The organism is Serratia sp. Tan611, from assembly GCF_905188235.1.
In the GTDB taxonomy this organism is placed as follows: Bacteria; Pseudomonadota; Gammaproteobacteria; order Enterobacterales; family Enterobacteriaceae; genus Serratia_B; species Serratia_B rhizosphaerae.
In genome coordinates this window covers 1-57,671 of record NZ_LR994655.1, presented here as the reverse complement: position 1 = coordinate 57,671, position 57,671 = coordinate 1, and the positions used below count along the sequence as shown (strand labels likewise).

Annotated in this window: 47 protein-coding genes; 17 read left to right on the top strand and 30 right to left on the bottom strand. The window is 60.1% G+C overall.

The genetic code is table 11. From position 1 onward, the window contains the following. Positions 1-245: 245 nt before the first annotated feature. The 8 genes from selB to fdnG form a co-directional block, all read right to left on the bottom strand. Positions 246-2,087, bottom strand: a complete 1,842-nt coding sequence (selB, locus tag TAN611_RS00235) for a selenocysteine-specific translation elongation factor (protein ID WP_105229241.1) — start codon at positions 2,085-2,087, stop codon at positions 246-248. Then, positions 2,084-3,475 (bottom strand): L-seryl-tRNA(Sec) selenium transferase, encoded by a 1,392-nt coding sequence (selA, locus tag TAN611_RS00230; RefSeq protein WP_203067076.1) that lies wholly within the window; start codon positions 3,473-3,475, stop codon positions 2,084-2,086. Before selA ends, selB begins: the two co-directional genes overlap by 4 nt. Before the next feature lie 74 nt (positions 3,476-3,549). After that, positions 3,550-4,155, bottom strand: coding sequence for a glutathione S-transferase (locus tag TAN611_RS00225; protein WP_105229239.1), 606 nt, complete (start codon positions 4,153-4,155; stop codon positions 3,550-3,552). Positions 4,156-4,190: 35 nt separating this feature from the next. Beyond that, positions 4,191-4,826 (bottom strand): DcrB-related protein, encoded by a 636-nt coding sequence (locus TAN611_RS00220; protein WP_105233171.1) that lies wholly within the window; start codon positions 4,824-4,826, stop codon positions 4,191-4,193. Positions 4,827-4,970: 144 nt separating this feature from the next. Next, complete coding sequence (fdhE, locus tag TAN611_RS00215; protein ID WP_105229238.1) at positions 4,971-5,900, bottom strand: formate dehydrogenase accessory protein FdhE; 930 nt, start codon at positions 5,898-5,900, stop codon at positions 4,971-4,973. Next, complete coding sequence (fdoI, locus tag TAN611_RS00210) at positions 5,900-6,535, bottom strand: formate dehydrogenase cytochrome b556 subunit (RefSeq protein WP_105229237.1); 636 nt, start codon at positions 6,533-6,535, stop codon at positions 5,900-5,902. The genes fdhE and fdoI overlap by 1 nt, the downstream gene beginning before the upstream one ends. Continuing rightward, positions 6,532-7,437 (bottom strand): formate dehydrogenase subunit beta, encoded by a 906-nt coding sequence (fdxH, locus tag TAN611_RS00205; RefSeq protein ID WP_015344035.1) that lies wholly within the window; start codon positions 7,435-7,437, stop codon positions 6,532-6,534. The genes fdoI and fdxH overlap by 4 nt, the downstream gene beginning before the upstream one ends. Before the next feature lie 12 nt (positions 7,438-7,449). After that, complete coding sequence (fdnG, locus tag TAN611_RS00200) at positions 7,450-10,497, bottom strand: formate dehydrogenase-N subunit alpha (protein ID WP_203067075.1); 3,048 nt, start codon at positions 10,495-10,497, stop codon at positions 7,450-7,452. 345 nt (positions 10,498-10,842) lie between these two features. Here fdnG and sodA point away from each other — a divergent pair, with 345 nt between their 5' ends. The 3 genes from sodA (at position 10,843) to yiiM (ending at position 14,279) form a co-directional block, all read left to right on the top strand. Then, a complete protein-coding gene (sodA, locus tag TAN611_RS00195; protein WP_105229234.1) occupies positions 10,843-11,466 on the top strand; it encodes a superoxide dismutase [Mn] in 624 nt (207 codons plus the stop codon). A 121-nt stretch (positions 11,467-11,587) separates the two neighbouring features. Further along, positions 11,588-13,516: a methyl-accepting chemotaxis protein gene (locus TAN611_RS00190; RefSeq protein WP_203067074.1), complete on the top strand. Its 1,929-nt coding sequence runs from the start codon at positions 11,588-11,590 to the stop codon at positions 13,514-13,516. Positions 13,517-13,607: 91 nt separating this feature from the next. Beyond that, positions 13,608-14,279, top strand: coding sequence for a 6-hydroxyaminopurine reductase (gene yiiM, locus TAN611_RS00185; RefSeq protein ID WP_111736172.1), 672 nt, complete (start codon positions 13,608-13,610; stop codon positions 14,277-14,279). Positions 14,280-14,348: 69 nt separating this feature from the next. Here yiiM and TAN611_RS00180 read toward each other — a convergent pair whose 3' ends face one another. From TAN611_RS00180 to TAN611_RS00165, 4 genes are all read right to left on the bottom strand, one after another. After that, positions 14,349-14,711: a YibL family ribosome-associated protein gene (locus tag TAN611_RS00180; RefSeq protein ID WP_105229231.1), complete on the bottom strand. Its 363-nt coding sequence runs from the start codon at positions 14,709-14,711 to the stop codon at positions 14,349-14,351. Between the two features lie 99 nt (positions 14,712-14,810). Then, positions 14,811-15,362: an MltR family transcriptional regulator gene (locus TAN611_RS00175; protein WP_234008661.1), complete on the bottom strand. Its 552-nt coding sequence runs from the start codon at positions 15,360-15,362 to the stop codon at positions 14,811-14,813. 93 nt (positions 15,363-15,455) lie between these two features. Then, entirely contained in the window at positions 15,456-16,607 is a 1,152-nt protein-coding gene (locus tag TAN611_RS00170; RefSeq protein ID WP_203067073.1) for a mannitol-1-phosphate 5-dehydrogenase, read from the bottom strand. Between the two features lie 58 nt (positions 16,608-16,665). Further along, positions 16,666-18,585, bottom strand: a complete 1,920-nt coding sequence (locus TAN611_RS00165) for a PTS mannitol transporter subunit IICBA (protein WP_111736170.1) — start codon at positions 18,583-18,585, stop codon at positions 16,666-16,668. Between the two features lie 1,135 nt (positions 18,586-19,720). On the opposite strand from TAN611_RS00165, the gene adhE reads away from it, so the two are divergent. Continuing rightward, positions 19,721-22,393, top strand: a complete 2,673-nt coding sequence (gene adhE, locus TAN611_RS00160; protein ID WP_203067072.1) for a bifunctional acetaldehyde-CoA/alcohol dehydrogenase — start codon at positions 19,721-19,723, stop codon at positions 22,391-22,393. Between the two features lie 42 nt (positions 22,394-22,435). Here adhE and TAN611_RS00155 read toward each other — a convergent pair whose 3' ends face one another. From TAN611_RS00155 to glyQ, 3 genes are all read right to left on the bottom strand, one after another. After that, positions 22,436-23,155 (bottom strand): DUF3053 domain-containing protein, encoded by a 720-nt coding sequence (locus TAN611_RS00155; RefSeq protein ID WP_105229227.1) that lies wholly within the window; start codon positions 23,153-23,155, stop codon positions 22,436-22,438. 177 nt (positions 23,156-23,332) lie between these two features. Further along, entirely contained in the window at positions 23,333-25,402 is a 2,070-nt protein-coding gene (gene glyS, locus TAN611_RS00150) for a glycine--tRNA ligase subunit beta (protein WP_203067071.1), read from the bottom strand. 9 nt (positions 25,403-25,411) lie between these two features. After that, positions 25,412-26,326: a glycine--tRNA ligase subunit alpha gene (glyQ, locus tag TAN611_RS00145; protein ID WP_015344023.1), complete on the bottom strand. Its 915-nt coding sequence runs from the start codon at positions 26,324-26,326 to the stop codon at positions 25,412-25,414. 277 nt (positions 26,327-26,603) lie between these two features. Here glyQ and TAN611_RS00140 point away from each other — a divergent pair, with 277 nt between their 5' ends. Next, on the top strand, positions 26,604-27,929 hold the full coding sequence (locus TAN611_RS00140) for an MFS transporter (RefSeq protein WP_111736168.1): 1,326 nt from the start codon (positions 26,604-26,606) through the stop codon (positions 27,927-27,929). A gap of 36 nt (positions 27,930-27,965) precedes the next feature. Here TAN611_RS00140 and TAN611_RS00135 read toward each other — a convergent pair whose 3' ends face one another. After that, positions 27,966-29,954, bottom strand: coding sequence for an autotransporter outer membrane beta-barrel domain-containing protein (locus TAN611_RS00135; protein ID WP_203067070.1), 1,989 nt, complete (start codon positions 29,952-29,954; stop codon positions 27,966-27,968). A 197-nt stretch (positions 29,955-30,151) separates the two neighbouring features. On the opposite strand from TAN611_RS00135, the gene TAN611_RS00130 reads away from it, so the two are divergent. The 8 genes from TAN611_RS00130 (at position 30,152) to TAN611_RS00095 (ending at position 38,623) form a co-directional block, all read left to right on the top strand. Next, on the top strand, positions 30,152-30,718 hold the full coding sequence (locus TAN611_RS00130) for a DNA-3-methyladenine glycosylase I (RefSeq protein WP_105229223.1): 567 nt from the start codon (positions 30,152-30,154) through the stop codon (positions 30,716-30,718). Positions 30,719-30,965: 247 nt separating this feature from the next. After that, positions 30,966-31,628: an OmpA family lipoprotein gene (locus TAN611_RS00125; RefSeq protein WP_105229222.1), complete on the top strand. Its 663-nt coding sequence runs from the start codon at positions 30,966-30,968 to the stop codon at positions 31,626-31,628. Positions 31,629-31,775: 147 nt separating this feature from the next. After that, positions 31,776-32,813: a LacI family DNA-binding transcriptional regulator gene (locus TAN611_RS00120; RefSeq protein WP_105229221.1), complete on the top strand. Its 1,038-nt coding sequence runs from the start codon at positions 31,776-31,778 to the stop codon at positions 32,811-32,813. Between the two features lie 153 nt (positions 32,814-32,966). After that, positions 32,967-33,719 carry a sugar phosphate isomerase/epimerase gene (locus tag TAN611_RS00115; RefSeq protein ID WP_111736166.1) on the top strand — a complete coding sequence of 251 codons (753 nt, stop codon included), beginning with the start codon at positions 32,967-32,969 and terminating at the stop codon, positions 33,717-33,719. Between the two features lie 5 nt (positions 33,720-33,724). Beyond that, entirely contained in the window at positions 33,725-34,684 is a 960-nt protein-coding gene (locus tag TAN611_RS00110; RefSeq protein ID WP_203067069.1) for a sugar kinase, read from the top strand. Positions 34,685-34,871: 187 nt separating this feature from the next. After that, positions 34,872-36,140, top strand: coding sequence for an MFS transporter (locus tag TAN611_RS00105; RefSeq protein WP_105229218.1), 1,269 nt, complete (start codon positions 34,872-34,874; stop codon positions 36,138-36,140). Between the two features lie 86 nt (positions 36,141-36,226). Further along, a complete protein-coding gene (ghrB, locus tag TAN611_RS00100; protein WP_111736165.1) occupies positions 36,227-37,201 on the top strand; it encodes a glyoxylate/hydroxypyruvate reductase GhrB in 975 nt (324 codons plus the stop codon). Between the two features lie 168 nt (positions 37,202-37,369). Continuing rightward, positions 37,370-38,623, top strand: a complete 1,254-nt coding sequence (locus TAN611_RS00095) for a valine--pyruvate transaminase (RefSeq protein ID WP_105229216.1) — start codon at positions 37,370-37,372, stop codon at positions 38,621-38,623. Between the two features lie 73 nt (positions 38,624-38,696). On the opposite strand, the gene ibpB is transcribed toward TAN611_RS00095, so the two are convergent. Both ibpB and ibpA read right to left on the bottom strand, forming a co-directional pair. Further along, positions 38,697-39,125 carry a small heat shock chaperone IbpB gene (gene ibpB, locus TAN611_RS00090; RefSeq protein ID WP_203067068.1) on the bottom strand — a complete coding sequence of 143 codons (429 nt, stop codon included), beginning with the start codon at positions 39,123-39,125 and terminating at the stop codon, positions 38,697-38,699. Positions 39,126-39,228: 103 nt separating this feature from the next. Beyond that, positions 39,229-39,639, bottom strand: coding sequence for a small heat shock chaperone IbpA (ibpA, locus tag TAN611_RS00085; protein WP_105229214.1), 411 nt, complete (start codon positions 39,637-39,639; stop codon positions 39,229-39,231). Between the two features lie 302 nt (positions 39,640-39,941). Between ibpA and TAN611_RS00080 the strand changes: the two genes are divergently transcribed. Further along, positions 39,942-40,280, top strand: a complete 339-nt coding sequence (locus TAN611_RS00080; protein ID WP_105233170.1) for a YceK/YidQ family lipoprotein — start codon at positions 39,942-39,944, stop codon at positions 40,278-40,280. 35 nt (positions 40,281-40,315) lie between these two features. Here the strand turns inward: TAN611_RS00080 and TAN611_RS00075 are convergent, their stop codons facing one another. From TAN611_RS00075 to dgoR, 7 genes are all read right to left on the bottom strand, one after another. Then, positions 40,316-41,596 carry a DUF3748 domain-containing protein gene (locus tag TAN611_RS00075; RefSeq protein WP_105229213.1) on the bottom strand — a complete coding sequence of 427 codons (1,281 nt, stop codon included), beginning with the start codon at positions 41,594-41,596 and terminating at the stop codon, positions 40,316-40,318. 46 nt (positions 41,597-41,642) lie between these two features. After that, a complete protein-coding gene (locus TAN611_RS00070) occupies positions 41,643-42,935 on the bottom strand; it encodes an MFS transporter (RefSeq protein WP_105229212.1) in 1,293 nt (430 codons plus the stop codon). A 75-nt stretch (positions 42,936-43,010) separates the two neighbouring features. Continuing rightward, positions 43,011-44,327 carry an MFS transporter gene (locus TAN611_RS00065; protein WP_105229211.1) on the bottom strand — a complete coding sequence of 439 codons (1,317 nt, stop codon included), beginning with the start codon at positions 44,325-44,327 and terminating at the stop codon, positions 43,011-43,013. 118 nt (positions 44,328-44,445) lie between these two features. Continuing rightward, entirely contained in the window at positions 44,446-45,594 is a 1,149-nt protein-coding gene (dgoD, locus tag TAN611_RS00060; RefSeq protein ID WP_160029312.1) for a galactonate dehydratase, read from the bottom strand. Further along, a complete protein-coding gene (locus TAN611_RS00055; RefSeq protein ID WP_105229209.1) occupies positions 45,591-46,208 on the bottom strand; it encodes a 2-dehydro-3-deoxy-6-phosphogalactonate aldolase in 618 nt (205 codons plus the stop codon). Before TAN611_RS00055 ends, dgoD begins: the two co-directional genes overlap by 4 nt. Further along, entirely contained in the window at positions 46,192-47,085 is an 894-nt protein-coding gene (locus tag TAN611_RS00050) for a 2-dehydro-3-deoxygalactonokinase (protein ID WP_105229208.1), read from the bottom strand. Before TAN611_RS00050 ends, TAN611_RS00055 begins: the two co-directional genes overlap by 17 nt. Continuing rightward, on the bottom strand, positions 47,082-47,777 hold the full coding sequence (gene dgoR / locus TAN611_RS00045; RefSeq protein WP_160029318.1) for a D-galactonate utilization transcriptional regulator DgoR: 696 nt from the start codon (positions 47,775-47,777) through the stop codon (positions 47,082-47,084). Before dgoR ends, TAN611_RS00050 begins: the two co-directional genes overlap by 4 nt. A 253-nt stretch (positions 47,778-48,030) precedes the next feature. On the opposite strand from dgoR, the gene TAN611_RS00040 reads away from it, so the two are divergent. From TAN611_RS00040 to TAN611_RS00030, 3 genes are read left to right on the top strand one after another with little or no spacing between them, the layout of a single operon-like run. Next, a complete protein-coding gene (locus tag TAN611_RS00040; RefSeq protein ID WP_105229206.1) occupies positions 48,031-48,636 on the top strand; it encodes a transcriptional regulator in 606 nt (201 codons plus the stop codon). Beyond that, a complete protein-coding gene (locus TAN611_RS00035; RefSeq protein WP_111736161.1) occupies positions 48,633-49,601 on the top strand; it encodes a threonine/serine dehydratase in 969 nt (322 codons plus the stop codon). Before TAN611_RS00040 ends, TAN611_RS00035 begins: the two co-directional genes overlap by 4 nt. Continuing rightward, positions 49,588-50,529, top strand: a complete 942-nt coding sequence (locus tag TAN611_RS00030; RefSeq protein ID WP_203067067.1) for an ornithine cyclodeaminase family protein — start codon at positions 49,588-49,590, stop codon at positions 50,527-50,529. Before TAN611_RS00035 ends, TAN611_RS00030 begins: the two co-directional genes overlap by 14 nt. Before the next feature lie 25 nt (positions 50,530-50,554). Here TAN611_RS00030 and yidA read toward each other — a convergent pair whose 3' ends face one another. The 5 genes from yidA to dnaA all read right to left on the bottom strand — a co-directional run bounded on the left by yidA (position 50,555) and on the right by dnaA (position 57,671). Beyond that, a complete protein-coding gene (gene yidA / locus TAN611_RS00025) occupies positions 50,555-51,370 on the bottom strand; it encodes a sugar-phosphatase (protein ID WP_105229203.1) in 816 nt (271 codons plus the stop codon). Positions 51,371-51,491: 121 nt separating this feature from the next. Continuing rightward, complete coding sequence (gyrB, locus tag TAN611_RS00020) at positions 51,492-53,906, bottom strand: DNA topoisomerase (ATP-hydrolyzing) subunit B (RefSeq protein ID WP_105229202.1); 2,415 nt, start codon at positions 53,904-53,906, stop codon at positions 51,492-51,494. An 18-nt stretch (positions 53,907-53,924) separates the two neighbouring features. Then, positions 53,925-55,013 (bottom strand): DNA replication/repair protein RecF, encoded by a 1,089-nt coding sequence (recF, locus tag TAN611_RS00015; protein ID WP_105229201.1) that lies wholly within the window; start codon positions 55,011-55,013, stop codon positions 53,925-53,927. Positions 55,014-55,174: 161 nt separating this feature from the next. Further along, positions 55,175-56,275, bottom strand: a complete 1,101-nt coding sequence (gene dnaN / locus TAN611_RS00010; protein WP_015344002.1) for a DNA polymerase III subunit beta — start codon at positions 56,273-56,275, stop codon at positions 55,175-55,177. Positions 56,276-56,279: 4 nt separating this feature from the next. Then, a complete protein-coding gene (gene dnaA, locus TAN611_RS00005) occupies positions 56,280-57,671 on the bottom strand; it encodes a chromosomal replication initiator protein DnaA (RefSeq protein WP_105229200.1) in 1,392 nt (463 codons plus the stop codon).

The window sequence follows — 57,671 nt, the reverse complement described above, 5'->3', positions numbered from 1 at the left end:
TAAAACCAAGACGATCTTTGCTGACGATGAGCGGGATGCCAGCCTCAGCGAGAGCAGCACCATTGCTACGATACAGTTACTCTATTGTTAACACATTGCTTATAAAACAATGTGACGGAAGCCGGTTGATGCACAAAAAATCAGCATATTCTTAGATGAAAACCGCACACCAAGGCGAGAAAACGCGAAACGCTCAGCCAGGGAAAGCCCGGCTGAGCGCGCAGGAAGACAGGAGAATAGGGGGATCAGGCGTCGAACAGCCCGCGGTCGCGCAGCAGGTGCTGATTGCCTTTACGGCGGGTAAACCCGCTGCGGTCAAAGAACTCCAGCACCTGGATCGCCAGCTTGCGCCCGACGCCCAGCCGATCGCGAAAATCAGCGGCGCTGGCACCGCCCTGGCCGTCGTGCAGTTCGCGGATCAGCGCAGCGAACTGCGCCACACGCTGACTGAGATAGTAGCGGTCGACCACCACCGCGGTCACATGACCCAACTGCGCCGCCTTGCGCAGCGTGGCGCGCACCTCGGCCTCATCGGCCGCCAGCTCTGCCGCCAGATCGCGCACCCACCATGGCGCATCGCCAAACAGCGGCGCGATGCGCTGCCACAGCGCCTGCTCCTGTTCGCTAAAGGCCAGGCCATGTTCCGGCAGATGCAGCCAGCCGCGGCTGTTGCGCAACGCGCCGGCCGCCAGCAGCCGTTCGATGAGTAAAAACGCCAGCGCCTCATCCAGCGTCGGCAGCGCCATGCGCCGCAGGCGCGCGCGCCCGAGGCCCAACTGATCGCCATGCTGTTGGTGATACTCTGCCAGCACCTGCAGCAGGCGCTGCTCCGCCTGGCGGGCGTTTTCCAGCGACAGCGCCCTGCCGCCGGCCGCCAGCACCTCGTGCTCCTCCAGCAGCTGCGTCAGCCGCTCATCGCTCAGCTGGCGCGCCCAGCCAAAGGCCGCCACGTCCAGCGGCCCCTGCTGCAGCTGCAGCATCAGCCGCTGCGCATCATCCTGCGCCTGCGCCGTCTGCGTCAGCCAGTGCAGATACGCCGGCTGGCGTTTGCCGCGTTTCGGCGCCGTCAGCGCCAGTACGCGCGCTGCGCCCAGCGTTTCACGCGCGGCGATATCACGCAGCACCAGCCGATCGTCTTCCGCCAGCCACAGCGGCCGGTCGAGGATCAGTTCCGCCAGTGAATCCTGCAGCAGCGACACCCGGCCGGTGATATGGCTGGCCGCATGGTGAATATGCAGCGGCTGCCAGTGCTTCAGAGGCTGGTCCTGCTCCAGAGTCACCAGAATGCGTTCCGCCTGCAGCGCCGGCCGCTGCGCCAGCAGCCAGTCGCCGCGCGTCACGTCGCTTTTACTGACATCACCGCTGATATTCAGCGCGATACGCTGCCCGGCCTGCGCCTGCTGGGCCGACTGGTTCTGCGCATGCAGCCCGCGCACCCGCACCGGCACGTTCTGGCCGCTCAGCCACAGGGTGTCACCCACCTTGACGCTGCCGCCCAGCGCGGTGCCGGTCACCACCAGCCCGCTGCCCTTCACGCTGAAGGCGCGGTCGACCGCCAGACGGAAACGGCGCGTCAGCGCATGCGCCGCCGGCTCAAGCGCCAGCAGATGCGCACGCAGCGCCTCAATGCCCAGATTCTGCGCCGCAGCGGTAATAAACAGCGGCGCGTCGGGCCAGCCCTGCCGCGCCAGTTCAGCCTGCACCTGCGCTTCGACTTCCGCCAGCCTCTCGGCGTCGACGCGATCGGCCTTGGTCAGCGCCACCGTCAGCGCCGGACGACCGCTCAGGCGCAGGATCGCCAGATGCTCACGGGTTTGCGGCATCACGCCGTCGTCACAGGCCACCACCAGCAGCGCGTGATCGATGCCGCCGATGCCCGCCAGCATATTGGCGAGAAATTTTTCGTGCCCCGGCACGTCGATAAAGCCCAGCACCCGCCCGTCCGGCTGCGGCCAGTAGGCGTAGCCGAGATCGATGGTCATGCCGCGACGTTTCTCCTCCGGCAGGCGATCGGCGTTGATCCCGCTGATCCCCTGCAGCAGCGTGGTTTTGCCATGGTCGACATGGCCGGCGGTGGCGATAATCATGACAAAAGCGCCTCCGCCAATGCCGCTTCCTGCGTCAGACAGCGCAGGTCGAGCCACAGTTTGCCGTCGTTAATGCGGCCGATTACCGGCTGCGGCAGCGCGCGCCACGCCTGCGCCAGACGCTCCAGGGTAGCGCCGCGGCCGTCCAGCGGCGCGAAGGTCAGCGCATAGCTCGGCAGACGATCGACCGGCAGCGAACCGCTGCCGATTTGCGACCAGCAGGGTTCGGCACCCAGTGCAAAACGGCCTGCATAGTGCGCAGACAGCTGCGCCAGCAGACGCTCGGCGGCGGTCTGCATCTCCTGCTGCGGCCGGGTCAGCATGCGCAGCGTCGGCAGCTGCTGAGCCAGCAGCTCCGGCTGTTGGTACAGGCGCAGCGTGGCCTCCAGCGCCGCCAGCGTCATTTTGCCGACGCGCAGCGCGCGTTTCAGCGGGTGCTGCTGCAGCTGTGCGATCAGCGCTTTTTTGCCGACGATAATCCCGGCCTGCGGCCCGCCCAGCAGCTTGTCGCCGGAGAAGGTCACCAGATCGACGCCGTCGGCCAGCAGCCGCTGCGGCATCGGTTCCGCCGGCAGGCCGTACTGCGTCATATCAATCAGCGAACCGCTGCCCAGATCGGTGGCGGTCACCAGGCCGTGCTGCCGGCCAAGCTGCGCCAGCTGCGCCTCATCAACCGCTGCGGTAAAGCCCTGCACGCTGTAGTTGCTGGTGTGCACCTTCATCAACAGCCCGGTCTGCTCGGTAATCGCCTGCTGATAGTCTTTCAGATGGGTGCGGTTGGTAGTGCCCACCTCCACCAGCTGACAGCCCGCCTGGCGCATCACGTCCGGGATACGGAACGCCCCGCCAATCTCCACCAGCTCGCCGCGCGACACCACCACCTGTTTGCCCGGCGCCACCGCCGCCAGCATCAGCAGCACCGCCGCGGCGTTATTGTTGACGATGCAGGCGTCTTCCGCGCCGGTCAGCTGACACAGCATATCGGCCACCGCACGGTCGCGATGGCCGCGGCCGGCGCCGTCCAGATCGTACTCCAACGTCACCGCCGCGCCCATTACCCGGCCAATCGCCGCGATTGCCGGCTGCGCCAGCTGGGCGCGTCCCAGGTTGGTGTGTAAAACGGTGCCGCTGAGATTGAACACCGTCTTCAGACGCGGCTGCTGCTGTTGCGCCAGCCGCGCCTGCAGCGCCTGCGGCCAGTCGCCGCACCACTCCGGCAGGCATCCCTGCCGTTTAATCGCCTCGCGGGCCTGCGCCTGCATCTGGCGCAGCAGTTCGCCAATCAGCGTCTGGCCGTGGCTGGCCAACAACGGTTCTATCGCCGGGTCGCGCAGCAGGCGGTCAATCGCCGGCAGCTGACTGTAAAGAGAATGGGCTTCAGTGCTCATGGTCGCTCGGTATCAGGTGTGTTCAGGGTTGTATTCAGCAAAAACGGGGCGCGTCCGGCGCGCCCGTCAGTTCATCAGGGAGGCGAGGTGCGGGCAAAACTTTCGCGGGCGAACAGACGCTCGGCCAGTTTGACCAGCGCCGGACGCCCCACGCACCAGTTGGGCAGGATACGGCGGAAGTTGAGATAACCCAGCGCGCAGCCGGCGGCGATATCCGCCAGCGTCAGCTGCTCGCCGTTCAGCAGCGCTTTCTCCTGCGCCAGCGCTTCCAGCGCGTCCAGTCCCTGTTGCAGCTTGTCGCGCTGCCGCAGCATCCACGCTTCATCCTGTTTGCCCGCGGCGCGCAGGCTCTCGCGATACAGCAGCGACGCCGCGTCGGTCACGCCGTCCGCCAGCGCTTCGCTGCGCCGCACCCGCAGCGCCAGCGCGCGGTCGTCCGGCAGGAAGCGCGGCCCAGCAGGCAGCAGGTCCAGATATTCGGCGATCACCCGCGAGTCATAAAATGCCTCGCCGTGCTCATCGATCAGCACCGGCACCTTGGCCAGCGGGTTGTGCTCGCCTACCCGCGTCTGCGCCTCATAGGGCGGATCGTTGACGAATTCAAACGCCAGCCCCTTCTCCAGCAGCAGCACGGAAATCTTGCGGACAAAAGGGCTGGTATAACTGCCGATCAGTTTCATCTTCCCTCCCGTTGGCTGCGGGTAGGCAGCGCCGTTTATTTCACCGTCAGCGTATCAACAATGCGCTGCACCAGCGCCTGGTGCACCTCCAGCTCCTTCGCCGGCGACAGCATCTGCAGCGTAATCACGCGTTTATTGAACACCGTCAGGACAATGGTGGAAACCACTTTTTGCCCGTTGACGCTCTGTTCGGTATCCAGACGACGGAATTTCTGCTTACCGACGGTAAAGTTCTCTTCTTTGGTCTTTTCAATCTGCTTATAGCGGCCGGAAAGTTCGGTAAGCATGCTCTGCATCAGCTCACTGAGCATTTTGTCGCTGCCGTTCAGCTTCATTCCCGCCGGCGGAATCACCTCGGAGGAGACGGCGCTCTGCCGCGACTTGCCATTCAGGAAACGCTGAATGGTCGACGTATGGTCGTTAATGATGCCGCTGTTTTCCGTTTGATCGCTAAAGCCGGACGGCAGCTCAAAGGTCAGCTTGCCTTGCTGCAGCGAGACGCTCAGCCCCGGCAGCGGCGCAGGCTTCTCCGGCTGCGGCGCGGGTTGGGCGGCGGTCGGTTTCGGCGCGGGCTTCGGCACCGTCGGCTGTTTGGTGTCCGAGTCATCGCAGGCGCTCAGGCCGGCGATCAGGGCCGCTACGGCGGCGAATTTCACTATCTTTTTGAACATCATCCCTTTCCTTTCGCTTTACGCGCTATGGCGTAAACGTAGCAAGACGCTCCGGCGAATGCCAGATAAGACACAGGAAATTACCGAGGCGCCTGCAAAATCACGCCCCAGCCCCTTGTCACAGCGCCTGTCGCCGATTTCCGCCTACTCGCCCGGGAACAGGAATGGGTTGATACTGCTGCGGGCAAATCCCTCGTCTTCCATTTTGGCATCGAGGATCAGGCTCGCCAGATCGTCGGCCACCGCTTCCACCTGTGAATCCTTCTCCTGATAGAGAATTTTCATATAGGTGCCGCAGTCGCCGCAGCTTTCCGCCTTCACCGCCGCCTGTTCGCTGTCCAGCGACCAGTAGTTCAGATCGCGCGTCTGCTCGCAGTTGCTGCACTTCACGCGCACCACGTGCCACTCGCTTTCGCACAGGTTGCAGTGCAGGTAGCGCAGGCCGTTGACGGTGCCGATATGCACCATGCTGGAGACCGGGATGCTGCCGCACACCGGGCAGAACTGGCGGTGTTCGCCGTATTCGGCACGCGCCTTGCCGGGGATCTGGCTGGCCATCTGCGCCCAGTACAGCGACAGCGCCGCCCAGATAAAGGGCGCGTTTTCACTGCCCACCTGCGCGAACTCGCGGTTGAGCAAGGCGGTCGCCATCTGCTCCAGCTCCTGTTCGGAGGCCTTCTCCAGGTTATCCAGCACCGCCAGCACGTGCTGCGGCGCCTGCGGGCGCAGCTCGGCGATCAGCGCCGTCAGCAGCGTACGCCAGTGCGCGCTGCGCGGATAAACGCTGAGGTCGAGCGGCGGTTTGCCGCGTTCGGCGCCCTGACGCAGCGCGTCGGACAGGTCCAGCTGCAGCGGGTGGTCATGCTGCGCGTGCTGCTGCGCCTCGGCAATGGCGGCGGCGAAGTGGAGGTAATCTCCCAGCGGGTGATCGGCCGCCAGCTGACGCAGGCGTTCAGCGCGGCGGGTGTACAGGCTTTTCAGATTCGCGAAAAGTAACGGCGGAATTGCTTCCGCCGTGTGTGGCTTTTCACGCTGTGCCCCTAACTGCTCTTTAGGAACAATGCGGATACTCATCAGGGTTTGTTTTCCTGTCGTTTTTCGCGGACCTCACGGTACCAGCGCGGGTGGTGTTTTTTGGCCCAGGCGGCCGGCACCCAGCCTTCGACCATCGCGGTAATGGTGCCTTTCACCCACAGGGCGGCGTACACGTGCACCATAATCACGATAATCAGCCCCACCGCCGCCAGCGAATGCACCAGCAGCGCGATGCGGATCAACGGAATAGGGAAGGCCGGCGCAAAGTAAGGCCGCCAGATGACGATGCCGCTGGCCAGCAGCAACAGCAGGCTGATAATCGCCGCCCAGAAGACGCACTTCTGGCCGAAATTATAGCGCCCGGTGTCGCCGACTTCCTCGTTCATCGCAATCTTGTGGATGTTCCTGGCCCAGAGGATATCTTCACGGTTGATCAGATTATGCTTCCAGTAGCGCAGGAACATCAGCATAAACGCGGCAAACATGATCACCCCGGCGAAGGGGTGCAGAATGCGCGCCAGCTGCGGCGTGCCGAAGATATTCATCAGCCAGTTAAAGGACGGGAAAAAGAACCCCAGCCCGCTGATGGCCGCCAGAATAAAGCAGAACGCCACGATCCAGTGGTTAATCCGCTCCGGCGCGCTGTAGCGCTGAATTGGCTTTTCCTTCCTCATTTGCGCGTCTCCTCATCGTGCAGCTCGTCGTTCTCATCCTCTTCGACGCGGTTCGGGCCGACGCCGACATAGTGGAAGATACTGGCTGCGAAGGTGGCGGCAAAGCCGATGGCCGCCAGCGGTTTCCACACGCCTTTCCAGAACGTCACCGCCGGACTTATCGACGGGTTGTCCGGCAGGCCGTGATACAGCTGCGGCTTATCGGCATGGTGCAGCACGTACATCACGTGCGTGCCGCCGACGCCGGCCGGATCGTACAGCCCGGCATTCTGGTAGCCGCGCGTCTGCAGTTCGCCCACCCGCTCGGCGGCGACGTTTTTCATCGCCTCTTTGGTGCCGAAGTGAATGGCGCCGGTCGGGCAGGTTTTCACGCAGGCCGGTTCCTGGCCGACATCAACGCGGTCGACGCACAGGGTGCATTTGTACACCCGGTTGTCGTCCTTGTTCATGCGCGGCACGTCGAACGGACAGCCGGCGATGCAGTAGCCGCAGCCGATGCAGTGCTCCGACTGGAAGTCGACGATGCCGTTGGCGTATTGGATGATCGCCCCTTCCGACGGGCAGGCCTTCAGGCAGCCCGGATCGGCGCAGTGCATGCAGCCGTCCTTGCGGATCAGCCACTCCAGTTTGCCGCTGTCGTCCATCTCCACTTCGGAGAAACGCATCACCGTCCAGGATTTGGCGGTCAGATCGGCGGGGTTGTCGTACACCCCGACGTTGTGACCGACCTCATCGCGGATGTCGTTCCACTCGGAACAGGCCACCTGACAGGCTTTACAGCCGATACAGGTGGTGACGTCGATCAGCTTCGCCACTTCCGCTTTGTCGTCACGGGCGCGCGGCGCCGGCGTCAGGCCGTTGGTGGCGGATTTACGAATAATGTCCTGAGATTGCATTGCCATAACTCGTCTCCGTTACACCTTTTCCACGTTGACCAGGAACGCCTTGAACTCCGGCGTCTGCGTATTGGCGTCGCCGACAAACGGCGTCAGGGTATTGGCCAGGAAGCCTTTTTTCGCCACCCCGGTATAGCCCCAGTGGATCGGGATGCCGATGGTGTCGACCTCCTGACCGTTCACCTGCAACGTGCGGATACGCTTGGTCACCACCGCCTTGGCCTTGATATAGCCGCGGTTGGAGCTGACTTTTACCGTATCGCCCTGCTTGATGCCTTTCTTCTGCGCCAGTTTCTCGCCGATCTCCACAAACTGCTCCGGCTGCGCGATGGCGTTGAGCCGCGCGTGCTTGGTCCAGTAGTGGAAGTGCTCGGTCAGACGGTAGGTGGTGCCGACGTACGGGAACTTGTCGGATTTGCCCATCGTCGCCAGATCGTCTTTAAACACGCGCGCCGCCGGGTTGGACACCACCTTCGGATGCAGCGGGTTGGTGCCGAGCGGCGTTTCAAACGGCTCGTAGTGTTCCGGGAACGGCCCTTCCGCCATTTTATCGATGGCGAACAGACGCCCCATACCTTCCGGCTGCATGATAAACGGCCCGACGTCGCTGTCCGGCGCGGCGGTGCTGTAGTCCGGCACGTCCATCCCGGTCCACTTGGCGCCGTCCCACTCCAGCATCTGGCGTTTCGGATCCCACGGTTTGCCGGACGGATCGGCCGAGGCGCGGTTGTACAGAATGCGGCGGTTAAGCGGCCACGCCCAGGCCCAGTCCAGCGTGTTGCCGAGACCGGACGGGTCGGCGTTGTCGCGGCGCGCCATCTGGTTGCCGTCCGGCGTCCAGCTGCCGGCGAAGATCCAGCAGCCGCTGGCGGTGGTGCCGTCGTCGCGCAGATGGGCAAAGGTGCTCAACTGCTGGCCTTTTTTCACCAGAACCTTGCCGTCGGCGTCGAGGATATCCGCCAGCGCCTTACCGTTGCTCTCCTGCGCCACCTCTTCCGGCGACGGGTTGTCCGGCGTCAGGTAGTCCCAGGTCATGTTCAGCACCGGCTCCGGCGCGGCGCCGCCGTCGCGCGCGTACATCTCGCGCAGACGCGTAAAGATGCCCGACAGAATTTCACCGTCGTTCATCGCTTCGCCCGGGCCGTCGGCGCCCTTCCAGTGCCACTGCAGCCAGCGCGCGGAGTTGACGATCGAACCGTTCTCCTCGGCGAAGCAGGTCGATGGCAGACGGAAGACCTCGGTCTGAATCTGCGACGGATCCACGTCGTTAAACTCGCCGTGGTTCTGCCAGAAGTTGGCGGTTTCGGTATTCAGCGGGTCAATGGTCACCAGGAACTTCAGCTTGGACAGCGAGGCCACCACCTTGTTTTTGTTCGGGAACGACGCCACCGGGTTAAAGCCCTGGCAGAAGTAGCCGTTGACCTTGCCCTGCGACATCATCTCGAAGTACTGCAGCACGTCGTAGCCTTTGTCCCACTTCGGCAGCCAGTCAAAGCCCCAGTCGTTCTCTTTCTGCGCCTTGTCGCCGTAGAAGCTCTTCATCAGGCTGACGAAGAATTTCGGGTAGTTGCTCCAGTAGTTGACCTGCCCCGGCAGCAGCGCCTTCGGCGTATTGGCGCTCAGGTAGCTGGTCAGGTCGGTCTGCTGTTCGGACGGCAGGGTCAGGTAGCCCGGCAGGCTCTGCGACAGCAGGCCCAGGTCGGTCAGCCCCTGGATATTGGAGTGGCCGCGCAGCGCGTTGACGCCGCCGCCGGCCATGCCCATATTGCCGAGCAGCAGTTGGATCATCGCCATGGTGCGGATGTTCTGCGCCCCGACCGAGTGCTGCGTCCAGCCAAGCGCATACAGGAACGACGCAGTGCGGTCATGAGCGCTGGTTTCGGCGATATATTCACACACCTGCAGGAAGTCGGCCTTCGGCGTACCGCAGATATTCTCCACCACTTCCGGCGTGTAGCGGCTGACGTGCTCTTTCAGCATGTTCCACACGCAGCGCGGATCCTGCAGCGTGACGTCGCGCTTGGCGTAGCCGTTTTCGTCCAGCTGGTAGTTCCAGGTGGTTTTGTCGTACTTGTGGTTGTCGGCGTCGTAACCGCTGAACAGGCCGTCTTCAAAGGCAAAGTCTTCCCGCACCAGCAGGCTGGCGTTGGTGTAGGCCTCGACGTACTCGCGGTTGATTTTGTTATTGGTGATCAGGTACAGCAGGACGCCCGACAGGAAAGCAATGTCGGTGCCGGAACGGATTGGCGTATAGAAATCCGCCACCGATGCCGTACGGGTAAAGCGCGGATCGATCACAATCAGCTTGGCTTTATTGTGAATTTTGGCTTCCATCGCCCAGCGGAACCCCACCGGATGCGCTTCTGCCGCATTACCGCCCATCACGACGATCAAATTCGCGTTCTTAATATCCACCCAGTGGTTGGTCATCGCACCGCGACCAAATGTTGGAGCAAGACTTGCTACCGTTGGTCCGTGTCAGACGCGCGCCTGGTTGTCTACGGCCAGCATGCCGAGAGCGCGGGTGAATTTCTGTGTTAAATAGCCGGTTTCATTACTGGCGCCTGATGCGCACAGCATGCCGGTGGACAGCCAGCGGTTAACGGTGGCGCCCTGTTCATTAGCGGCGATAAAGTTGGCGTCGCGGTCTTCTTTCATCAGCCTGGCGATGCGGGTAAAGGCGTCATCCCAGCTGAGGCGCTGCCATTTGTCGGAGCCTGGCGCGCGGTATTCAGGGTACTGCAGCCGGCCTTCGCTGTGGATGAAATCCACCAGACCTGCGCCTTTCGGGCAAAGCGCGCCGCGGCTGACCGGATGATCCGGATCCCCTTCGATATGGAAAATGCTCTCTTTTGCGTTCTTGGCGCCGTCGCCAAGGCTGTACATCAACAACCCACAGCCGACGGAACAGTATGTACAGTTGTTACGGGTTTCACGGGCGCGCAGCAGTTTGTACTGCCGGGTTTCCGCTAACGCCGCCTCGGGGGTGAACCCCAGCGCGGCCACCGTCGTCCCTGCCATACCGCCAGCGCAGATCTTAAAGAACTGCCTTCTGCTGACCTGCATGGGGGGTCTCCTTCATCGCGTAGTCACATTGTTTCGAATGCGCTTGCCTCACGCCAGGCGTGGAAGCGCTAATAATGATCGTTGTTATAGTGGTAACGTTATAACGCCCGTATATTACCATAGCGATACAGGGGTTGTTATAAAGCCGTGCTGTCTCAGTGAATAATATAGACACAAAATGACACAAAAGTGAGACATTGATCACAGTCATGGGTTGCGCAAAAACCGCACAAAGCACAGGGCATTGATAATCATTTTCAATATCATTTAATTAACTATAATGATCCGACTGCTTACGCGGTGCTTACATCCTTGCGCCGCCCTATCACACTGGAGACGATGATCATGAGTTATTCACTGCCATCACTGCCGTACGCCTATGACGCGCTGGAACCGCACTTTGACAAGCAGACGATGGAGATCCATCACACCAAACACCATCAGACCTACGTCAACAACGCCAACACCGTGCTGGAAGCCTACCCGGAACTGGCTTCCCTGAGCGTTGAAGAGCTGATCAAAGACCTGGATAAAGTCCCGGCCGACAAGCGCACCTTTATGCGCAACAACGCCGGCGGCCACGCCAACCACAGCTTCTTCTGGAAAAACCTGAAAACCGGCACCTCCCTGTCCGGCGATCTGAAAGCCGCCATCGAGCGTGACTTCGGCAGCGTGGAGAAATTCCAGGAAGAGTTCGAGAAAGCCGCCGCCACCCGCTTCGGCTCCGGCTGGGCCTGGCTGGTGCTGAAAGACGACGGCAAACTGGCGGTGGTGTCTACCGCTAACCAGGACAGCCCGCTGATGGGCGAAGCCGTTGCCGGCGCATCCGGTTTCCCAATTATCGGCCTGGACGTGTGGGAACACGCTTACTACCTGAAATATCAGAACAAACGTCCGGACTACATCAAAGCATTCTGGAACGTGGTGAACTGGGACGAAGCCGCCGCGCGTTTCGCCGCCAAGAAGTAATCTTCGCCTCACCGCATAATGCCCGCCTCCCGCGGGCATTTTTTGTTTAAAAACCCGCTAAAGTTTATCCCTGCCATGCCGATGGTCTTTCCAATCGCATCGCTTAAAAAAAGGACAAACCATGGTGGTATTACAAACATTAACAGGCAGGTATCTTCACCTTGGCGTAGGGAAAAAACTCACTCTCGGCTTCGTCCTGATGCTGCTGTTGGCGATAGCCATCGCCGCTACCGGCATCCGCTACCTCACACTGATCGAATCCCGCTCTGCACGCATCGATTTCAGCGACCGGCTGAGTCACGAAATCAATGAGGCCCGCTACAACCGGGCACTGTATGCGCAGAGCTACCGCGCCGCATACCTGGAAGAAAACTACAAAAATATCAACGCCGCAGAAAAGCTTATCGCCCAGGGACAAAGCCTGGACTGGGACCCGCAAAGCCGCAAAGATTTGCAACGGCTGGTGGACATGCTTGGCAAATACCAACAGCAACAGCAGAAATTCATCGACGCGATCGCCGCCAAAAACGCCATTCGCCAGAGCTGGAATATGTCGGAAGTCCAGCAACAGCTCACGCAGGCCGAACGTCAGATCGGCAGCGGCGATCTGCAGCTGGCCTTTATTCAGCTTGGCAGGCAACTGACGCAGATCCGCTATAATGCGCGTGGCCTGCTGCTGAACCTGACCCGCGATGCTGAAGCGCCGCTGCTGGCCGCCATTGATGACGCCCGCCACGGCGCGCAAACGCTGCACCAGCGGCTGCCTGATGCACAAAAATCCCTGCTGCAGCCCTTACTCGACACGCTGGACGATTATCTCGTCCATATCAAAGCCTATATGCCCGCCTACGAGCATGAGCAGGCGCTGAACGCCGAGCTGGGAAAAAACGCCGGCGACATCGGCAAGCTGGTGCGCGCTTTTCTGAAAGATGAGCTGACCCAGACCAAAAACGACATCGACAGTGCGCAGTGGAAGATGGGCCTGACCACGCTGCTCGCCATTATCGCCGGGCTGCTGGTGTCGTGGCGGATGACGCTGCAGATCACCCGGCCGCTGAGCAACACGCTGGAAATCGCCCAGCGCATCGCTACCGGCGATCTGCGCCGGGTGGAGGTGCCTGAACGCCGCGACGAACTGGGTCAACTGCTGCAGGCGATGGCGACGATGAACCAGAACTTGCGCGATATGATTGAAAAAATTCAGCAAGGGGTCGGCCAGGTCTACACCGCCGCCGGTGAAATCTCCGCCGGCAATACCGACCTCTCCTCACGCACCGAACAGCAGGCGGCAGCGGTGGAAGAAACCGCCGCCAGCATGGAGCAGCTGACCGCCACGGTGAAGCAGAATGCGGACAACGCCCATCACGCCAACCAGCTGGCGTCGGACGCCTCTAAAACCGCCCAGCAGGGCGGCAAGCTGGTGAGCAGCGTGGTCGCCACCATGCGCGATATTTCCAGCAGTTCGCAGCGTATTGCTGAAATTACCACCCTGATCAACGGCATTGCCTTCCAGACCAATATTTTGGCGCTGAATGCCGCCGTCGAAGCGGCGCGCGCCGGCGAGCAGGGGCGCGGTTTCTCGGTGGTGGCCAGCGAAGTGCGCAGCCTGGCGCAGCGCTGCGCGCAAGCGGCCAAGGAGATTGAGGGACTGATCGGCGAATCGGTCGACCGCGTACAAAACGGCACCGCACTGGTGGAAGACACCGGCAGCACCATGGAGCAGATCGTACTCGCCGTCGGCCACGTGCGCGACATCATGGCGGAGATCGCCTCCGCCTCCGATGAGCAGACGCGCGGCATCGACCAGATAGGCCAGGCGATTGCCGAAATGGATCAGACCACGCAGCAAAATGCCGCGCTGGTGGAACAGTCCGCCGCCGCCGCCGACTCGCTGGAGGAGCAGGCGGAAATTCTGCAGCAGAGCGTGGCGGTGTTCCGGCTGGAAGATGCGCCGTCACGTGGCGCCGAGCCGCCCGATGCGCCGCCCGCGCGCGTGGTGAAAACCGTCGCGCCCGCGCCAAGCGAACAGGATAACTGGACCACGTTTTAACCGTATCGCCGCGCCGTTTTCGGGGCGGCGTCTCTGTTCCTCCCGGCGCACACGGGCTATGCTAGAACCAGTCCTGAGCCAGGAGGCGCCTATGACCAATCCCGCCGTTTATATCGGCCACATTCAGACCTATCCGGGCGGACGCCCGAGCGCGATTGCCAAACGGCAGGTCGACGGCGCCCTGCCGCTGACCCCACTCGGCCTGGAGGGCGATCAGCAGGCGGAAAAAAGCTATCACGGCGGCCCCGATCGCGCGCTGTGCCACTACCCGAGCGAACATTATGACCACTGGCGACAGCAGTTTCCGGCGCAGGCCGAACTGTTCAGCGCGCCGGCATTCGGCGAAAACCTCTCAACCCGCGGGCTGACCGAGCACAACGTGTTTATCGGCGATATTTTCCACTGGGGCGACGCGTTGATTCAGGTGACCCAGCCGCGCTCGCCGTGCTTCAAGCTCAATTATCATTTCGACATCGACGATCTGTCGCTGCTGATGCAGCAAAGCGGCCGCTGCGGCTGGCTGTACCGGGTGATCTCTCCCGGGCAGGTCAGCGGTGACCAGCCGCTGCTGCTGGCGACGCGCTGCAGCGACGTCTCGCTGGCCGAGGCGATCGGCATCGCCTGGCACATGCCGTTCGATGAGGAGCAGTATCGCCGCCTGTTGTCGGCGGCCGGGTTGTCCGCCAGCTGGAGTAAAACCATGCTGTTGCGTATTACCCGCGGCAAAATCGAAGATTTTAACCGTCGTTTGCTGGGGCGCTGACGCCGGGCGGCGAAGGAAGAAGGACGACGGGGCAGGCAGACGGGGCGCACGCGTCGCCCCGTCCGAACATCAAAACGCTTTTTTCGCGTAGCCGGTGACCGCTTTCAGGCCCATTTCACGGCCCAGCGCGGTCATCGGGTGCACCACCACCAGCCCGCGCACGCTTTTTTTCAGCGCGCCCATATCGGCCTGCTCTTTTTTGGTGATTTCACGGCTGAACGGCAGTTTTTTCAGCTTCTGCGCTTCGTCGCTCAACTTTTCCGTACGCACGTTTTTCAGACGCTCGATCTCCGTCGCCAGCTTCTCTTTTTCCTTGTTGTGCTGCGCGATCAGCTCCGGGTTGCCCTGCTGGATGACCTGGACATCTTTATGGTTCAGCGCGTCCAGCTGGTCGCTAAGGCGCTTAATCTCTGCCTTTTCTTTCTCTTTCATTTCTCTGACCTGAAGTGCCGAACCGGCACGTTTAAAGGAGGGTTTGCTGCATTGTAGCAAAATGCGCGGCCGGTTACCCGGCGGGATACGCGGACGCCGTTACGCGCGTCCGAGCGGGGAGAGGCGGGACGGCTGCTTGGCGCCGATGCCGGCAATCAGCGCGGTCACCGACAACACCATGGTGGAGCGCACCATCTGCTGGTAGCGCTGCTGCTGCATCGCCAGCAGCGCTTCATCCGCCTCGCCGGGCGGCAACAGCGCCGGCGGCGGCGGCAGTGCGCTGACGCAGTGCAGCTCGCCGAACGGCCCGAGGATTTCATCATCGACAAAACGATACTCGGCGCCGTCGTGGTTCAGCTCCTCACGCAGCGCCATCAGCAGTTCGGCGTCTTCATACTCATGACGCGCGATCACCCCGAGGCCATACATCAGCTTCAGCCGCACCGACAGTTCCCCCAGGGGGCCGGCGCCGGACAACAGCGGCTCGACGGCATATTTCACCGCATAGTCGTCCTTGCGAAACACCTGCACCACCAATACGTTCAGCGCTTCCGCCAGCAGCTCTACCGCCGCAATCAGGAAACTGCGTACCGTTTTGCCGGCGTTCAGCTTTTCCAGAACCTGGTTTTCAAATGCCTGTGCTTCTTCCATCGTCGCTGTTCGAAAGGCGTAAGGGAGGCCGTCAATGGCGAACTCGGGCTGCAGGAGCGCAGCAGGCTGCGCCCGTGTGTTCATCATCACGCACTACTTTTGCATGGCGTTATACACAGCTACGGCCTGTTCCACAACCTCGCCGTCTTCCGGCAGACCGGAAATTTGCGCCAGCGCGGCTTTCGGCCCGCGTTCACTCAGCAGCTGCGCCAGTTCCTGCGCCTGCGGATCCTGCGCGCTGCGGTAATGCATGGCGGCGGCAACGCCCTGAATCAGGTTGGCGTGCGGCAGGCCATACTCCAGCGTGCCCAGCAGCGGCTTGATCAGACGGTCGCCGGCGCTCAGTTTACGCAGCGGCTGACGGCCCACGCGCTCGACGTCGTCGTGCAGGTAGGGGTTTTCAAACCGGCTGAGGATTTTCTCGATATAGGCCGCGTGTTTTGCCGGCTCAAAGCCGTAGCGCTTGATCAGCACCGCGCCGCTCTCCACCATCGCGCCCTTCACCACCAAGCGCACCGCCGGGTCGAGAATTGCGTCACGGATGGTCTGCAGCCCGGCCTGCTGGCCCAGATAGGCGGTAATCGCGTGGCCGGTATTGAGCGTGAACAATTTACGTTCGACAAACGCCATCAGGTTATCGGTCAGCTCCATACCGGCAATCGCCGGCGGCGCGCCCTTGAACTGGGTCTGGTCGACGATCCATTCGCTGAAGGTCTCCACCGTTACCGCCAGCGGATCGTCGCTGCCCACTTCCGCCGGCGGCACGATGCGATCCACAGCGGAATCGACGAAGCCGACATGCTGCTCCGCCCACGCCTGCTCTTCCGCCGACAGTTCGGCGAAGACGTGCTGTTTCAGCTGGCTGGTGCCGCGCACCATGTTCTCGCAGGCGATAATATTCAGCGGCTGTTGATTGCCCTGGCGGCGGCGTTCGCTCAGCCCTTTGGCGATCGTAGCGGCAATTTTGGCCAGGATCTGCGGGCCGACGGCGGTGGTGACGATATCGGCGTCGGCGATCAGCGCCACGGCGTCATCGCTGCCGCTGTTGACCGCGTTGACGTTATTCACCGTTTCCGTGCGTTCCTGCTCGCCGACGACGCGCACCGGGTAGCTATGGCGTTGATTGAGCGCGTCCAGCACCGTCTGGTTAACGTCGGCGAAAGTCAGTTCGGCATGCGCATCGGCCAGCAGTTTGCCAATAAAGCCGCGGCCGATATTACCGGCGCCAAAATGTAATGCTTTCATAATGATAACCTTCTTAAATATGACAAGGGCGCAGCCTGTCGCCGCGCCCTTATGGGATTTAGTCTTTCTTGCCGCCGAGCAGCTCCAGCACTTCCTGCACGCTTGTCGTATTCGCCAGGCGCTCAATCACCGTATCGTCGTCCAGCGCATTGGTCAGGCTGGTAATCACCTGAATATGTTCGTTATTGCGCGCGGCGATGCCGATCACCAGGCGGGCCACCTCATCTTCTTCCTCGCCGAAGCGCACGCCCTGCGGGTACTGGCAGAACACCACCCCGGTGCGCAGCACGCGGTCTTTCGCCTCAATGGTGCCGTGCGGCACGGCGATGGATTCCCCCAGATAGGTGGAGGTGAGTTTTTCACGCTCCAGCATCGCCGGCACGTATTCCGCCTCGACGTAGCCGCCTTTCACCAGTTGCTCGCCGGCAAAGCGGATCGCCTGCTCTTTATCGCTGGCCTCCAGGCCGAGGAACACATTACCCTCGCCCAGTTTGAACAGCGCCGGTTCATCGTCGGCGGCGCTCTCTTCCGGCGCGGCGGCCGCCGGCTGCGGCTGCTGAGACGCGCCGTCGTTGGCGGCCAGCAGACGCGCGGTCAAATCGCTGTACAGGTTGCTGTCGAGGAAGTTGGTCAGCGAGATATGCTGCGCCTGCGGCGCATGACGCATCGCGCGCTCCGTCAGGTCGCGGTGGGTGATCACCAGATCCACGTCGTCCGGCAGGTTGTTGATGGCGCTGTTGGTAACCGAAATACTGCTCAGCCCGGCGTCGGCCACTTTCTTGCGCAGCACCCCGGCGCCCATGGCGCTGGAGCCCATGCCCGCATCGCAGGCCACGATGATTTTGCGTACGGTGCTCAGATCGCCGTCCAGCGCGGCACCGGCCGGCTGGCCGCCTTTCGCCTGCGATTTCATGTCGCGCATCCGGCGGGTTGCTTCTTCCAGATCGTCCTCTTCTTTCACTTTTGAGGTTTTCAGCAGGAAGCCGGCAACCACGAAGGAGACCACAAAGGCTGCGAAGATTGCCGCCAGGTTGGCGAAATAGGCGCCCTTCGGCGTCATCGCCAGCACCGCCAGAATCGAGCCGGGCGACGCCGGAGACACCAGCCCGCCGTTCAGCATCGTCAGCGTAAACACGCCGGTCATGCCGCCGAGGATCACCGCCAGAATCAGGCGCGGGTTCATCAGCACATACGGGAAGTAGATTTCGTGAATTCCGCCGAAGAAGTGGATGATCGCTGCGCCGCCGGCGGACTGCTTGGCATTGCCGCGGCCGAAGAACATATACGCCAGCAGCACGCCAAGCCCCGGGCCGGGGTTGGCTTCAATCAGGAAGAACACGGATTTGCCGGCTTCGGTCGCCTGCTGAATGCCCAGCGGCGAGAAGATGCCGTGGTTGATAGCGTTATTCAGGAACAGGATTTTCGCCGGTTCGACAAAGATCGAGGTCAACGGCAGCAGGTTATGCACCACCATCACGTGGACGCCCGCCGCCAGCAGTTTGGACAGCGCTTCCACCAGCGGCCCGATGCCGAGGAAGGCCAGAATCGCCAGCAGCATGCCGATAATGCCGGCGGAGAAGTTATTCACCAGCATTTCGAAGCCGCTTTTGATCTTGCCGTCCACCCAGCGGTCAAAATGCTTGATGGCCCAGCCGCCCAGCGGGCCGGCGATCATTGAGCCGAGGAACATCGGCATATCAGCGCCGACGATCACCCCCATGGTGGTGATGGCGCCGACCACGCCGCCGCGCTCGCCGCCCACCAGTTTACCGCCGGTGTAGCCAATCAGCAGCGGCAGCAGGTAGGTGATCATCGGGCCGACCAGCTTGCCCAGCGTTTCGTTCGGCAGCCAGCCGGTTGGGATAAACAGTGCGGTGATGATGCCCCAGGCGATAAACGCGCCGATATTCGGCATCACCATATTGCTGAGGAAACGGCCAAAGTTCTGCACTTTAACCTTAATGTCTGGTGAAAGCATAAAACACACCCCTATTGTGAAGCGGTAATAGCATTACGCGCCGGCGAATAAGAGCGCGCATTATTGTTGTTACGATCCAGCCGCTTGGTGCTGTCTGTGAGGCGGACTCTAGCACGCTCGGTTGACAACGCGTACCTCACGGAAATTTTGTGACACAAGTCACTCAAATGACCGCAAAATACCACCCTGCATAGTGATCACAGTCACATTTTTGTCGTGTAAAAAAGCAACACCGCGGCAATTCCGATCGAAATACGCCATTTTATGTGACTCAAATCACACTTAGTCTTTTGTTGTTTGTTTTTAAATTGTGATGTTAGTCACAATTTATTTTCACTGCGCTAACGCCTGGCGGAAAATGTTGCGGTCATCCCGTGCCGGCAGGCGACATCGTGGAGAAACAGGGCGTCTGCCCGTAAGAAAGTTACAACGCGGAATTATCGTGAAGTGTAGTACAGAAACCACCCGGCGCAGTGTATCCTGCCAGGTTCCTCGCGGACGCTTTAGCGCCATTCTTGTCCGCTTGCCCCCCTCACCCCATCTCTTTTGTTCTTTATCCCGTGGGATGTCGCCATCAAAATCCACCAAAGGGCACATACCGATGAAAGACGTTATTATTCTTTGTGTTAATTAAAAAACGAAAAACCCATCACCGCAGTGAGAAAAATAATCTCATCAAACCATAACATGGTCTACTGCAGCCTGGCGGAAACTGCCAGCAGGCATCTTTCTCGACCCTAAAGACACACTTGGTTTTATATTCACTCACTTACTCAAAAAATAAAAAACAAAATCACAAAAAGAAATATAACCTCAGAATCGACGACAAAAAAAACGGCAAAAATAAACAAAAAACACATAAACAACAGTTAATTATGAAAATAAAAAACAACAAATAGAAAATAAAACAAATGCGGTACTATCAGCATGAAAATAATTTCAACGACAATATATATTCATTGATAATCACATCATAATCATTCGATATGCATATTAAAAAAATATTTATCCATCCTAATTATCCAGTTAGGATTTTTTTTATCCTTCCGCTAGAAAGCCGCCACGGGCTACCTATACTTTCTCTCTACCTTGCTATTTTGTTTTTTATTTATTGCATTTTTTACGGGAGAGAAATATGCCACACATCACGACGTCGAATTTAAACAAGTTAATTACGCGTGTCAGAAAAGCCCAGGCGATATTCGCCGACTATTCTCAGGCGCAGGTTGACAGAATTTTTCATGCCGCGGCCCTGGCGGCGGCTGATGCCCGCATCCCACTGGCGCAGCTGGCGGTTGACGAGTCAGGTATGGGGATCGTTGAAGATAAAGTGATGAAGAATCAATTTGCTTCCGAGCATGTCTATCATGCCTACAAGGATGAGGTGACCTGCGGTATTTTGGCAGAAGATGACGCCTTCGGCACCCTGACCATCGCCGAGCCGATCGGGGTTATTTGCGGGATCGTCCCCGCCACCAACCCGACGTCGACGGTCATTTTCAAGGCGCTGATCAGCCTGAAAACCCGTAACGGCATTATTTTTTCCCCTCACCCCAGAGCCAGCAAGGCCGCGAATAAGGCGGCGGAAGTGATCTTGCGCGCTGCGGTAGACGCCGGCGCGCCGCCCGATATTATCGGCTGGCTGGACAGCCCCACCGTCGAGATGGCGGATCGGTTGATTCACCATCCGCAGGTGGATCTGATCCTGGCGACCGGCGGCCCCGGCCGCGTAAAAGCCTCATACAGCTCCGGTAAACCCGCCATCGGCGTAGGCGCCGGCAATACGCCGGTCGTGGTCGATGAAACGGCGGATATCAAACGCATGGTCGCCTCCGTGTTGATGTCCAAAACCTTCGATAACGGCATGATTTGCGCCTCCGAACAGTCGGTGATCGTCGTCGACGCCGTGTATGACGAGGTTCGTGCACGCTTTGCCGCCAACGGCGGCTATCTGCTGCCGGAAGCGCAGCGGCAGGCGGTGCGCGACATCATTGTGAAAAATGGCCGCATCAATGCCGACATCGTCGGTCAATCCGCATTGAGAATCGCCGAAATGGCGGGTATTGAGGTGCCGCCCAACACCAAAGTGCTGATTGGCGAGGCCACCGAGATAGGCGAGAGCGAACCGCTCTCCGGCGAGAAACTCTCCCCGCTGCTGGGCATGTATCGCGCACAGCACTTCGATGACGCCATCAATAAAGCCGTCGCCCTGGCCGCGTTTGGCGGCGCCGGCCACACCTCTTGTCTGTATACCGATCAGGATAATCAGAAGGCGCGCATCGCCTGCTTCGGCAGCCGGCTAAAAACGTCGCGCATTCTGATCAACACGCCGGCATCCCAAGGCGGCATCGGCGATCTGTATAACTTTAAGCTGCCTCCGTCCATGACGCTGGGCTGCGGCTCCTGGGGCGGTAACTCCGTTTCAGAAAATATCGGCCCCAAACACCTGCTCAACCGTAAAACCGTGGCCAAGCGCGCGGAAAACATGCTGTGGCACAAACTGCCGCAGGCCATCTACTTCCGTCGCGGCGCCTTATCCTCCGCACTGAAGGAGGTCGCCGTACAGGGCAAAGCCAGGCGCGCGTTTATCGTCACCGGCCCGTATCTGTTCAGCCAGGGGTTCATCAAACCGGTGCTGGCCATTCTGCATGCGCAAGGCGTGGAAACCGACGTGTTCTCCGAGGTGGGCGCGGAGCCAACCCTGACGATGGTTAACGCCGGCGCCCAGCGCATGCTGCAGTTTAAACCGGACGTGATTATCGCGCTCGGCGGCGGTTCGCCGATGGATGCCGCCAAAGTAATGTGGATGATGTATGAACATCCCGACGTCAAATTCAGCGATCTCGCCCTGCGTTTTCATGACATCCGCAAACGCATTTACACTTACCCCAACACCCGGATAAAAGCCCGGCTGATCGCCATCCCCACTACCTCCGGCACCGGTTCGGAGGTCTCGCCGTTCGCCGTCGTCACCGACGAAGCCAGCGGACAAAAATACCCGCTGGCCGACTATGCGCTGACGCCCGATATGGCGATCGTCGATGCCGATCTGGTAATGAATATGCCCAAAACGCTGTGCGCCTACGGCGGTATGGATGCCATCACCCATGCCGTGGAAGCCTATGTCTCGGTGCAGGCCAACGAATATGCCGACGGGCAGGCGCTGCAGGCGCTGAAGCTGCTGAAGGAGAGCCTGCTGCTCAGCTACCAGGCCGGCGCGCAAAACCCGCGGGCGCGGGAACGGGTGCACAATGCCGCCACCATCGCCGGCATCGCCTTCTCCAATGCGTTTCTCGGCATCTGCCACTCCCTGGCGCACAAGCTGGGGGCGGAATTTCCCATCGCCCACGGGCTGGCCAACGCCATGCTGCTGACCAACGTCATTCGTTACAACGCCAATGACGGCCCCGCCAAGCAGACGGCCTTCAGCCAGTACGATCGCCCGCAGGCCCGCTGCCGCTATGGCGAAATCGCCGATCATCTGGGGCTGGCCGCCGCCGGCGACAGCGCAGAGCAAAAGGTCGAGAACCTGCTGACGTGGCTGGAGGGATTAAAGGCGGAGCTGGCGATCCCGGCTTCGCTGCAGGAGGCCGGCGTTGATGAAACGCATTTTCTGTCGGTGCTGGATAAGCTGGCGGTTGACGCCTTCGATGACCAGTGCACCGGCACCAATCCGCGCTATCCGCTGATTAAGGATCTTCGGCAGCTCCTGCTGGACTGTTTTTACGGCCGCTATTACAGCGATGCGCCCGACGTCGAGCGCCAGCGCGCGGTGAAAGAAAAAGAGGCCGTCAAAGTCACGGACTAACGCTAAATGCGCCCTGCTGGTCAGGGCGCATGTCCGGCAGGCTTAACGCACCACCTCATTGATGGCTTTCTGTGCGTTCTGCAGGTCCTGCTGCTTCGCCGCCAGATTGGTCATCATGGCGTTGTACTGCGCTACCTGCTGCTGATTGCGGAACTGCACGCCGCCGTTGTTAAAGCTGACCTGATTGCCCTGCGCCTGCAGGAAATCCCCTACCTGCACCAGCTCCTGAATAAAGCCGGCCGCTGCCGGAATGGTCGGCATCAGCGCGTTGGCCGGCGCGGTGACGATTTTGTCATAGGCCTGGTTATACACCGCCTTCAGATCGTCCGGCTGCTTCAGCGCCGTACGGGCGCTGTCCGCCTGCGACTTGGCGGTCTGTATCTGCTGCCCCAGCAGATTAAGCGCGCCTATCGACTGCTGCAGCCCGTCGCGCTTGCTGATGTAATCCTGCGCGGTGCGGATCTGGCTCACCTGATCGATCGCCGGTGTCAGACTGGCGTCAACGGATTTGGTTAACTGCTGTGAAAATGCGACTAAAATTGCGTAATCGCCGGCATAGTTGCCAAACTTCTGCTTTTGGTCTTCGCTCAGCGTCGGTATTTTCACGCCGCTGCGCATTACGGTGTTTTGCAGATAGTCGATAAATGCCTTGCGCTGCTCCGGCTCTTTATCGCCGCAGGCGGTCAGCTGCATCACCACCAACAACGCCACAATCGGCGCCAACCAGCGCATTACGCCTTTGCTCTGAATCCCTACCGCCATGTGAAATAACTCCCGTGATAAACGTGTCTTTTCATCAGCTTCCTGCCTTTTTCGCTCTCCCTGCGCCTATAAGAATAGAACAACTGATGCGGGTTCGATACGCGATTTACCGATCGCCGCGGCAAAAAGGCGTAAAAAAAGGCGCCCGCAGGCGCCTTCGTTCCTCACCGCGCAGACTTACTGCAGCACGGAGATATCCGCCACCTGCAGGAACAGCTCGCGCAGTTTGCTCAGCAGCGTCAGGCGGTTAACGCGCACTTCTTCATCTTCCGCCATCACCATCACGCTTTCGAAGAACTCGTCGACGGTTTCACGCAGCGCCGCCAGCTCCACCAGCGCTTCCTGGTAGCGGCCTTCGGCAAAGTACGGCTGCAGCTTGTCGCGCAGCACCACCAGATGCGTCGCCAGCTTCAGCTCCGCCGGCTCTTTCAGCACCGACGCGCGCACCTGATCCAGCAGGGTGTCGGTGGATTTGGCCAGAATGTTGGAGACGCGCTTGTTCGCCGCCGCCAGCGCCGCCGCTTCGTCCAGCGTGCGGAAGTGGCTCACCGCTTTCACCCGGGCGTCAAAGTCCGCCGGCTTGGTCGGACGACGCGCCAGCACCGCCTGAATGGTGTCGACCGCGTGGCCTTCTTCCTGATACCAGGCGCGGAAACGGCCCAGCATAAAGTCCACCACCTCATCCACCACCTTGGCGTTGGTCAGCTTGCTGCCGTACAGGCGCACCGCTTCTTCCGTCAGGGTCTGCAGGTCCAGCGGCAGGTTCTTCTCAACGATGATACGCAGCACGCCCAGCGCCGCGCGGCGCAGCGCAAACGGGTCTTTGTCGCCTTTCGGGTGCTGGCCGATGCCGAAGATGCCCGCCAGGGTGTCCATCTTGTCGGCAATCGCCAACGAACAGGCGACCAGCGACTGCGGCAGCGCATCGCCGGCAAAGCGCGGCTGATACTGCTCGTTCAGCGCGACGGCCACGTCTTCCGCTTCGCCGTCGTGACGCGCATAGTGCATGCCCATCACGCCCTGGGTGTCGGTAAATTCGAACACCATGTTGGTCATCAGGTCGCACTTCGACAGCAGGCCGGCGCGGCTGGCGTGGTTGACGTCGGCGCCGATCTGGCCGGCAATCCAGCCCGCCAGCGCCTGAATGCGGTCGGTTTTGTCACGCAGGGTGCCCAACTGCTTCTGGAACAGGACGCTCTCCAGCCGCGGCAGGTTGTCTTCCAGACGCTGCTTGCGGTCGGTGTCGAAGAAGAACTCGGCGTCAGCCAGACGCGGGCGCACCACCTTCTCGTTACCGGAGATGATTTGCTGCGGATCTTTCGATTCAATATTGGCGACGAAGATAAAGTTCGGCAGCAGTTTGCCCGCGGCGTCGTACACCGGGAAGTACTTCTGGTCGCCCTTCATGGTGTACACCAGCGCTTCCGCCGGCACCGCCAGGAATTTCTCTTCAAACTTCGCCGTCAGCACCACCGGCCATTCCACCAGCGACGCCACTTCTTCCAGCAGGCTGTCGCTCAGATCGGCCTTGCCGCCAATCTTTTGCGCCGCCAGCTCGGCGTCGCGCTTGATGATCGCCTTACGCGCTTCATAATCCGCCACCACTTTGCCGCGTTCCAGCAGGATTTGCGGATACTGGTCGGCGTTATCCAGGGTGAATTCCGGCTCGCCCATAAAACGGTGGCCGCGCACGATGCGCGCCGACTCGATGCCCAGCACGGTGCCCGGGATAAGCTCATCGCCCAGCAGCATGGTCACGGTATGCACCGGACGCACGAACTGAGTCTCCTGGTCGCCCCAGCGCATCAGTTTCGGAATCGGCAGCTTCGCCAACGCGGTGCTGACCATCTCCGCCAGCAGCTGCTGCGCGGACTGGCCTTTGACCAGCGCGCGGTACAGCAGCCACTCGCCTTTGTCGGTTTTCAGACGCTCGGCCTGATCGACGCTGATGCCGCAGCCGCGCGCCCAGCCTTCGGCCGCTTTGCTCGGCTTGCCTTCGGCGTCAAACGCCTGCGCAATCGCCGGGCCGCGTTTTTCAACTTCGCGATCGGCCTGCGCCGCGCTCAGGTTCGCCACTTTCAGCGCCAGACGGCGCGGCGCGGCGAACCAGCTGACGTCGCCGTGCTCAAGGTTGGCGTTGTCCAGCTCGGCGCTGAAGTTGGCGGCAAAGGATTCCGCCAGGGAACGAAGAGCCTTCGGCGGCAGCTCTTCCGTGCCGATTTCCACCAGGAAAGTCTGTTGAGTCATGGCTGCCTCTTAGTTCTCGTTCTTTTTACACATCGGGAAGCCTAACGCCTCGCGGGACGCGTAGTAGGCTTCCGCCACGGCTTTGGTCAGCGTGCGGATGCGCAGAATATAGCGCTGACGCTCGGTGACGGAGATCGCCTTGCGCGCGTCCAGCAGGTTGAAGGTGTGTCCGGCCTTCAGAATGCGCTCATACGCCGGCAGCGGCAGCGGTTTTTCCAGCGCCAGCAACTGCTGCGCTTCTTTCTCGTACTGCTCGAAGCAGCTGAACAGGAAATCCACGTCGGCGTATTCAAAGTTGTAGGTCGACTGCTCCACTTCGTTCTGATGGAACACGTCGCCGTAGGTGGTTACGCCCAGCGGGCCGTTGCTCCACACCAGATCGTAGACGCTGTCCACGCCCTGGATATACATCGCCAGACGCTCCAGGCCGTAGGTGATCTCGCCGGTCACCGGCTTGCACTCCAGGCCGCCGACCTGCTGGAAGTAGGTGAACTGGGTCACTTCCATGCCGTTCAGCCACACTTCCCAGCCCAGGCCCCAGGCGCCGAGCGTCGGGTTTTCCCAGTTGTCTTCCACGAAGCGGATGTCGTGGATGGTCGGATCCAGACCCAGCTCTTTCAGCGAGCCCAGGTACAGTTCCTGAATATTGTCCGGTGAAGGCTTAATCACCACCTGGAACTGGTAGTAGTGTTGCAGGCGGTTCGGGTTTTCACCGTAGCGGCCGTCGGTCGGACGGCGGGACGGCTGCACATAGGCGGAGGCCATCGGCTCTGGGCCCAGCGCACGCAGGCAGGTCATAGGGTGAGAGGTTCCCGCGCCGACTTCCATGTCCAATGGTTGAACAATGGTGCAGCCCTGGCGCGCCCAATAGTCCTGCAGTGTCAGGATCAGGCCCTGAAAGGTCTTGGTATCAAACTTTTGCATGTTAGATTCGCACGCGATACAAGTGGATTTAGATGGAATGGGCCAGTATACCCGTTGACCGTAAGATATACAGCCAGAATCCGGCCTCCGGTGTAAATCAGCGTGCAAAAAAAACGTTTTGCGCACCAGCGCGGCGCATCGGCACGCTGAAAGCGCATGTTCTGCTGCCGCCTGGCCTCTCCGCCGCCGCGGCCGGCGCGCACTGCGCCGTTTATCGCCGCGGCTGGCACCAATCTTGCTCGCTGCCTGAGGTTCCCCACGCTCAGGAGGTTGTTCCATGCAGGCAGACAGTCGTTATCGCTACCGCATTTTCGCCATGATGTTTTTTATCGCGCTGATTAACTATGTCGATCGCGGCGCGCTGTCGTTCGCCGCCAACGACATCGCCCGCGAGTTCGGTTTCAACAAGACGCAGCTGGGGGCGGTGCTGGGCTACTTCGGCTTCGGCTATCTGTTCGGCTCGCTGTGCGGCGGCATCCTCGCCGACCGCGTCGGCAGCAAAAAAGTCTGGCTGCTGGCCGGCGCGCTGTGGTCGCTGCTGGAGATCGCCACCGCCTGGGCGGGCGAATTGGGCGTTGCGCTGTTCGGCGGCTCCGCGCTGATGGGCTTCGCCGCCCTGCGCATCCTGTTCGGCTTTGCCGAAGGCCCGGCCTACGCGCTGATGAATAAAACCATCGGCCACTGGTCGCCGCGCAAAGAGCGCGGCTTCGCGCTGGGTATCGGGCTGCTGAGCACGCAGATCGGCTCGCTGCTGACCGCGCCGCTGGCGGTCGGCCTGCTGCTGCTGACCGACGACTGGCGCAGTATGTTTATGCTGCTCGGGCTGTTCTCGCTGCTGGCGATTCTGCTGTTCGCCGCCTGCTTTACCGATACGCCGGCGCAGCACCCGAAGGTTAACGCCGCCGAACTGGCGGCAATTGGCAGCGATCGGGAGGAAAATGACGAGCATCAGGCGCCGCTGCCGTGGCGGGCGTTCTTCACCAACCGCACCCTGGTGTTCAACGCGCTCGGCTACTTTTCCTTTCTGTATGTCACCTTTGTGCTGGTCACCTGGGGACCGAAATATCTGCAGGACAGCTTCCATTACGACCTGCATGCGCTGTGGTATGTGGCGATGATCCCGTGGAGCGGCGCCTGCTTCACCGTGCTGCTCGGCGGACGCATCACCGATGCGCTGCTGGCGCGCAGCGGTAACCTGCGTGTGGCGCGCAATCTGTTCGCCGCCGTCACGCTGCTGCTGACCGCCGGCTGCTTCCTGCTGATCCCGTTTATGCAGTCGCCCGCCGCGATTATTGCGCTGATGACGCTGGGCAACGCGCTGAACGCGCTGGTGAATAACGTGTATTGGTCGGTGGTGCTGGACGTGACGCCGAAAGCGTCGGTCGGGGCGTACAGCGGCATTACGCTGGCCATCGCCAACCTGGCGTCCATCAGCGCGCCGATGCTCAGCGGCTGGCTGGCGCAGCAGCACGGCTACAGCGCGATGTTCTTCGCCACCGCGCTGGTCTCTTTCTGCAGCATGCTGTGCATGACCCGGCTGCAGCCGGAAAAGAAAATTACCGCCCGCGCCGCCGCCGCCGGCATTGCGCGCCATCCCGCCTGATATGCGCCGGGCGTAGGAAAACGCCCGGCAGGCTCATCAAAAGCGAGCGCTGACGCCGACGTTGTACATCACCTGTTCGCCGCTGCTCAGGCCGCCGGTTTGCGATACGGTGGCGAACGCCGCCACCCGGTCGGTCAGCGGCATATTGGCGCCGAGCGTCACATCGACCCAGTTTTTATCCTGGCCGGCGGCGTCACGGGTAAACGAGGTTTGCGTCGACTTCAGACCGCCGCCGGCGCGATATACGTCGTCGCCGAACTGATGCTGATAGCTGATTTCAGCGTACGGATTAACCACGCCGAGATTGCTGTCCAGCCGCCAGCCCAGCGCGCCGATCTGCGAATGGTAGGTTTGATCGTTAAAGCGCATCGCGGTGCTGTCATTACCGTCTTCGCTATAGCCGGAAACGTTGCTGTAGTCCCAGGCAAACTGCGCCATCGGCCCGGTGGTCAGGCTGGCGGTCAGCGGGAAGTCATAGCCGGCGGTAACGCGTGCACCCCACTGTTTACCGGAGGTCGAACCGGTTTCGCTGCGCGTTAGCGGGCCAAGCTGCACGCTGCGGCGAATATCGTCGTAATCCAGTCTGGCGTAGTGCAGATCGGCATTCACCCAGCCGTGTTCAAACACATCCAGCGAGGTAAAGGCGGAGAACAGCACGCCGCGCGCCTTGTAGTCATAGCGGCTGGAGGGTTGCTGATCGTCATTGGCGCCGGCGATCAGCGCGCCGATCAGCCAGCGGTCCGTCAGTTGGTAATCCACCCCCAGCGTCAGATTGTGGGTGGTGGCGTTGCCGTCGCCGGCCGCGTTATTGGCGGCATAATCATAATGTTGCCCGGCATAGCCGCCGAATACCCCCAACGCCCCCTGCGGGTTGCCGCCGCTGCGCAGCTGCTGGAGACGGCTGTCGAGGGTGGCGCGGCTGTCGCGCGCCATCGCCGCCGTCGCCTGCGTCAGCGCCGCCGCCTGCGCCGGGCCGTCCAGCACCGCCTGAATATAATCGGCAATCAGCAGGTGCGCCTGCGGGTTGGGGTGGAAATGGTCGGCAAACAGGAAGGCCTGGCCGTCGTTAAAACCGGGCGCGGCGGAACGACATACCGCCGAAGAAACGCCGGCCGGACACGCCATGCCGGCGGTATTGGTGAAGCCGAACTGCTGCGGATTGGCGATCACCTCGCCAAACAGCCGGTTCACGTCGGCGCGTACGATATTGCCGCCGCCCTGCGCCAGCAACTGGTCCTCGCTGCGGTTATAAAAATCGGTCAGTTGGCTCGCCTGCGCGCTCAGGCTGTCATAGGCGGCGATCAGCTGTGCGGCGATCGCCTGCTGCATCTGCGGATCGCTGCTGCCCTGCTGGGCCGCCGCGCTCAGCGCCCGGTGAATCGCCTGCTGCCGCGAGGCGGCGTCCGGCGTCGCCACCGCGTTCAGCGCCGCATAGGCCGCCTGCAGTGCGGCGGCCTGCACCGGCGCCAGCGCCTGTTGCACAATCGCTTCCATCAGCTGCGGGGTAAAGCCGATGTTCGGCACCGTCGGCACGATCACCGTACCGGCGCCGGCATCCAGCAGGGAGCGTACCTGCAGCGCCGCCGCTGCCGCGCTGTTATAGCTGACCTGCGACGCTGTAGCCGGATTTAACGCCGCCGCCGCCAGATCGTTGCCGCCGATCCAGTGAATATACAGGCCGTTACCGTCGGCGCGGCCGTTGTTCTGCCCCAGATAGCGCTGCACCTGTTCCTGGGTATTGTCCGCCGGGTTGAGCGCCGGCACCGCCACCGCACCGCCGGCCGCATAGTTGTCGCCGCCGAGATCGGACGCCAGCAGCGCCGCACCGATACGCTGCGCCAGCGCTTCGTCGTACAGCTGATGCCGGCTGCCGTCGTAGGTGTAGCGTCCGTTGTTGCCGCTGTCGCTCAGGCTGTCGCCAAACACATACACCCGCTCATGGGCCGATGCGGACGCCGCCAGCCCCAGGACTAAAGCCACCGCCAGCGCTGCCCTGCCGGGAGCGCGCATTATTTTTAGAGGCATGAATTGACTCCTGAGAGTCCGTAAATATTAAAGAAAAAACCGCGTATTTTTTGACCATTTGTTAAACGGCACTGTTATAAATATTGTCGGCTTTTCCCTCACGTCAAGGCGGCAGATAATAAAATAATCAGAGACTTGCCAGATACGCCGTTTAGGGCAATGATGGCTGTAAATATATACAGAAAAAGGAACTTTGTATGACTGACCAACGCTGCGGCTGGGTCACCGCCGATCCGTTGTATCTGGCCTATCACGATCATGAATGGGGCGTGCCGACCACCGATGCGCGCGAACTGTTTGAAATGCTGTGTCTGGAGGGGCAGCAGGCGGGGCTTTCCTGGATCACCGTGCTGAAAAAGCGTGAAAACTACCGCCGCGCCTTCCATAACTTCGATCCGGCGCGGGTCGCCGCCATGACCGAACAGGACGTGGAGCGGCTGCTGCAGGATGCCGGCATTATCCGCCACCGCGGCAAAATCGAAGCGATCATCGCCAATGCCCGCGCCTATCTGGCAATGCAGGCCGCCGGCGAGGAGTTCGTCACCTTTATCTGGCGCTTTGTCGACGGCCGGCCGCAGCTTAATCACTGGCACGAACTGGCGCAGGTGCCGGCAAAGACCGAAGTCTCCGACGCCATGTCGAAAGCACTGAAAAAACGCGGCTTCAAATTTATCGGTTCCACCATCTGCTATGCCTTTATGCAGGCCAGCGGCCTGGTGAACGATCATCTCACCGATTGTCTCTGTTACCCCAAAACGCCGTAAATAACGTTCAGCAATGCGCTTTCAGAATTCTGGACATAGCCATCCCACGCGTTTTGCCGGATAACAGAGGCGCCTGAAAAGGCACAAAAAAAGCGTTTGTCGCGCCTGGCCGGAACTGCCGGCCGGAAAAGACGTCATACTAGCGCGCCACATGGAGTCTTCACGCTGGCGCTGGCCCAATGGCTATTTTTAAGCGCTTCCCGATTGGAAATATGCGCACAGATTTTGATGCACAAAAGGAAATAACATGAAAAAACGCGTTGCGATTATCGCCGCCGCCGTGGCGATGACCATGGCTCTGTCGGCCTGTACCACCAACCCTTACACCGGCGAGTCTCAGGCAGGTAAATCCGGCGTCGGCGCCGGCCTGGGCGCGGCGCTGGGCGCTGGCATCGGCGCACTGTCGTCATCGAAGAAAGACCGCGGCAAAGGCGCGCTGATCGGCGCTGCGGCCGGTGCGGCCCTCGGCGGCGGCGCAGGCTACTACATGGACGTGCAGGAAGCGAAACTGCGCGACAAAATGCGCGGCACCGGCGTCAGCGTTACCCGTCAGGGCGACAACATCGTGCTGAACATGCCGAACAATGTCACCTTCGACACCGACAGCAGCACGCTGAAACCGGCGGGCGCCAACACCCTGACCGGCGTGGCGATGGTGCTGAAAGAGTACCCGAAAACCGCGGTTAACGTTGTCGGCTACACCGACAGCACCGGCGCGCGCGCCCACAATATGAAGCTGTCGCAGCAGCGCGCCGACGGCGTCAGCAGCGCGCTGATCACCCAGGGCGTAGCCGCCAACCGCATCCGCAGCGTCGGCGCCGGCCCGGACAACCCGATTGCCTCCAACAGCACCACCGAAGGCAAGGCGCAAAACCGTCGCGTGGAAATCACCCTCAGCCCGCTGCAGTAACCGGCGGCTGTTGACGGGGCCGGGCAACGTCCGGCCCCGTGCGCGACCGCCCTGCTTCAGCGCCGGCCCCATCAGGCTCTTCGTCAGTAGGAAGAGCGCCGCGCACTATGTTAGTCTCCTTGGCAATAAATCTACGGGGGATTGATTGTGAGCAGTGTGAAAGCTTCACGTGCAACCGGGCGCGCCACCATCAGCGACGTGGCGAAAATGGCCAAAACCGGCAAAACCAGCGTGTCGCGCTATCTCAACGGTGAACAGCACCTGCTTTCCGCCCCGCTCAAACAGCGTATCGAACAGGCGATTTTGCAGCTCGACTATCGCCCCAGCCAGATGGCCCGCAGCCTGAAAGGCGGACAAACGCGCCTGATCGGCCTGATCATCGCCGATATCACCAATCCCTACTCCGTCGACGTGATGCGCGGCATCGAAGCCGCCTGCCGTCAGCACGGTTTTACCCTGCTGGTGTGCAACACCAATAACGAAGTCAATCAGGAACAGCACTACCTGCAGCTGCTCAGCAGCTACCGGGTGGAAGGCATTGTGGTGAACGCCGTCGGCATGCGGGAGGAAGCCTTGTCGCAGCTGCAGCAGTCGCAGCTGCCGATGGTGCTGATCGACCGCAAGATCCCCGACTTTGCCTGCGACGTGGTCGGCCTGAACAACCACGAGGCCACCGTGATCGCCACCGAGCACCTGGTGCAGCAGGGGTTTGAGGCGATTTTATTCCTCAGCGAGCCGGTCGGCACGGTCAATACGCGCCTCGAACGTCTGCACGCCTTCCGCCAGATTATGACGCAGCAGCACCCAGACCTGATCGCCGAGCAGACGGAAACCCCGCTGAACGACGCCGCGCAGCTGGAGCAGACGCTGCGCGATTTCCACACCCGCCGCCGCGGCATGCGCAAGGCGGTGTTGTCGGCCAACGGCGCCCTGACGCTGCAGGTGGCGCGCGCGATGCGCCGGCTGGGCATCCACTGGGGCAGCGACATCGGCCTGCTGGGCTTTGACGAACTGGAATGGGCCGAGCTGGCCGGCGTCGGCATCACCACGCTGAAGCAGCCGACCTACCAGATCGGCCATGCCGCGTTGGAACAGCTGGTACAGCGCATCAAAGGCCGCGACGCTCCGCCTGACGAGCGTGTGTTCTCCGGTGAACTGATCGTACGCGGCTCCACCACCCGTTAATTCCGGCGTTTATCACGCTCCGCCCCGCGTCTTTGCTGCATTGTCGTGATTGCGATCATATTTTTACATTCTGAGGCTTTTATATGGAACCGGTTCCATTTAACGTGCCATTAACAGCAGCGGTGGAGATTTCGCCACCTCAGGAGTAAAAATATGAAAAGAGAAGTTATCGTGGTGACCGGCGCTTACGGCACGGATACCGTTCAGCAGAGGGGCGGACAGGCCGCCATGCTGCCGATCATTGCCGATGCCGGCGCGGACGGCGTGGAAATCCGCCGGGAACTGTTCAGCCCGGCCGAACTGGATAACCTGCCGCAGCTGGCGCAGGAGATCGAACGTCAGCAGCTGTTCGCGGTGTATTCCGCCCCGGAGCCGCTTTTCACTCCCGATCATCACGTTAACCCTAAACTGCCCGCGCTGCTGGCGGAGGCCCAGGCGCTGAAAGCGCGCCGTCTGAAACTCTCTTTGGGCCATTACCAGCCGGGCTTTGATTTCACTGAACTGAAAGTGGACCTGATGCAACATCCGGTTCAGTTGGTGGTGGAAAACGACCAGACCGCCGACTGCGGGATTTTGTCGCCGATGAACGCCTTCCTGCACGCGGCGGAAGATAGCCAGCTGCCGATCAGCATGACCTTCGACATGGCCAACTGGCTCTGGGTGGGGCAAGACCCCCGCGCCGCAGCCGAACGCCTGGCGCGTCACGTCGGTTATATCCACGTCAAAGCGGCGGTGCAGGGGCCGCGCGGCTGGCGCGCCATTGCGCTGGACGATGCCGGCGACGAGTGGCGCCGGCTTCTGGCTCAACTGCCGGCGGACGTGCCGCGCGGTATCGAATTCCCCCTGCAGGGCGACGACCTTGAGGCCGTTACCCGTCACTACGTCAACCTGTTACGCGCGGAGTAATCACCATGAGCATACTGACAGCACAGCGCAATACCTCTCTGGATGTCGTCACGCTGGGCGAAGCCATGGCGATGTTCGTCGCGGCGGAGACCGGCGATCTGGCGGAGGTGGAACACTTCACCAAACGCATCGCCGGGGCGGAGCTGAACGTCGCCATCGGCCTGGCGCGCCTCGGCCTGCAGGTCGGCTGGGTCAGCCGGGTGGGTAACGACACCTTCGGCCGCTTCACTCTGCAGCAGCTGAAAAAAGAAGGCATTAACTATCAGCAGGTGACGGTCGACGGCCAGTATCCGACCGGGTTCCAGATCAAATCCAAGAACACAGATGGAACCGATCCCACCGTGGAGTACTTCCGCAAAGGCTCCGCCGCCAGCCATCTGTCAACCGCCGACTTCAACCGCGACTACTTCGGCGCGGCGCGTCACCTGCATCTTAGCGGCGTCGCCGCCGCGCTCTCCGGCCAGTCGCTGGAGTTGAGCCACTTCGCCGCGCATGAAATGCGCGCGATGGGCAAAACCATTTCCTTCGATCCCAACCTGCGCCCGGTGCTGTGGTCCAGCCAACAGGTGATGATCGAACAGCTGAACAAACTGGCGTTCGCCGCCGACTGGGTGCTGCCGGGGCTGAAAGAGGGGCAAGTCCTCACCGGTCAGTCAACGCCGGAAGGCATTGCCGATTTCTATCTGGAGCGCGGCGTGCAGGCGGTGATCATCAAAACCGGCCCGGACGGCGCCTGGTTTAAAACCGCCGCCGGCGACTGTGCGGCGGTGCCGGCAATTAAAGTCAGCAACGTGGTGGATACCGTTGGTGCGGGAGACGGCTTTGCCGTCGGGACCCTTAGCGCCCTGCTGGAAGGCAAAACGCTAAAACAGGCGGTGCAGCGCGGCAACAAGATCGGCTCGCTGGCCATTCAGGCCATCGGCGACAGCGAAGGATTGCCAACCCGCGCGGCGCTGGCGGAGTGATCCCGCCGTGGTCAGACGCGGCCGCAGGCCGTACCTGACCGCCACGGGCCAACAAAAAAACATAATCGGCTAACCGCCGGCTCCCAAGACGCCCCTCTGGCCCTACACCCAGACAACGTCGGGAGAACCGCTTCCGCGGGATTGGCAGCCCGTCTGCGCGGAAACGACACCACTGAGGAATCTGAACATGAATAAAGCAACCGTTGCGGCTAAACGCTGGTGGTACATCATGCCCATCGTGTTTATCACCTACAGTCTGGCTTATCTCGACCGCGCCAACTTCAGCTTCGCCTCGGCCGCCGGCATCAACGACGACCTCGGCATTACCAAAGGCATGTCCTCGCTGCTGGGCGCGCTGTTTTTCCTGGGTTACTTCTTTTTCCAAATTCCCGGCGCTATCTACGCCGAGCGCCGCAGCGTTAAAAAGCTGATCTTCTGGTGCCTGATCCTGTGGGGCGGCTGCGCCTCCCTGACCGGCGTGGTCAGCAATATCCCGATGCTGGCGGCCATCCGCTTTGTGCTTGGCGTGGTGGAAGCGGCGGTGATGCCGGCGATGCTGATCTATATCAGCAACTGGTTTACCAAATCCGAACGTTCACGCGCCAACACCTTCCTGATCCTCGGCAACCCGGTGACCGTCCTGTGGATGTCGGTGGTGTCCGGCTACCTGATTCACGCCTTCGGCTGGCGTGAAATGTTTATCATCGAGGGCATTCCGGCGGTAATCTGGGCCTTCTGCTGGTGGGCGCTGGTGAAAGACAAACCGTCTCAGGTCGGCTGGCTGAACGCAGAAGAAAAACAGGCGCTGCAGGCGCAGCTGGAAGCCGAGCAGCAGGGCATCAAGGCGGTGCGCAACTACGGCGAGGCGTTCCGTTCGCGCAACGTGATCCTGCTGTGCGTCCAGTATTTTGCCTGGAGCATCGGCGTGTACGGTTTCGTGCTGTGGCTGCCGTCGATTCTGCGCAGCGGCATGAATATGGGCATGGTAGAGGCCGGCTGGCTGTCCGCGGTGCCATATCTGGCGGCGACCATCGCCATGATCGTGGTCTCCTGGGCCTCTGATAAGATGCAAAACCGCAAACTGTTCGTCTGGCCGCTGCTGCTGGTCGGCGCGCTGGCGTTCTTCGGCTCTTATGCGGTAGGTGCCGATCATTTCTGGGTGTCTTACGGTCTGCTGGTGGTGGCCGGCGCGGCCATGTACGCCCCTTACGGCCCGTTCTTCGCCATCATTCCGGAAATGCTGCCGAAAAACGTGGCCGGCGGCGCCATGGCGCTGATCAACAGCATGGGCGCTCTGGGATCGTTCTTCGGTTCCTGGTTCGTCGGCTACCTGAACGGCGCCACCGGCACGCCGGCGGCCTCCTATATGTTTATGGCCGTCGCGCTGGTGGTGGCGGTGGTGGTGACACTGGTGGTCAAGCCCCCGCGTAACGACGCGCAGCCGCAACTGGCGTAATTAGCTACACTTTCTGTTTTCAAAACGAGTCCGTCCCGCGGGCCAAAGCACAGCGCTTTGGCCCGCGGGGCCAACTGGAGTTCAAGATGAAGCCTTCGATCGTACTGTACAAAAAACTCCCCGCCGCCCTGCGTGAACGCCTGGAACAACATTTCACCGTACATGCCTTCAACGGCCTGAATCCTGACAATGCCGATGAATTCAAACGGGCGCTGCAACAGGCCGAGGGGATCATCGGTTCCGGCGGCAAGGTTGATGAAGCCTTTCTGCAGCAGGCGCCGAAACTGCGTGCGGCATCTACCGTCTCCGTCGGCTATGACAACTTCGACGTCGAGGCGCTTAACGCCCGTAATATCGTGCTGATGCACACGCCGACGGTGCTGACGGAAACCGTGGCCGATACCATCATGAGCCTGGTGCTGGCGACGGCGCGCCGCGTGGTGGAAGTGGCCGAGCGGGTGAAGGCCGGCGAGTGGCAGGGCAGCATCGGCCCGGACTGGTTCGGCGTCGACGTGCACCATAAAACGCTGGGCGTTCTCGGCATGGGCCGCATCGGCCTGGCGCTGGCCCAGCGCGCCCACTTCGGCTTCGGCATGCCGATTCTGTACAACGCGCGTCGCCCGCATCAGGAAGCGGAGCAGCGCTTTGGCGCGCGTCACTGCGACCTGGATACCCTGCTGGCCGAGTCGGACTTTGTCTGTATTACCCTGCCGCTGACCGAGCAGACCTTCCACCTGATCGGTCGCGAGCAGCTGGCGAAGATGAAGCAAAGCGGCATTCTGATCAACGCCGGCCGCGGGCCGGTGGTCGACGAGCAGGCGCTGATTGAGGCGCTGCAAAACGGCACTATCCACGCCGCCGGGCTGGACGTGTTCGAAAAAGAGCCGCTGCCGGTCTCCTCGCCGCTGCTGAAAATGCCGAACGTGGTCGCCCTGCCGCATATTGGCTCCGCCACCCATGAAACCCGCTACGGCATGGCCGAGTGCGCGGTGGATAACCTGATCGCCGCGCTGACCGGCACGGTGACGGAAAACTGCGTTAACCCACAGGTGCTGAAATAGCGCTCTGTACCGGGCGGGATCACCCGCCCTTACCCATCAGAACAAAACCCCAACATTATGCATATAATTAAAATTTAACGCTGATGCGGGTTTTATCCTGCGCATTGCGCCAGCAATTATCTGGCGGTATGGTGGGCGACTCCCTGCAAAAACCAATATGCTGCACCTATGACTTTTTCACTTTTCGGCGACAAATTTACCCGTTACTCGGGCATCACCCGCTTAATGGACGACCTGAACCAAGGCCTGCGCACCCCGGGCGCCATCATGCTCGGCGGCGGTAATCCGGCGCAAATTCCAGAGATGGAGCACTACTTCAAACAGCTGTGTCAGGAGATGCTCGACCAGGGCAAACTGACCGAAGCGCTGTGCAACTATGACGGCCCGCAAGGGAAGAATACGCTGCTTAAAGCGCTGGCCACCCTGCTGAGTGAAGAGCTGGGCTGGCAGATCGAACCACAGAACATTGCACTGACAAACGGCAGTCAGAGCGCGTTTTTCTACTTATTCAATCTGTTCGCCGGCCGCTGCGCCGACGGCAACCGGCGTCGCGTGCTGTTCCCGCTGGCGCCGGAGTATATCGGCTACGCCGACGCCGGCCTGGACGAAGGGCTGTTTGTCTCCGCCAAGCCGAATATCGAGCTGCTGCCGGAAGGCCAGTTCAAGTATCACGTCGATTTCGACAACCTGACTATCGGCGACGATATCGGCATGATCTGCGTGTCGCGCCCCACCAACCCGACCGGTAACGTCATCACCGATGACGAGCTGATCCAGCTTGACGCGCTGGCACAGCAGCACGATGTTCCGCTGGTGATCGATAACGCCTACGGCGTGCCGTTCCCGGGCATTATCTTCAGCGACGCCACGCCGCTGTGGAACCCGAACATCATCCTGTGCATGAGCCTGTCTAAACTGGGCCTGCCGGGGTCGCGCTGCGGCATCGTGATTGCCGATGAGAAAACCATCACCGCGCTGACCAATATGAACGGTATTATCAGCCTGTCACCGGGCAGCATCGGCCCGGCAATCGCGGCGGAAATGATTGAACGCGGCGACCTGCTGCGCCTGTCAAACGAAGTGATTAAGCCGTTCTACCAGCAACGGGTGACGCAGACCATCGCCACCATCCGCCGTTATCTGCCGGAAGAGCGCTGCCTGATCCATAAACCGGAAGGCGCGATTTTCCTCTGGCTGTGGTTTAAAGACCTGCCGATCAGCACCGAGCTGCTGTACCAGCGCCTGAAGCAGCGCGGCGTACTGATGGTGCCGGGGCACTACTTCTTCCCGGGGCTGGAGCACGAGTGGCCGCATACCCATCAGTGCATGCGCATGAACTACGTGCCGGAGCCGGATAAAATCGAACGCGGCATCGCCATTCTGGCGGAGGAAGTGGAGCGGGCGCACCGCGAAGCGCAGTAACGCCGCCGGCCATAAACGCAACGGGGGAAGTCCGTCAGGACTTCCCCCGTTTTTTTACCGCGTCAGCGGCCGGTTATTTTTCTTCCAGCCCCGGCGTGCTGCCGATGGCGATGCGCTGCGGCTGCAACGCTTCCGGCACCTGCCGCACCAAATCAATGTGCAGCAGGCCGTTCTCAAACTGGGCCTCGGCCACGTGCAGATGTTCAGCCAGCGTAAAGCTCAGGCTGAACTCTTTGCAGACCAGCCCCTGATGCAGGTACTCCACCGGTTTCTCCGCCGGCGTCGGTTTACCGCGCACCGTCAGGCGCGGGCCTTTCACCTCGATATCCAGCTCGCTTTGCCTGAATCCGGCCAGCGCCAGGGAAATGCGATAATGGTTATCATCACTTTTTTCAATATTGTAGGGAGGGAATCCCTGAGGTTCCTGTCCGCCCATTGAACTGGCTAATTTATCAAAACCGATCCATTGGCGAAGCAGCGGGGATAAGTCGTAGTTACGCATAATAGTTACTCCTTCTATGAAGCGAGAGACACTTATAACGCCCCCTTTCGGCGGGCATCAGATATTTCCTCTGAAAATAATTAATCAGCGGAAATAATAACAATCATTTAATTTCGATACGGCGCGGTTTTAACGTTTCCGGCACGATGCGTTGCATATCGATATACAACAAACCATGTTCCAGTTTGGCGCCTTTAATATGGATATGTTCGGCAAGCTGGAATTTACGCTCGAAGTTTCTTTCAGCAATCCCCTGATACAGATAGGTTTTTTCTGTCGCCTCGCCGCTGTGTGCGCCGCGCACCGTCAGCAGATTATCGTGCGAGGTGATCTCAAGTTCTTGCTCGGTAAAGCCGGCAACCGCAATGGCAATGCGATAATGATTCTCGTCAACCAGCTCAACATTGTAGGGAGGATAACCATTTCCCTGACTCTGCCCGGCTTCCAGCGCGTTAAATAAACGGTCAAAACCAATTGCGGAACGGTAGAGCGGGGACAAATCGAAACTGCGCATAACATAGCCTCCTAAGGCACTTTAGCGAGGTTTAAAAAACAGGTCTTCCATCATGGACAGACGCAACGACCGGAATTCCCTGACGGCGAATTCTTAATTTGGCCTTGTAGATTAAATGGGGTTTGCTTTTTCCCTTTCAAGCGCCCAAGATAAAAAATTGCCAATGAAGGCAGCGAAAGTTTTTTTATCACATACAATAAAGAGTGAGATAACCGCCACAGAGCGGCGTTTTGCTCCTTTAAAAGCATCTGCCGGATGTGATAAATCAGCAATTCAGGGGAACAGCACCCTTCAGGATGGAAATGATGATGAAAAGATTGATGGCGACCAGTTGCCTGCTGTTGGCGACCAGCGGTTGCTCCAGCGTAATGAGCCACAGCGGCCCCGATATGGGCTACTATCCTGGCACGCGCGCCAGTATGAACATGTTGAAAGACAATGAGACCGGCTGGGCAATGAAGCCGCTGGTGGCGCTGGATCTGCCTTTCTCTGCGGTAATGGATACCGTGTTGCTGCCTTACGACTACCTGCGTGCCGACAGCGACAAAACTGCCGACTCGCCAAGAGAGCGCATTCTGCGCAGCGAGCAGCAGAATCTGGCCTCTACCGGCAACCCGGGACAAGGCCCCGTCACACACTGACGTGATACGGGTCGCACGCCGGCCCGCCCTCTTTGCTAGACCTCGACGATAAATATCTGGCTAAAGCCCGCCACGTCCCGCATAAACGCCACCCGTTTGCCATCGGGAGAAAACACCACCGCATCGCCGCTGGGCGGCTGCTCGCTACGCGGCGTCAGGCGACGCAGCGCGCCGGTCGCCATATTGCACAACATCACGCTGTTATCACAGACCAGCGCAACATGCCCGCCCTGCGGGTGCCAGCTAAACGCCGACTGCACCGCATGTTTGCCCTGCGTCACCTGCCGCGGCGCCCCGCCGTTGGGAGAAACCGTCCACAGCTGCGCCACGCCGTTATCATCTTTCATCAAAAAAGCGATCTGACTGCCGTCCGGCGCGCTGCGCAGCCAGTGGCGCGGCGCTGTCGCCACGCCGGGGTTGCGCCGTTCGCCGGTAAAGGTCAGCCGCCGCTGTCGCACGCCGCGCGGCGGTGCCGGCAGGCGACCTTCGCTGCCCTGCAGCGGCTCATCGCCGGCCTTTGCATAGTCGGCGTCGTTTTCCGGCAGATCGACGATAAACACTTCCGGCAGTTTTTCACCGTTTTCCGCCAGCGTGTCGCCGATAAACGCCAGCGCCCAGCGCTGCCGGCTGCCGTCCGGCTTCAGGTAGCCGTGATTACCGACCCACCCCTCTTCATACGCCCGGTTAATCTCATCGCTTCCCGGACGCGGCTGCGGCGTGGTGCGGCTGACCAGCACGCAGAAGTGGCTGCCGTCATATTCGCGCGGATGCTGTTTCGGCGGATTAACGCCGCGCAGCGGCAGCGCGACGCCGACGTTGCGCAGGTCCAGCGCCGGATCGCGCTCATGCATCACGTGATCGTTATAAGTAAAACTGAGCCGGCTGCCGTCGGGGCTGAACACATGAACATGGCTGCCGCCGCGCAGCGCGCCCGGCGTGTAGGGGGCGGTGATATCCAACGCGTCGAGCGTCACCGCCAGTTCGCGGTCCGGCTCGCTGACTATCACGCCGCGACGGTGATGAAAATCATAATGCCAGTGGCTGTCCGGGTGCTCCGGCCCGTGGATAAACGCATAGCGCGCCGGCGCGTCCGGGCTGACGGTCACCACGCCGACGTGCGCGCCATGCTCGGCGCGGTACACCACCTGCACTTCGCCGCTGGCTACGTTGACCCGCTCGATGGTCAGCCCGGTAAACGATGCGCCGCTCGGGCGCACGTCATACGCCAGCCACTGGCTGCACGGCGTCCAGACGTTGATATTGGTTAACTGATGGCCCCGTTGATCGAACGTAAGCTGTGTGTCCCGTTGACTCATGGCGGCTCCCCTGCGCATGCTGGCATTGAGCCGCCAGTTTAGCGGATTAACCTACCCGTTTCACATCGCCCACCAGCAACAAATAGGACAATGCGCCAATCAGCGCCACGGCGGAAATATAAATCAGCGACGGGGCGAAGCCGTAGTCCTGTGCCAGATAGCCGACTACCAGCGGTACGGTAATTCCGCCTAATCCGCCAACAAAGTTAAACAAACCGCCGGTCAGGCCAATCAGGCGCACCGGCGCTAACGATGACACTAGCGACCAGGTTATCGAGGCAAAACCATTACCAAAGAACGCCAGCGCCATCAGCACCATAATCCAGAACGGATCGTCGGTGTAGTTCGCGCCCATGATGCAGGTAGAGAGCAGCAGCCCACAGATGATCGGCGTTTTACGTGCAAAACCTATCGACTTCCCGCTACGCAGCAAGCGATCGGCGACAAATCCTGACAGTAGTACGCCGAAAAATGCCGCCAAAAATGGTACGGTGGTCATAAAGCCGGCGGTCAGCGCAGCAATGTGTTTTTCTTGCGTCAGGTAGTTAGGGAACCAGGTGAGGAAAAACCACAGGGTCGAGGTAATGGCAAACTGGCCGATGTATACCCCCAACAGCTTGCGGTGGAACACCAACTTCCAGTCCGCCGCTGTCAGGGCGACACGCGCCTTTTTCTCATCGGGAACATCGCCGTCCACCATGCCGCCGCCGGCCTGGATATACGCCAGCTCCGCTTCATTCACGCCTTTGCTTTTCCGCGGCGACTGATACGCGAAGTGCCAAATCAGCGCCCAGACGATGCCGACGCCTCCGGTGATAATAAACACCCAGTGCCAGCTCAGCAGCTCCTGCACCCAAATCAACAGCGGCGTTAAAAACGCCAGACCGACAAACTGGCCGGAAGTATAAAAACCGACGGCCGATGCACGTTCCTGTTCCGGGAACCAACTGGTCACAATACGGTTGTTCGTCGGAAATGCCGGCGCTTCAAACAGCCCGGTGACCGCCCGTAAGCCGATCAACGCGCTTAACCCGTTGGCGAACCCCTGCAGCAATGTCGCAATCGACCAGCCCATAATGGCGATAAAGTAGGTCAGTTTGGAACCTAAGCGATCGAGGAACCAGCCGCCGGGGATTTGGCACAGCGTGTACGTCCAGGCAAAGGCAGAAAAGATATAGCCCATCTGCGCCTTGTTGATGCCAAACTCCTGCTGAATATGCGCCGACGCCACCGCTAAATTGGCGCGATCGACATAACAAATCACCACGGTGACAAATATCATTAATAATGTCAGGTAGCGACGCTTGGTTTTTGGTGTTGCGGTTAATGTCATTTCCATTATCGTATTCCGTTATTTTTCGGATTTTAATAATGGCGAAATACGTGTGTAGGGTACGATTTCGCCGGATAAATACTAGTAACGAGAGGAAATACTGGTTTCTTTTTTAGCAACGGATGACATGTTTTTCCGGCCAATTTTCAAACCGATGGCACCACCAATAATTAATGCCAGAGCGACAATAATCAGCGCACTGTTATAGCTATCGGTCACATCTTTTATTCTTCCCATTACCGGAGGGAAAATCAGGCCGGCAATATTCGCTACGGCATTAATCAACGCAATAGAGGCGGCGCCGGCAGCACCCACGACGGTTTCGGTAGTCACCGCCCAGAAAATAGGCGTAATGGCCCAGTTAAGGCCAACGGTCAATACCAGCAACACGTACGCCAGCAGCAGATTCTGGCTGTAGATCGCCAGCAACAGCAGCGCACCAGCGACCATCAGTGGCAAACCGAGATGCCAGGCGCGCTCCTTGGTCAGATCGGAATGGCGGCCATTCACATACATAAAAATACAGGCGAACAGAAACGGGACGGCGGACAGCACACTGACCATAAAATTGCTCTGCTGCGCCGCCACACCTTTCACGATCAGCGGGAGAAACAGGGTTATGCCAATGGTGCCGAACGCCTGCAGCAGCCATAACAGGCTCAGCACCCAGACGCGCCGGGTTTTCAACGCTGTGCGCCAGTCATGATGATGACCGATCGCCGTCTGCGCATTTTCACTGGCCAGTTGCTCACTCAGCCAGCTACGCTGTGCCGTAGTTAGCCAACGCGCTTTTTCCGGCGCATCATCCAGATAGAAATACACCACGATCCCCAGCATAAACGCCGGGATGCCTTCCAACAGGAATAACCAACGCCAGCCTTCAATACCGAAAAAACCGTGCAGATTGAGAATAGAGCCGGAAAGGGGCAAACCGATCACCGAAGCCAGCGCCGCGCCGATATAAAACAGGGACATAGCGCGTGCACGCTCGCTGCGCGGATACCAACAGGAGAGATAATAAATAATGCCGGGAGTAAAGCCGGCTTCGGCGACGCCCAGCAGGAAACGCATGATGTACAGCTGCATCGGCGTTTGCACCAGGCTCATGCCGGCCGCGATAACGCCCCAGGTGACCATAATCCGCGCAATCCAGAGTTTTGCGCCAACACGGGTCAGGATAACATTGCTCGGAACTTCAAATATAATATAGGAAATATAAAATATACCGGCGGCAATACCGTACATTTCGGCCGTCATGGCCAAATCGGCATTCATCTGTAACGCCGCCACCGAAATATTAGATCGATCGATATAAGCAATTAAATACAGAACCATAATAAAAGGAATGATCCTGACATTCATTTTATTGATGGTTGAGGAGTACAGATCGTTATTCATCACTTACCCCCGAGCTATCTATTTGCAGGTGTGCACCCGGCCAGGAAACCCCCTCAGCCGGGCGCTGTTTAATATATATACTTTCCTATTAGGTTTGATTATTTTGACTAACGCACGCTTACCATTCAGCAACGGCACCATCGGCATGGCGCCAGATCGGATTGCGCCAGTCGGCAGCCTGTTTGCTGCGTTCAACCACCAGCTCTTCGTTCACCTCAACCCCTAACCCTGGTTTACACGGCGGATAGAAATGGCCGTCGTCCATGGCGAAATCATCCTTGTTAAGCACGTAATCCAACAGTTCCGCCCCCTGGTTATAGTGAATCCCCATACTCTGTTCCTGGAACACCGCGTTGCGCGCCACAAAGTCAACGTGCAGGCAAGAAGCCAGCGCGATCGGCCCCAGCGGACAGTGCGGCGCTAACGATACGTCGTAAGATTCCGCCATCGCCGCAATCTTAAAACATTCGGTGATGCCGCCCGCATGTGAAAGATCCGGCTGCACGATCGCTAGGCCGCCATCAGCCAGGACGCGTTTAAAATCAAAGCGTGAATACATACGCTCCCCCGCGGCGATAGGAATATGGGTTTGCGCCGCCAGACGCGGGTAATATTCGGCCTGCTCCGCCAATACCGGCTCTTCAATAAACAGCGGACGGTAAGGCTCCAGCTCTTTAATTAAGACCTTCGCCATAGGCGCAGCGACACGGCCGTGAAAATCGAGGCCAAACTCAATCTTGTTGCCAAACGCTTCGCGAATCTGTGCCACCACCGCCACCGCGGCATCGATTTTGCGCGAGCTATCAATGATGCCCATCTCTTCGCAGCCGTTCAGCTTGAAAGTGTCGAAGCCAATCTGCGTCAGTTTTTCTATGCCGGCGATCACCTCTGCCGGCCGATCGCCACCGACCCAGCTATACGCTTTGATTTTATCACGCACCAACCCCCCTAACAGCTGGTACACCGGCACCCCCAGCGCTTTGCCTTTGATATCCCACAATGCCTGGTCGATGCCGGCGATCGCGCTCATCAGCACCGGCCCGCCGCGATAAAAACCCCCGCGATACAGCGTTTGCCAAATATCATTGATGCGTGCCGGATCCTGCCCAACCACGTATTCGGACAGCTCATGCACTGCGGCTTCAACGCTGCGCGCCCGTCCTTCAATTACCGGCTCGCCCCAGCCGATAATGCCTTCATCGGTTTCTACTTTCAGGAACATCCAGCGCGGTGGCAGCCGATAGGTGGTCAGTTTGGTGATTTTCATGATGTGGCTTCCTTATAGGCTTGGACAAAAGCAGCGGCCCGCTGCGCGGTACGTTCCGGCGGCTGACCGGCGCGATATAAATCGCTGCCTAATCCTGCGCCAACACAACCTGCGGCCAAATACTGGTGCACGTTTTCCGGCGTGATGCCGCCAACGGCGAAGACCGGCACCTGCGGCGGCAATACGGCCTTCAGCGCTTTGATATAAGACGGGCCGAACGACATGGACGGAAAAATTTTCAACGCTTGCGCACCGGCGTCCAGCGCGTTGAATGCTTCGGTCGCCGTCGCACAGCCGGCGCACACCGTCATGCCCAGCGCAACCGCACGGCTGATAACCGCCGGTTGCGTATTGGGCGTCACCACCAGCCGGCTGCCCAGTGTCGCCAGGCGTTCTACCTGCTGCGTCTGCAATACCGTGCCGGCGCCAATCAACGCGCGATCGCCAAAACGCTGCGCCGCATCACCGATGCTCTCCTCCCACTCCGGCGAGTTCAGCGGGATTTCTATCGCATCAAAACCCGCTGCCAGCAGCGCCTCTATATGTTCACCTGCCTCCGGCCGCGTGATGCCGCGCAGAATAGCGATCAACGGCAATTTAGTATTCCAACTCATTGACTATGCTCCTGATGCCTAATTGAAAAACGTCATCGCCATCCAATACGCTGTGAGCCATGCCAGCCATGCTCAGCGCCCGGGCATAACGCGCCGTCAGTTTTGGGTTGCCGATTACCGTTAACGCATCCTGCGCCGGTAACGCAAATTCCTGCTGCATCTGCGCCACTTCATTGCCGATCAGCAGGCCGGACAGCCAGTCGCTGACCGCGCTCTTTTCCAACTTGCCAAGCAAATGGGCAGCGCGGGTTTCAAACAGCCGACGGACGATATGCCGTTCGCTCAGCCCTATCGCCAACCCGCGTTCAAACGCCCGTTCATCACTCAGCTGTTCGCCCAGGCCGGCGCCAACCAGTGAATGGGCCAGCAGTAAATGGTGCAGTTCGCCGGTCATCACGGTGCGAAAATCCACCAGCGCATCCCCGTCCATCCGCACCCATTTGCTGTGAGTACCCGGCATGACGTACAGCGGCGACGGCCGCGCGGCATAGGCGCCGACCAGCTGTGTTTCCTCGCCGCGCATCACATTACAGTTATCTTCGTTAGCAACGCATATCCCCGGGATAATCCAGGCGTGATACGGCGCGGCTTGCTCTATCGTGGTCAACTGGGCGGCGATGCCGGTCAGGCGGGTCGGACAAGACAAATACGGCGCCTGAATCCAGCCGGCATTGCTGCCAATCATCCCCGCCATCACCACCGGCAGCGGCTCCGCCCAACGGGCCATCAGCTCGCCAAATACCTGCTGCGGCAAACGCTCACCGAGGCGGGTGACTCCGGCTTCGGACTGCACGCTGTCGACGCATACGCCCCGTTCATAACGCCAGGCGCGCAAGTTGGTGGAACCCCAGTCAATCGCGATAAAGCTGTCACTCATAGCATGTCCTTTAACCTTTTTGTCGAACTGGCGATCATCGTCAGCGCAGCGCGCTCTGCCGCATCCGCATCCTGATGACGTATCGCGTCATACAGATCCTGATGCTCACGCAGCGTGCGCGGCATATTGTCCTCATCCGGCATATAAGTACGCTCAAACACTGCGCGCTGCAGTGAACTTATCGCCACACTGAGCTGTTGCAATACCGGGTTATGCACCGACGCCAACACCGCTTCGTGGTAGCGAATATCCGCCTCATTAAACAACTCGCGCTGCTGGTGATGGGCGAGCATGTCGTTCAATGCCGCCTCTATCACCGCCAACTCGCTGGACGTGGCACGCTCCGCCGCCCAGCGGGCGATGGTCGGCTCCACCAGGTTGCGTACCTCGCTCATTGCCGCAATCAGGCGCGGATCATAATCCTGCTCCAGCGCCCAGTTCAGGACATCGGTATCCAGGTAGTTCCACTGATTACGCAGGGTGACGAAGGCACCGCGGTATCGCTTCATCTCCACCAGCCGTTTGGCCATTAACGCCCGTAACACTTCGCGGATGATATTGCGCGAAGTAGCAAACTCTTCACACAGCTCCGCTTCTGACGGCAGCGCTGCACCAGGAACATACTTACCGCCGACGATCTGCCGGCCAATCTCAATAATGATGCGGTCAGTTTTACCGATCTGCTGCTTCATGGTTTCCCCACTGTGTTCACCTGCTGGACAGGCTTTAACTTTACTCCGCCAGCGTTGGTAATACCTGTGATTGCAGCACAATCTTTATTGACTCACCGTTACCCACCCCATGATTGTAGTACCATCAACAAATTTCGTACTACAATCTGGGTCACAAAACAAACACGATAATCACCTGATATCAATTTTGTTTTACAAATTGGAATAAAAAGTACAATGTAGACTTTTAAGTCTATTCGGAATGCCTCCGCCCATGTTGAACCGCTATCACGCCATCGCCGATGCCATCGCCCTGCTGTTTACCCCCTATGCCGAAGTAGCGATCCACGATCTGGCCAGTCAGAAGCTGGTGTATATCGCCAATAACCGTTCGCAGCGTGAACTGGGCGAAGATTCCAACCTGAACGACCTGCAGGACAACCTGGATCTGCAGGTGCTCGGCCCCTATCAGAAGCACAACTGGGACGGCGGCCAAATGCGCTCTATCAGCGCAGTGCTGCGTGACGACAACCAGCGCCCGATCGGCCTGATGTGCATCAATCTGGATATTACGGTGCTCAGCAGCGCCAAAGCGGCGCTGGAGACTTTCCTGTCCGGCAGCACGCTCCAGCCACAGCCCGCCGTGCTGTTCCAGGACGACTGGCAGGAACGCATCAATACCTTTATTCACCAGTGGCTGCAGCAGCATCAGCAAACGCTGTCGACGCTGGGCGGCCCCGCCAGACGGGCGCTGGTGGAAGCGCTGTATCACCAGGGTGCCTTCCGGGGAAAAAATGCCGCCGGCTATGTCGCGAAAATCCTCGGTATCGGCCGCGCCACGGTTTACAACTACCTGAAAAATATTAAGGAGTCGGTATGACAGATTTATTCGCCGCCATTGAGGACGCGCACCGGCAGTTGCGGCCACAGGTACGCGTCACGCCGCTGGAGCACAGCATCCTGCTTTCACAGCAATTAGGCTGTGAACTGTGGCTAAAGTGCGACCATTTGCAGCAAACCGGCTCCTTCAAGTTTCGCGGCGCCAGCAACAAGCTGCGCCTGCTGAGCGACGCCCAGCGCCGCAACGGCGTGATCGCCGCCTCCAGCGGCAACCACGGCCTGGCCATTGCGCAGGCGGGTAAACTGATGGGTATCGGCGTGACGGTTTATGCGCCGGAGAACGCCGCCTCGGTCAAACTGGACGCCATCCGCGCGCTCGGCGCCGATGTGACGCTGGTGCCCGGCGATGCACTGCAGGCGGAAATCGCCGGAGAGCGCGCCGCCGCCGAACAGGGCAAGGTGTATATTTCCCCGTATAACGATGAACAGGTGATCGCCGGTCAGGGCACCTGCGGCATGGAGCTGGTCGAACAGCTTAGCGATCTGGATGCGGTATTCGTGGCGGTCGGCGGCGGCGGGTATATTGCAGGCATCGGCAGCGTACTGCAGCATTTGTCGCCGAAAACCCGGCTGATTGGCTGCTGGCCGGAGAACGCCACCAGCATGTACAGCGCGCTGGAGGCCGGCCATATCCACCCGGTCGAGGAGCAGGAGACCCTGTCTGACGGCACCGCCGGCGGCGTCGAACCTGATGCTATCACCTTCCCGCTGTGCCAGCGCCTGATCGATCGGCGCGTGCTGGTCAGCGAAGCGGAAATCCGCCGGGCAATGCGCGCCCTGGCCGCCAGCGAGCGCTGGATTATCGAAGGTGCGGCCGGCGTGGCGCTGGCCGCCGCCATAAAGCTGGCGCCGGAACTGCAGGGGAAAAAGGTCGCGGTAGTGCTGTGCGGCAAAAATATCGTGCTGGAGAAATACCTGAAGGCCATCGACCATGCGCATCCTTGACCGGCAGCAAATCCTGGCCGCTTTCGATGCCGATGCCGTCACGGCGCTGCTGAAGCAGGGCTTTATCGCCTATTCACAGCGCCGGGTTCAGCAACCGCCGGTACAGCACTTCCTGTTTGAACAGGCGGCCGGTGATGGCTGTATCAAATCGGCCTGGTTGGAGGGGGATGAGTTATTCGTCGTCAAAGTGTCCACCGGCTTCTACCGCAACGCTGAACGCGGGTTGCCCAGCAACCAGGGGCTGATGATGGCATTTTCCGCCCTGACCGGTGAACCGCAGGCGCTGCTGCTGGATGAGGGGTGGCTGACGGCGTTGCGCACCGCGCTGGCCGGACGCATCGCCGCCGAACTCTGCGCACCGCCGGATATTCAGGCGATCGGCATCCTCGGCACCGGTTTGCAGGCAAGGCTGCAGCTGCAATATCTGAAGCCGGTTACCGACTGCCGCGACCTATGGGTATGGGGCCGGAATCAGCAGGCGCTGGAGGCTTATCGCCACGATGCCGAAGCCGAGGGCTTCCGGGTGCGCACTACGCAGGATGCGGCAGAGCTGGCGGCACACAGCCGGCTGATCGTCACCACCACGCCAAGCCGTGAGCCAATTTTGCAGGCGGCGGATATCCGCCCCGGCACCCATATCACCGCGGTCGGCGCCGACGCGGACGGCAAACAGGAGCTGGCGACCGCGCTGACGGCCAAGGCAGATATTCTGTTGGTTGATGCGCTGGCGCAGTGTGCGGAGTATGGCGAAATAGCGGCGGCTTACCGGCAAAATATGCTGACATCGACGCCGATCGTCGAATTTGGCGCCGCGTTGGCGCAGGGTGGAAAAGTCCGCAGCGGCCGAGAGCAGATCACGGTAGCCGATCTCACCGGGCTGGCGATTCAGGACCTGCAAATTGCGAAAGGGGTGTTAGCCGCCGTGTAAAGGGCGCCGCGGCGCCCCTGGTTGGTCAGGCATTGAGTACAAACTTCTCGATCGCCCGCGCCACGCCGTCCTCGGCGTTGCTGCTGGTGACAAACTGCGCCACCGCTTTCAGTTCGTCAATCGCATTGCCCATCGCCACGCCGACGCCGGCATACTCGATCATCGCGGTATCGTTGGCCTGATCGCCCAATGTCATCACGTTTGCCTGCGCGATGCCCAGATGTTCGGCCAGCATTTTCACCCCGGCGCCTTTATCCACCTGCTTATGCAGAATCTCCAGATAGTACGGCGAGCTTTTCAGCAGCGTATAGCGCGCCTGCGCTTCGGCGGGAATGCGCGCAATCGCCGCGTCGAGCAGCGCCGGCTCATCGATCATCATCACTTTCGGGAAACGCATCTGGCGATCCATCTCTTCCACGCTGCGGTATTTCAGCGGGATACCGGTCAGAGAAGCCTCATGCACGGTATATTTGCCGATGTCTTTATTCGGGGTGTACAACGTGTCGAAATCAAACGCGTGGAAGTGGACGCCCAGCTCGCGCGCCAGCTGTTCGAAGTATAGATAGTCCTCAAAACCCAGCGTTTCCTGCAGGACGCAGGCGCCGTCGACCGCCTGCAGCACCAGCGCACCATTATAGGTAATGCAGTAATCGTTAGCTCCCTGAATATCCAGCTGACGCAAATAGTCCTGCACGCCAACGTAAGGCCGCCCGGTCGCCAGCACCACGTGCACTCCCTGGCGGCGCGCGGCCTCGATCGCCTGCTTTACCGCCGGCGTAATCTGGTGCTGCGGATTGAGCAGCGTGCCGTCCATATCAATTGCAATCAGTTCAATAGCCATGCGCAGTCTCCCACTGTTTTTTGTCATGCTAACGCGTTTCAGCCTGGCTTGTCAGCGTGAAAAAAGCCGAAAAAAAATCCGCGCAGGTTGCCCGGCGCGGATTTTATCGTGCTGTCGACGCTTAGATATCGATGTTCGCCGCTTTCAGGGCGTTCTCTTCGATAAAGGCGCGACGAGGTTCAACCGCATCCCCCATCAGGGTGGTGAACAACTGGTCCGCCGCGATCGCATCTTTGACGCTGACGCGCAGCATGCGGCGGTTTTCCGGATCCATGGTGGTTTCCCACAGCTGCTCGGCGTTCATCTCGCCCAGACCTTTATAGCGCTGAACCGCCAGGCCGCGGCGTGACTCTTTCACCAGCCACTCCAGCGCTTTTTCGAAGCTGTCGACCGGCTGACGACGCTCGCCGCGTTCGATAAACGCGCCCTCTTCGATCAGGCCGCGCAGCTTCTCGCCCAGCTGGCAAATCTTGCGGTATTCGCCGCCGTGGATGAAGTCGAAGTCCAGCAGATAGTCGGTATCCACGCCGTGGGTACGGATGCGCAGCGCCGGCTCGAACAGCTGACGTTCGCGGTTTTCATAGATTTCAAAGCTGTAGCTGCTGCCGTGCTGCTCTTTTTCGTTCAGCAGGTTAGCCAGCGCTTCGATCCAGCCTTGCACTTTCGCACGGTCGCCAAGGTCCTCTTCCGCCAGCGTCGGCTGGTAGATCAGGTTGTTCAGCAGCGCGCGCGGGTAGCGGCGCTCCATACGCGCAATCAGCTTCTGCACGCTGTTGTGCTCGGACACCAGTTTTTCCAGTGCTTCGCCCGACAGCGCCGGCGCATCAGGGTTAGTGTGCAGGGTGGCGCCGTCCAGCGCGATGGCGATTTGGTACTGGTCCATCGCGTCATCATCTTTGATGTACTGCTCCTGCTTGCCTTTCTTCACTTTGTACAGCGGCGGCTGGGCAATGAACACGTGGCCGCGCTCAATGATTTCCGGCATCTGACGGTAGAAGAAGGTCAACAGCAGCGTACGGATGTGCGAGCCGTCGACGTCGGCATCGGTCATGATGATGATGCTGTGGTAACGCAGCTTGTCCGGGTTGTACTCGTCGCGGCCGATGCCGCAGCCCAGTGCGGTGATCAGGGTGGCCACTTCCTGCGAAGAGAGCATCTTGTCGAAACGCGCTTTCTCCACGTTGAGGATTTTACCTTTCAGCGGCAAAATCGCCTGGTTCTTGCGGTTACGCCCCTGCTTGGCAGAGCCGCCCGCGGAGTCCCCTTCCACCAGGTACAGTTCGGACAGCGCCGGGTCGCGTTCCTGGCAGTCCGCCAGCTTGCCCGGCAGGCCTGCCAGATCCAGCGCCCCTTTACGACGCGTCATCTCACGCGCCTTGCGCGCCGCTTCACGTGCGCGCGCCGCGTCGATGATTTTACCTACGACGATCTTCGCATCGGACGGGTTTTCCAGCAGGTATTCGCTCAGCAGTTCGTTCATCTGCTGTTCCACCGCCGATTTCACCTCGGAGGAGACCAGTTTGTCTTTGGTCTGGGAGGAGAACTTCGGATCCGGCACCTTCACGGAAACCACGGCGATCAGGCCTTCACGCGCATCGTCGCCGGTGGCGCTGACCTTCGCCTTCTTGCTGTAGCCTTCTTTGTCCATATAGGCGTTCAGCGTACGGGTCATCGCCGCACGGAAGCCCGCCAGGTGGGTGCCGCCGTCGCGCTGCGGAATGTTGTTGGTGAAGCAGTAGATGTTTTCCTGGAAACCATCGTTCCACTGCAGCGCCACTTCCACCCCGATATCGTCTTTCACGGTGGAGAAATAGAACACGTTCGGGTGGATCGGGGTTTTGTTCTTGTTCAGGTACTCGACAAACGCCTTGATGCCGCCTTCATAGTGGAAGTGGTCTTCTTTGTCGCTGCGCTTGTCTTTCAGACGGATGGAAACGCCGGAGTTCAGGAACGACAGTTCGCGCAGGCGTTTCGCCAGGATGTCGTACTCGAACTCCACCACGTTGGTGAAGGTCTGATGGCTCGGCCAGAAGCGCACCATGGTGCCGGTCTGCTCGGTCTCGCCGACCACGGTCAGCGGCGCCTGCGGCTCGCCGTGGCTGTAGGTTTGCTCGTGCACCTGGCCATCGCGGCGGATAGTCAGCTCCAGCTTCTCGGACAGGGCGTTAACCACCGAGACGCCCACGCCGTGCAGGCCGCCGGAAACCTTGTAAGAGTTATCGTCGAACTTACCGCCGGCGTGCAGTACGGTCATGATGACCTGCGCGGCGGAAACGCCTTCCTCCGGGTGGATCCCGGTCGGAATGCCACGGCCGTCATCCTGCACCGACACGGAGTTGTCGGCATGGATGGTGACCTGAATATCACTACAGTGGCCAGCGAGTGCTTCGTCGATAGCGTTGTCCACAACCTCGAATACCATGTGGTGCAGACCGGTGCCGTCATCGGTATCGCCGATATACATGCCCGGGCGCTTACGCACCGCATCCAGCCCTTTTAATACCTTGATACTTGAGGAGTCATAAGAATTCGACATCAACGTTTCTCGCTCATTTTAGTCCTGTGGTTGAACCTCTATTTTACCTTGTTCCACGCGGAACATCTTGCCCTTTTCACCGGCCATGTCGATTACTTGTTCAGCGCTCACCGCGCTGACAAAAACCTGGGCCTGGGTGGCTTTCAGGCGATCGGCCAGCAAACGGCGACGGCCGGTGTCCAGCTCGGAGGCAAAATCATCAATCAGATACAGGCAACGCCGCCCGCTCTGCCGGGTGAGAAACTCACCCTGCGCCAAGCGCAACGCGCACATCAGCAGTTTCAGCTGACCGCGCGATAGTAAATCCTCTACCGGCGTACCGTCGGCGCGAATGCGGAAATCCGCCTTATGCGGCCCCGACGCGGTATAGGTCAATGCTCTGTCGCGTTCAAACTGACGCTCCAGCAGTTCGCCATAGCTGCTTTCTTTGTCCCAACCGCGTTGAAACGAAAAACTGAGGGCGAACTCGGGCAGAAACTGCGCGCAGGTCGCGGTGATATCCGCGGCGATTGCGTCGCTGTAAGCCGCCCGCCATTCGCTGATGCGCTCGGCCAGCGGGATCAGTTCCTGATCCCAGGCGCGAATCTGCGCATAGCGGCTCACCTGGCGCAGCGCGGCATTGCGCTGCTTCAGCAACCGCTTCAGGTTGCTCCAGGCGGTGAAAAAACCGGGTTCGTTATGGAAACAGCCCCAGTCAAGGAAAGCGCGTCGGTATTTCGGCCCGCCGTTCAGCAGGGTAAAACCTTCCGGCGTGATCAGCTGCATCGGCAACAGCTGGGCTAGTTCCGCCACTTTGTGGCCGTCGCTGCCGTCGATGCGCACTTTGCTGTCGCCCTGGCGGCTTTTGCTCAGCCCGACCGACAGTTCACGCTCCGCGCCGTTGTCTATGCGGCCGTGCAGCACAAACTCCGATTGCTCGTGGCGGATAACCCGTCCGGCCTGCAGGCTGCGAAACGCACGCCCGTGGCCAAGGGTGTATACCGCCTCCAGCACGCTGGTTTTGCCGCTGCCGTTGGCGCCAACCAGGAAATTAAACCCCGGCGCCGGCGCCAGATCCGCCGCTTCAATATTGCGGAAATCTTTAATCAGTAAACGCGTTAATGCCATGCCTATTCTATCACCGGGAAATGACGCTCAATGTGAGGGCGTTATCGGCGCAGGCAGTTTACGTGCGGACAGCGCGCAGCAACCGGAGCGTACGTCGAGTACGTGAGGATTGCGAGCACTGCCCAAACGTAAAATGGCAAGCAAGATAGCCCGGATGTCGATCACAACCGCATTGGCATGACAACGTAGGCCGCCGCCTGGCTCGCCGCGTCTTCAATCTGCACGCTGGATACCGAGTCGGTCAGCAGCAGGCGCACCTCTTCGCACTTGAGCGCGTTCAGTACGTCCAGCACGTAGCTGACGTTGAAGCCGATCTCCATCTCGGTGCCTTCATACGCCACGTCGAGGATCTCTTCCGCTTCTTCCTGTTCCGGGTTATTGGCGGTGATCTTCAGCTGGTTATGGCTGACATACAGCCGCACGCCGCGGAACTTCTCGTTCGACAAGATGGCCGCCCGGGCGAACGCCTGCTTCAGCAGATCGCAGCCGGCCTCCAGCGTTTTATCCGGATTCTTCGGCAATACGCGGCGATAATCCGGGAAACGGCCGTCAACCAGCTTGGAAGTGAAGATAAAGTCGCCGACGTGGGCGCGGATATTGTTGCTGCCGATCTGCAGCTGCAGCGGCGTATCGCCGCCGTCCAGCAGGCGCACCAGCTCCATCACCCCTTTACGCGGCACGATCACCGAATGCAGCGGCAGCTGCTGCTCGATAGGCATCGCGCAGACCGCCAGCCGGTGGCCGTCGGTCGCCACGGTGCGCAGCTCCGCGCCCTCGGTTTCAAACAGCATGCCGTTCAGGTAATAGCGCACGTCCTGGTGAGCCATGGAGAACTGGGTCGCTTCGATCAGCCGCTTGAGCGTCGCCTGCGGCAGGGTGAACTCCACCTCGCTTTGCCAGTCGTCCAGGTTAGGGAAATCCGCCGCCGGCAGGGTGGACAGCGAGAAGCGGCTGCGCCCGGAGCGCACCAGCATCCGCTCCCCTTCCAGGGTCACGGCGATCTCGGCGCCTTCCGGCAGACCACGGCAGATATCAAAGAATTTGCGCGCGGGGACGGTAGTCGCGCCCGCCTCATGGGGTTGGGACAGGGCGACGCGCGCCACCATCTCCATCTCCAGATCGGTACCGGTCAGCAACAGGGAACCTTCCGTCACCTGCAGCAGCAGGTTACCCAGAATCGGCAGCGTTGGGCGGCCGCCCAGCGGGCTGCTCACCTGTTGCAACGGTTTTAGCAGATGCTCACGTTCGACGATAAATTTCATAGCGCTACGAAGATAATGTTCTGATTAAGTTGGAGAAATCTTCTTTGATGTCGTGACTTTCCTCACGCAACTGCTCAATCTTCCGGCAGGCGTGCAACACCGTGGTATGGTCGCGGCCACCAAACGCATCGCCGATTTCTGGCAGGCTGTGGTTGGTGAGCTCTTTCGCCAGCGCCATCGCCATTTGGCGCGGACGGGCGACGGAGCGCGAACGCCGTTTAGACAGCAGATCCGCGACTTTAATCTTATAGTATTCCGCCACCGTCTTTTGAATGTTGTCGATGGTGACCAGTTTTTCCTGCAGCGCCAGCAGATCGCGCAGCGCTTCACGCACGAAATCGATGGTAATGGCGCGGCCGGTAAAGTTGGCGTTAGCGATCACGCGGTTCAGCGCGCCTTCCAGCTCACGCACGTTGGAACGCAGGCGCTTGGCGATGAAAAACGCCACTTCGCCCGGCAGGCGAATGTCGTTCTCGTCGGCCTTTTTCATCAGGATCGCGACGCGCGTTTCCAGCTCCGGCGGTTCGATCGCCACCGTCAGACCCCAGCCGAAGCGGGACTTCAGGCGGTCTTCCACGCCGTTGATCTCTTTCGGATAGCGGTCCGACGTCAGGATAATCTGTTGATTGCCTTCCAGCAGCGCATTAAAGGTATGGAAGAACTCTTCCTGCGAACGCTCTTTATTGGCAAAAAATTGAATATCATCGATCAGCAGCGCGTCAACCGAGCGGTAGTAACGCTTAAACTCTTCGATCGCGTTGTTCTGCAGGGCTTTGACCATGTCCTGCACAAAACGCTCCGAGTGCATATAGACCACTTTGGCATTGGCCTTGCGCGCCATAATGCCATTGCCCACCGCGTGCAGCAGGTGAGTTTTACCCAGACCGGTGCCGCCGTACAGGAACAGCGGGTTATAGGCGCCGCCCGGGTTGTCCGCCACCTGACGCGCCGCCGCGCGCGCCAGCTGGTTCGACTTACCTTCAACGAAGTTATCAAACGTGTGCTTGGGATTGACGTTAGAGCGGTAGGACAGCTCCGGCTGCGGGGCCGCGTTGTCCCAGCTCGGCCGTGAAGGCGCAGCCGTACGCGCCACCGGCGCCGCAGGGGCGCTGCGGCTTTCGGCCACCGCTTCGCTGACGGTTTGGCTGATGGGCTTGCTGCCGACTTCAAAACGCAGCAAAGGGGCGTCCGTACCGCAGAAATCGTTCAGCAGTCCGTTGATATTGTTTAAGTATTTATCTCGTACCCAGTCCAGCACGAAACGATTGGGCGCATACAGCGCCAAGGTGTTGTCACTCAGTTCCGCCTGCAAGGGGCGTATCCACATACTAAATTCTGTGGCAGGTAACTCATCCTGCAATCGGGCAAGACACTGCTGCCAAAGCGAAAGTGACAC

What these genes read in the sequence shown, in the direction of transcription:
- selB (WP_105229241.1), bottom strand. Translation starts at nt 2,087, where the DNA reads ATGATTATCGCCACCGCCGGCCATGTCGACCATGGCAAAACCACGCTG.
- selA (WP_203067076.1), bottom strand. Translation starts at nt 3,475, where the DNA reads ATGAGCACTGAAGCCCATTCTCTTTACAGTCAGCTGCCGGCGATTGAC.
- TAN611_RS00225 (WP_105229239.1), bottom strand. Translation starts at nt 4,155, where the DNA reads ATGAAACTGATCGGCAGTTATACCAGCCCTTTTGTCCGCAAGATTTCC.
- TAN611_RS00220 (WP_105233171.1), bottom strand. Translation starts at nt 4,826, where the DNA reads ATGTTCAAAAAGATAGTGAAATTCGCCGCCGTAGCGGCCCTGATCGCC.
- fdhE (WP_105229238.1), bottom strand. Translation starts at nt 5,900, where the DNA reads ATGAGTATCCGCATTGTTCCTAAAGAGCAGTTAGGGGCACAGCGTGAA.
- fdoI (WP_105229237.1), bottom strand. Translation starts at nt 6,535, where the DNA reads ATGAGGAAGGAAAAGCCAATTCAGCGCTACAGCGCGCCGGAGCGGATT.
- fdxH (WP_015344035.1), bottom strand. Translation starts at nt 7,437, where the DNA reads ATGGCAATGCAATCTCAGGACATTATTCGTAAATCCGCCACCAACGGC.
- sodA (WP_105229234.1), top strand. Translation starts at nt 10,843, where the DNA reads ATGAGTTATTCACTGCCATCACTGCCGTACGCCTATGACGCGCTGGAA.
- TAN611_RS00190 (WP_203067074.1), top strand. Translation starts at nt 11,588, where the DNA reads ATGGTGGTATTACAAACATTAACAGGCAGGTATCTTCACCTTGGCGTA.
- yiiM (WP_111736172.1), top strand. Translation starts at nt 13,608, where the DNA reads ATGACCAATCCCGCCGTTTATATCGGCCACATTCAGACCTATCCGGGC.
- TAN611_RS00180 (WP_105229231.1), bottom strand. Translation starts at nt 14,711, where the DNA reads ATGAAAGAGAAAGAAAAGGCAGAGATTAAGCGCCTTAGCGACCAGCTG.
- TAN611_RS00175 (WP_234008661.1), bottom strand. Translation starts at nt 15,362, where the DNA reads ATGGAAGAAGCACAGGCATTTGAAAACCAGGTTCTGGAAAAGCTGAAC.
- TAN611_RS00170 (WP_203067073.1), bottom strand. Translation starts at nt 16,607, where the DNA reads ATGAAAGCATTACATTTTGGCGCCGGTAATATCGGCCGCGGCTTTATT.
- TAN611_RS00165 (WP_111736170.1), bottom strand. Translation starts at nt 18,585, where the DNA reads ATGCTTTCACCAGACATTAAGGTTAAAGTGCAGAACTTTGGCCGTTTC.
- adhE (WP_203067072.1), top strand. Translation starts at nt 19,721, where the DNA reads ATGCCACACATCACGACGTCGAATTTAAACAAGTTAATTACGCGTGTC.
- TAN611_RS00155 (WP_105229227.1), bottom strand. Translation starts at nt 23,155, where the DNA reads ATGGCGGTAGGGATTCAGAGCAAAGGCGTAATGCGCTGGTTGGCGCCG.
- glyS (WP_203067071.1), bottom strand. Translation starts at nt 25,402, where the DNA reads ATGACTCAACAGACTTTCCTGGTGGAAATCGGCACGGAAGAGCTGCCG.
- glyQ (WP_015344023.1), bottom strand. Translation starts at nt 26,326, where the DNA reads ATGCAAAAGTTTGATACCAAGACCTTTCAGGGCCTGATCCTGACACTG.
- TAN611_RS00140 (WP_111736168.1), top strand. Translation starts at nt 26,604, where the DNA reads ATGCAGGCAGACAGTCGTTATCGCTACCGCATTTTCGCCATGATGTTT.
- TAN611_RS00135 (WP_203067070.1), bottom strand. Translation starts at nt 29,954, where the DNA reads ATGCCTCTAAAAATAATGCGCGCTCCCGGCAGGGCAGCGCTGGCGGTG.
- TAN611_RS00130 (WP_105229223.1), top strand. Translation starts at nt 30,152, where the DNA reads ATGACTGACCAACGCTGCGGCTGGGTCACCGCCGATCCGTTGTATCTG.
- TAN611_RS00125 (WP_105229222.1), top strand. Translation starts at nt 30,966, where the DNA reads ATGAAAAAACGCGTTGCGATTATCGCCGCCGCCGTGGCGATGACCATG.
- TAN611_RS00115 (WP_111736166.1), top strand. Translation starts at nt 32,967, where the DNA reads ATGAAAAGAGAAGTTATCGTGGTGACCGGCGCTTACGGCACGGATACC.
- TAN611_RS00110 (WP_203067069.1), top strand. Translation starts at nt 33,725, where the DNA reads ATGAGCATACTGACAGCACAGCGCAATACCTCTCTGGATGTCGTCACG.
- TAN611_RS00105 (WP_105229218.1), top strand. Translation starts at nt 34,872, where the DNA reads ATGAATAAAGCAACCGTTGCGGCTAAACGCTGGTGGTACATCATGCCC.
- ghrB (WP_111736165.1), top strand. Translation starts at nt 36,227, where the DNA reads ATGAAGCCTTCGATCGTACTGTACAAAAAACTCCCCGCCGCCCTGCGT.
- TAN611_RS00095 (WP_105229216.1), top strand. Translation starts at nt 37,370, where the DNA reads ATGACTTTTTCACTTTTCGGCGACAAATTTACCCGTTACTCGGGCATC.
- ibpB (WP_203067068.1), bottom strand. Translation starts at nt 39,125, where the DNA reads ATGCGTAACTACGACTTATCCCCGCTGCTTCGCCAATGGATCGGTTTT.
- ibpA (WP_105229214.1), bottom strand. Translation starts at nt 39,639, where the DNA reads ATGCGCAGTTTCGATTTGTCCCCGCTCTACCGTTCCGCAATTGGTTTT.
- TAN611_RS00080 (WP_105233170.1), top strand. Translation starts at nt 39,942, where the DNA reads ATGATGATGAAAAGATTGATGGCGACCAGTTGCCTGCTGTTGGCGACC.
- TAN611_RS00075 (WP_105229213.1), bottom strand. Translation starts at nt 41,596, where the DNA reads ATGAGTCAACGGGACACACAGCTTACGTTCGATCAACGGGGCCATCAG.
- TAN611_RS00070 (WP_105229212.1), bottom strand. Translation starts at nt 42,935, where the DNA reads ATGGAAATGACATTAACCGCAACACCAAAAACCAAGCGTCGCTACCTG.
- TAN611_RS00065 (WP_105229211.1), bottom strand. Translation starts at nt 44,327, where the DNA reads ATGAATAACGATCTGTACTCCTCAACCATCAATAAAATGAATGTCAGG.
- dgoD (WP_160029312.1), bottom strand. Translation starts at nt 45,594, where the DNA reads ATGAAAATCACCAAACTGACCACCTATCGGCTGCCACCGCGCTGGATG.
- TAN611_RS00055 (WP_105229209.1), bottom strand. Translation starts at nt 46,208, where the DNA reads ATGAGTTGGAATACTAAATTGCCGTTGATCGCTATTCTGCGCGGCATC.
- TAN611_RS00050 (WP_105229208.1), bottom strand. Translation starts at nt 47,085, where the DNA reads ATGAGTGACAGCTTTATCGCGATTGACTGGGGTTCCACCAACTTGCGC.
- dgoR (WP_160029318.1), bottom strand. Translation starts at nt 47,777, where the DNA reads ATGAAGCAGCAGATCGGTAAAACTGACCGCATCATTATTGAGATTGGC.
- TAN611_RS00040 (WP_105229206.1), top strand. Translation starts at nt 48,031, where the DNA reads ATGTTGAACCGCTATCACGCCATCGCCGATGCCATCGCCCTGCTGTTT.
- TAN611_RS00035 (WP_111736161.1), top strand. Translation starts at nt 48,633, where the DNA reads ATGACAGATTTATTCGCCGCCATTGAGGACGCGCACCGGCAGTTGCGG.
- TAN611_RS00030 (WP_203067067.1), top strand. Translation starts at nt 49,588, where the DNA reads ATGCGCATCCTTGACCGGCAGCAAATCCTGGCCGCTTTCGATGCCGAT.
- yidA (WP_105229203.1), bottom strand. Translation starts at nt 51,370, where the DNA reads ATGGCTATTGAACTGATTGCAATTGATATGGACGGCACGCTGCTCAAT.
- gyrB (WP_105229202.1), bottom strand. Translation starts at nt 53,906, where the DNA reads ATGTCGAATTCTTATGACTCCTCAAGTATCAAGGTATTAAAAGGGCTG.
- recF (WP_105229201.1), bottom strand. Translation starts at nt 55,013, where the DNA reads ATGGCATTAACGCGTTTACTGATTAAAGATTTCCGCAATATTGAAGCG.
- dnaN (WP_015344002.1), bottom strand. Translation starts at nt 56,275, where the DNA reads ATGAAATTTATCGTCGAACGTGAGCATCTGCTAAAACCGTTGCAACAG.